The sequence below is a fragment of the Bradyrhizobium sp. HKCCYLRH3061 genome (genome assembly GCF_051168015.1).
GTDB lineage: Bacteria > Pseudomonadota > Alphaproteobacteria > Rhizobiales > Xanthobacteraceae > Bradyrhizobium.
In genome coordinates, this window is record NZ_JBNPUE010000003.1 from 1 (window position 1) to 54,428 (window position 54,428).

The 54,428-nt window shown below is 65.1% G+C and carries 57 protein-coding genes and 1 pseudogene; 37 read left to right on the top strand and 21 right to left on the bottom strand.

Going from position 1 to position 54,428, the window contains the following annotated elements; genetic code table 11:
* The coding region (locus tag ACQR2C_RS06805; protein WP_434880774.1) for a tetratricopeptide repeat protein at positions 1-417 on the top strand (417 nt) is incomplete at its 5' end.
* Between the two features lie 905 nt (positions 418-1,322).
* On the opposite strand, the gene ACQR2C_RS06810 is transcribed toward ACQR2C_RS06805, so the two are convergent.
* A complete protein-coding gene (locus tag ACQR2C_RS06810; RefSeq protein ID WP_434880775.1) occupies positions 1,323-2,630 on the bottom strand; it encodes a DUF2254 domain-containing protein in 1,308 nt (435 codons plus the stop codon).
* 140 nt (positions 2,631-2,770) lie between these two features.
* Entirely contained in the window at positions 2,771-3,655 is an 885-nt protein-coding gene (locus ACQR2C_RS06815) for a LysR family transcriptional regulator (protein WP_316239120.1), read from the bottom strand.
* A 197-nt stretch (positions 3,656-3,852) separates the two neighbouring features.
* Between ACQR2C_RS06815 and ACQR2C_RS06820 the strand changes: the two genes are divergently transcribed.
* The 3 genes from ACQR2C_RS06820 to ACQR2C_RS06830 are packed head-to-tail and all read left to right on the top strand — an operon-like array spanning position 3,853 to position 5,947.
* Positions 3,853-4,473 (top strand): glutathione S-transferase family protein, encoded by a 621-nt coding sequence (locus ACQR2C_RS06820; protein ID WP_316239119.1) that lies wholly within the window; start codon positions 3,853-3,855, stop codon positions 4,471-4,473.
* Between the two features lie 34 nt (positions 4,474-4,507).
* Complete coding sequence (locus ACQR2C_RS06825; protein ID WP_434880776.1) at positions 4,508-5,182, top strand: peroxiredoxin-like family protein; 675 nt, start codon at positions 4,508-4,510, stop codon at positions 5,180-5,182.
* Between the two features lie 48 nt (positions 5,183-5,230).
* Positions 5,231-5,947: an SDR family oxidoreductase gene (locus ACQR2C_RS06830; RefSeq protein ID WP_434880777.1), complete on the top strand. Its 717-nt coding sequence runs from the start codon at positions 5,231-5,233 to the stop codon at positions 5,945-5,947.
* Positions 5,948-6,038: 91 nt separating this feature from the next.
* Here the strand turns inward: ACQR2C_RS06830 and ACQR2C_RS06835 are convergent, their stop codons facing one another.
* Both ACQR2C_RS06835 and ACQR2C_RS06840 read right to left on the bottom strand, forming a co-directional pair.
* Entirely contained in the window at positions 6,039-7,304 is a 1,266-nt protein-coding gene (locus ACQR2C_RS06835) for a cation:proton antiporter (RefSeq protein WP_434880778.1), read from the bottom strand.
* A gap of 188 nt (positions 7,305-7,492) precedes the next feature.
* Positions 7,493-8,299, bottom strand: coding sequence for a Crp/Fnr family transcriptional regulator (locus ACQR2C_RS06840; protein ID WP_434880779.1), 807 nt, complete (start codon positions 8,297-8,299; stop codon positions 7,493-7,495).
* Positions 8,300-8,479: 180 nt separating this feature from the next.
* Here ACQR2C_RS06840 and ACQR2C_RS06845 point away from each other — a divergent pair, with 180 nt between their 5' ends.
* The 5 genes from ACQR2C_RS06845 (at position 8,480) to ACQR2C_RS06865 (ending at position 12,926) form a co-directional block, all read left to right on the top strand.
* On the top strand, positions 8,480-10,453 hold the full coding sequence (locus tag ACQR2C_RS06845; protein ID WP_434848053.1) for an ATP-binding protein: 1,974 nt from the start codon (positions 8,480-8,482) through the stop codon (positions 10,451-10,453).
* Positions 10,450-11,109: a response regulator transcription factor gene (locus ACQR2C_RS06850; RefSeq protein ID WP_316239114.1), complete on the top strand. Its 660-nt coding sequence runs from the start codon at positions 10,450-10,452 to the stop codon at positions 11,107-11,109. The genes ACQR2C_RS06845 and ACQR2C_RS06850 overlap by 4 nt, the downstream gene beginning before the upstream one ends.
* 182 nt (positions 11,110-11,291) lie before the next feature.
* On the top strand, positions 11,292-11,696 hold the full coding sequence (locus ACQR2C_RS06855; RefSeq protein WP_434848054.1) for a BA14K family protein: 405 nt from the start codon (positions 11,292-11,294) through the stop codon (positions 11,694-11,696).
* An 87-nt stretch (positions 11,697-11,783) separates the two neighbouring features.
* Positions 11,784-12,389 carry a PRC-barrel domain-containing protein gene (locus ACQR2C_RS06860; protein ID WP_434880780.1) on the top strand — a complete coding sequence of 202 codons (606 nt, stop codon included), beginning with the start codon at positions 11,784-11,786 and terminating at the stop codon, positions 12,387-12,389.
* A gap of 87 nt (positions 12,390-12,476) precedes the next feature.
* Positions 12,477-12,926, top strand: a complete 450-nt coding sequence (locus ACQR2C_RS06865; protein WP_434880781.1) for an SPW repeat domain-containing protein — start codon at positions 12,477-12,479, stop codon at positions 12,924-12,926.
* A 32-nt stretch (positions 12,927-12,958) separates the two neighbouring features.
* Here the strand turns inward: ACQR2C_RS06865 and ACQR2C_RS06870 are convergent, their stop codons facing one another.
* The 6 genes from ACQR2C_RS06870 to ACQR2C_RS06895 all read right to left on the bottom strand — a co-directional run bounded on the left by ACQR2C_RS06870 (position 12,959) and on the right by ACQR2C_RS06895 (position 16,914).
* Positions 12,959-14,062 carry an alpha,alpha-trehalose-phosphate synthase (UDP-forming) gene (locus ACQR2C_RS06870; protein ID WP_434880782.1) on the bottom strand — a complete coding sequence of 368 codons (1,104 nt, stop codon included), beginning with the start codon at positions 14,060-14,062 and terminating at the stop codon, positions 12,959-12,961.
* Positions 14,059-15,201 carry a hypothetical protein gene (locus tag ACQR2C_RS06875; protein WP_434880783.1) on the bottom strand — a complete coding sequence of 381 codons (1,143 nt, stop codon included), beginning with the start codon at positions 15,199-15,201 and terminating at the stop codon, positions 14,059-14,061. Before ACQR2C_RS06875 ends, ACQR2C_RS06870 begins: the two co-directional genes overlap by 4 nt.
* Positions 15,202-15,244: 43 nt before the next feature.
* Positions 15,245-15,535, bottom strand: a complete 291-nt coding sequence (locus ACQR2C_RS06880) for a DUF5985 family protein (RefSeq protein ID WP_434848057.1) — start codon at positions 15,533-15,535, stop codon at positions 15,245-15,247.
* Positions 15,536-15,793 (bottom strand): DUF5985 family protein, encoded by a 258-nt coding sequence (locus tag ACQR2C_RS06885; protein WP_316239108.1) that lies wholly within the window; start codon positions 15,791-15,793, stop codon positions 15,536-15,538.
* Between the two features lies 1 nt (position 15,794).
* On the bottom strand, positions 15,795-16,154 hold the full coding sequence (locus tag ACQR2C_RS06890) for a hypothetical protein (protein WP_434880784.1): 360 nt from the start codon (positions 16,152-16,154) through the stop codon (positions 15,795-15,797).
* A 274-nt stretch (positions 16,155-16,428) separates the two neighbouring features.
* Entirely contained in the window at positions 16,429-16,914 is a 486-nt protein-coding gene (locus ACQR2C_RS06895; protein WP_316239106.1) for a hypothetical protein, read from the bottom strand.
* A gap of 266 nt (positions 16,915-17,180) precedes the next feature.
* Here ACQR2C_RS06895 and ACQR2C_RS06900 point away from each other — a divergent pair, with 266 nt between their 5' ends.
* From ACQR2C_RS06900 to ACQR2C_RS06925, 6 genes and pseudogenes are all read left to right on the top strand, one after another.
* Positions 17,181-18,164: an AI-2E family transporter gene (locus ACQR2C_RS06900; RefSeq protein ID WP_434880785.1), complete on the top strand. Its 984-nt coding sequence runs from the start codon at positions 17,181-17,183 to the stop codon at positions 18,162-18,164.
* A 151-nt stretch (positions 18,165-18,315) separates the two neighbouring features.
* Positions 18,316-18,690 (top strand): hypothetical protein, encoded by a 375-nt coding sequence (locus ACQR2C_RS06905; RefSeq protein WP_316239104.1) that lies wholly within the window; start codon positions 18,316-18,318, stop codon positions 18,688-18,690.
* A gap of 144 nt (positions 18,691-18,834) precedes the next feature.
* Positions 18,835-19,008 (top strand): DUF1328 domain-containing protein, encoded by a 174-nt coding sequence (locus ACQR2C_RS06910; RefSeq protein WP_316239103.1) that lies wholly within the window; start codon positions 18,835-18,837, stop codon positions 19,006-19,008.
* A gap of 12 nt (positions 19,009-19,020) precedes the next feature.
* Positions 19,021-20,319: an FAD-binding domain gene (locus tag ACQR2C_RS06915; protein WP_434880786.1), complete on the top strand. Its 1,299-nt coding sequence runs from the start codon at positions 19,021-19,023 to the stop codon at positions 20,317-20,319.
* Positions 20,320-20,419: 100 nt separating this feature from the next.
* Positions 20,420-21,178 carry an SDR family oxidoreductase gene (locus ACQR2C_RS06920; protein WP_434880787.1) on the top strand — a complete coding sequence of 253 codons (759 nt, stop codon included), beginning with the start codon at positions 20,420-20,422 and terminating at the stop codon, positions 21,176-21,178.
* A pseudogene (locus ACQR2C_RS06925) lies at positions 21,175-21,507 on the top strand (sigma factor); the annotation flags it as partial. The gene ACQR2C_RS06920 and the pseudogene ACQR2C_RS06925, both read left to right, overlap by 4 nt.
* A gap of 341 nt (positions 21,508-21,848) precedes the next feature.
* Here ACQR2C_RS06925 and ACQR2C_RS06930 read toward each other — a convergent pair.
* The 4 genes from ACQR2C_RS06930 to ACQR2C_RS06945 are packed head-to-tail and all read right to left on the bottom strand — an operon-like array spanning position 21,849 to position 27,520.
* The gene (locus ACQR2C_RS06930) at positions 21,849-23,045 is read right to left on the bottom strand and encodes a 2Fe-2S iron-sulfur cluster-binding protein (protein WP_434880788.1); all 1,197 of its coding nucleotides are present in this window, start codon (positions 23,043-23,045) and stop codon (positions 21,849-21,851) included.
* Positions 23,042-23,872 (bottom strand): FAD binding domain-containing protein, encoded by an 831-nt coding sequence (locus ACQR2C_RS06935; protein ID WP_315805029.1) that lies wholly within the window; start codon positions 23,870-23,872, stop codon positions 23,042-23,044. The genes ACQR2C_RS06930 and ACQR2C_RS06935 overlap by 4 nt, the downstream gene beginning before the upstream one ends.
* The gene (locus ACQR2C_RS06940; protein WP_434872944.1) at positions 23,869-26,241 is read right to left on the bottom strand and encodes a xanthine dehydrogenase family protein molybdopterin-binding subunit; all 2,373 of its coding nucleotides are present in this window, start codon (positions 26,239-26,241) and stop codon (positions 23,869-23,871) included. The genes ACQR2C_RS06935 and ACQR2C_RS06940 overlap by 4 nt, the downstream gene beginning before the upstream one ends.
* 1 nt (position 26,242) lies before the next feature.
* On the bottom strand, positions 26,243-27,520 hold the full coding sequence (locus tag ACQR2C_RS06945) for an amidohydrolase/deacetylase family metallohydrolase (RefSeq protein ID WP_434880789.1): 1,278 nt from the start codon (positions 27,518-27,520) through the stop codon (positions 26,243-26,245).
* 174 nt (positions 27,521-27,694) lie between these two features.
* Between ACQR2C_RS06945 and ACQR2C_RS06950 the strand changes: the two genes are divergently transcribed.
* The 10 genes from ACQR2C_RS06950 (at position 27,695) to ACQR2C_RS06995 (ending at position 35,030) form a co-directional block, all read left to right on the top strand.
* A complete protein-coding gene (locus tag ACQR2C_RS06950) occupies positions 27,695-28,183 on the top strand; it encodes a MarR family winged helix-turn-helix transcriptional regulator (RefSeq protein WP_434880790.1) in 489 nt (162 codons plus the stop codon).
* 435 nt (positions 28,184-28,618) lie between these two features.
* The gene (locus ACQR2C_RS06955; protein WP_434847876.1) at positions 28,619-29,452 is read left to right on the top strand and encodes a nitroreductase family protein; all 834 of its coding nucleotides are present in this window, start codon (positions 28,619-28,621) and stop codon (positions 29,450-29,452) included.
* Between the two features lie 25 nt (positions 29,453-29,477).
* Positions 29,478-30,332: a transporter substrate-binding domain-containing protein gene (locus ACQR2C_RS06960; protein ID WP_434880791.1), complete on the top strand. Its 855-nt coding sequence runs from the start codon at positions 29,478-29,480 to the stop codon at positions 30,330-30,332.
* Between the two features lie 136 nt (positions 30,333-30,468).
* Positions 30,469-31,113 (top strand): amino acid ABC transporter permease, encoded by a 645-nt coding sequence (locus ACQR2C_RS06965; RefSeq protein WP_434880792.1) that lies wholly within the window; start codon positions 30,469-30,471, stop codon positions 31,111-31,113.
* Positions 31,110-31,766, top strand: coding sequence for an amino acid ABC transporter permease (locus ACQR2C_RS06970; protein WP_316182685.1), 657 nt, complete (start codon positions 31,110-31,112; stop codon positions 31,764-31,766). Before ACQR2C_RS06965 ends, ACQR2C_RS06970 begins: the two co-directional genes overlap by 4 nt.
* 12 nt (positions 31,767-31,778) lie before the next feature.
* Entirely contained in the window at positions 31,779-32,546 is a 768-nt protein-coding gene (locus ACQR2C_RS06975; RefSeq protein ID WP_434880793.1) for an amino acid ABC transporter ATP-binding protein, read from the top strand.
* A 29-nt stretch (positions 32,547-32,575) separates the two neighbouring features.
* A complete protein-coding gene (locus ACQR2C_RS06980) occupies positions 32,576-32,968 on the top strand; it encodes a RidA family protein (RefSeq protein WP_257165825.1) in 393 nt (130 codons plus the stop codon).
* Positions 32,969-32,979: 11 nt separating this feature from the next.
* Positions 32,980-33,582, top strand: coding sequence for a DUF1989 domain-containing protein (locus tag ACQR2C_RS06985; protein ID WP_434880794.1), 603 nt, complete (start codon positions 32,980-32,982; stop codon positions 33,580-33,582).
* The gene (locus ACQR2C_RS06990) at positions 33,579-34,388 is read left to right on the top strand and encodes an urea amidolyase associated protein UAAP1 (RefSeq protein WP_434880795.1); all 810 of its coding nucleotides are present in this window, start codon (positions 33,579-33,581) and stop codon (positions 34,386-34,388) included. The genes ACQR2C_RS06985 and ACQR2C_RS06990 overlap by 4 nt, the downstream gene beginning before the upstream one ends.
* Before the next feature lie 9 nt (positions 34,389-34,397).
* On the top strand, positions 34,398-35,030 hold the full coding sequence (locus ACQR2C_RS06995) for an urea amidolyase associated protein UAAP2 (RefSeq protein WP_315805017.1): 633 nt from the start codon (positions 34,398-34,400) through the stop codon (positions 35,028-35,030).
* A gap of 58 nt (positions 35,031-35,088) precedes the next feature.
* On the opposite strand, the gene ACQR2C_RS07000 is transcribed toward ACQR2C_RS06995, so the two are convergent.
* Together ACQR2C_RS07000 and ACQR2C_RS07005 are read right to left on the bottom strand one after the other, a co-directional pair.
* The gene (locus tag ACQR2C_RS07000; protein WP_434880796.1) at positions 35,089-36,477 is read right to left on the bottom strand and encodes an NAD(P)/FAD-dependent oxidoreductase; all 1,389 of its coding nucleotides are present in this window, start codon (positions 36,475-36,477) and stop codon (positions 35,089-35,091) included.
* On the bottom strand, positions 36,474-36,887 hold the full coding sequence (locus ACQR2C_RS07005; RefSeq protein WP_434880797.1) for a nuclear transport factor 2 family protein: 414 nt from the start codon (positions 36,885-36,887) through the stop codon (positions 36,474-36,476). The genes ACQR2C_RS07000 and ACQR2C_RS07005 overlap by 4 nt, the downstream gene beginning before the upstream one ends.
* Before the next feature lie 210 nt (positions 36,888-37,097).
* On the opposite strand from ACQR2C_RS07005, the gene ACQR2C_RS07010 reads away from it, so the two are divergent.
* Positions 37,098-37,892 carry a sulfite exporter TauE/SafE family protein gene (locus ACQR2C_RS07010; protein WP_434880798.1) on the top strand — a complete coding sequence of 265 codons (795 nt, stop codon included), beginning with the start codon at positions 37,098-37,100 and terminating at the stop codon, positions 37,890-37,892.
* Between the two features lie 4 nt (positions 37,893-37,896).
* Here ACQR2C_RS07010 and ACQR2C_RS07015 read toward each other — a convergent pair whose 3' ends face one another.
* The gene (locus ACQR2C_RS07015) at positions 37,897-39,438 is read right to left on the bottom strand and encodes a PLP-dependent aminotransferase family protein (protein WP_434880799.1); all 1,542 of its coding nucleotides are present in this window, start codon (positions 39,436-39,438) and stop codon (positions 37,897-37,899) included.
* Between the two features lie 183 nt (positions 39,439-39,621).
* Between ACQR2C_RS07015 and ACQR2C_RS07020 the strand changes: the two genes are divergently transcribed.
* From ACQR2C_RS07020 to ACQR2C_RS07050, 7 genes are all read left to right on the top strand, one after another.
* A complete protein-coding gene (locus tag ACQR2C_RS07020) occupies positions 39,622-41,268 on the top strand; it encodes an amidohydrolase (RefSeq protein WP_434880800.1) in 1,647 nt (548 codons plus the stop codon).
* Positions 41,265-42,206, top strand: coding sequence for a CobW family GTP-binding protein (locus ACQR2C_RS07025; RefSeq protein WP_434880801.1), 942 nt, complete (start codon positions 41,265-41,267; stop codon positions 42,204-42,206). Before ACQR2C_RS07020 ends, ACQR2C_RS07025 begins: the two co-directional genes overlap by 4 nt.
* 80 nt (positions 42,207-42,286) lie before the next feature.
* Complete coding sequence (locus ACQR2C_RS07030; protein WP_434880802.1) at positions 42,287-43,882, top strand: ABC transporter substrate-binding protein; 1,596 nt, start codon at positions 42,287-42,289, stop codon at positions 43,880-43,882.
* Between the two features lie 50 nt (positions 43,883-43,932).
* On the top strand, positions 43,933-44,913 hold the full coding sequence (locus ACQR2C_RS07035; protein WP_434880803.1) for an ABC transporter permease: 981 nt from the start codon (positions 43,933-43,935) through the stop codon (positions 44,911-44,913).
* A complete protein-coding gene (locus ACQR2C_RS07040) occupies positions 44,910-45,815 on the top strand; it encodes an ABC transporter permease (RefSeq protein ID WP_434880804.1) in 906 nt (301 codons plus the stop codon). The genes ACQR2C_RS07035 and ACQR2C_RS07040 overlap by 4 nt, the downstream gene beginning before the upstream one ends.
* Positions 45,815-46,810: an ABC transporter ATP-binding protein gene (locus ACQR2C_RS07045; protein ID WP_434880805.1), complete on the top strand. Its 996-nt coding sequence runs from the start codon at positions 45,815-45,817 to the stop codon at positions 46,808-46,810. Before ACQR2C_RS07040 ends, ACQR2C_RS07045 begins: the two co-directional genes overlap by 1 nt.
* Positions 46,807-47,817: an ABC transporter ATP-binding protein gene (locus tag ACQR2C_RS07050; RefSeq protein ID WP_315805006.1), complete on the top strand. Its 1,011-nt coding sequence runs from the start codon at positions 46,807-46,809 to the stop codon at positions 47,815-47,817. The genes ACQR2C_RS07045 and ACQR2C_RS07050 overlap by 4 nt, the downstream gene beginning before the upstream one ends.
* Positions 47,818-47,980: 163 nt before the next feature.
* On the opposite strand, the gene ACQR2C_RS07055 is transcribed toward ACQR2C_RS07050, so the two are convergent.
* Both ACQR2C_RS07055 and ACQR2C_RS07060 read right to left on the bottom strand, forming a co-directional pair.
* Complete coding sequence (locus ACQR2C_RS07055) at positions 47,981-49,561, bottom strand: endonuclease/exonuclease/phosphatase family protein (RefSeq protein WP_434839054.1); 1,581 nt, start codon at positions 49,559-49,561, stop codon at positions 47,981-47,983.
* A gap of 24 nt (positions 49,562-49,585) precedes the next feature.
* Positions 49,586-50,323: a hypothetical protein gene (locus ACQR2C_RS07060; RefSeq protein WP_434839055.1), complete on the bottom strand. Its 738-nt coding sequence runs from the start codon at positions 50,321-50,323 to the stop codon at positions 49,586-49,588.
* Positions 50,324-50,494: 171 nt separating this feature from the next.
* Between ACQR2C_RS07060 and ACQR2C_RS07065 the strand changes: the two genes are divergently transcribed.
* From ACQR2C_RS07065 to ACQR2C_RS07075, 3 genes are all read left to right on the top strand, one after another.
* Complete coding sequence (locus ACQR2C_RS07065) at positions 50,495-51,142, top strand: hypothetical protein (protein WP_315804987.1); 648 nt, start codon at positions 50,495-50,497, stop codon at positions 51,140-51,142.
* A gap of 216 nt (positions 51,143-51,358) precedes the next feature.
* Positions 51,359-51,697, top strand: a complete 339-nt coding sequence (locus tag ACQR2C_RS07070; protein WP_434839056.1) for a hypothetical protein — start codon at positions 51,359-51,361, stop codon at positions 51,695-51,697.
* A 69-nt stretch (positions 51,698-51,766) separates the two neighbouring features.
* Positions 51,767-52,222 (top strand): RbsD/FucU family protein, encoded by a 456-nt coding sequence (locus ACQR2C_RS07075; protein ID WP_434839057.1) that lies wholly within the window; start codon positions 51,767-51,769, stop codon positions 52,220-52,222.
* Between the two features lie 271 nt (positions 52,223-52,493).
* On the opposite strand, the gene ACQR2C_RS07080 is transcribed toward ACQR2C_RS07075, so the two are convergent.
* Complete coding sequence (locus ACQR2C_RS07080) at positions 52,494-52,871, bottom strand: hypothetical protein (protein ID WP_315804984.1); 378 nt, start codon at positions 52,869-52,871, stop codon at positions 52,494-52,496.
* 416 nt (positions 52,872-53,287) lie between these two features.
* Here ACQR2C_RS07080 and ACQR2C_RS07085 point away from each other — a divergent pair, with 416 nt between their 5' ends.
* Positions 53,288-53,440 carry a hypothetical protein gene (locus ACQR2C_RS07085; RefSeq protein WP_315804983.1) on the top strand — a complete coding sequence of 51 codons (153 nt, stop codon included), beginning with the start codon at positions 53,288-53,290 and terminating at the stop codon, positions 53,438-53,440.
* Positions 53,441-53,619: 179 nt separating this feature from the next.
* Here ACQR2C_RS07085 and ACQR2C_RS07090 read toward each other — a convergent pair whose 3' ends face one another.
* Positions 53,620-54,225, bottom strand: a complete 606-nt coding sequence (locus ACQR2C_RS07090; protein WP_434839088.1) for a GNAT family N-acetyltransferase — start codon at positions 54,223-54,225, stop codon at positions 53,620-53,622.
* Positions 54,226-54,428: the final 203 nt, after the last annotated feature.

Below are 54,428 nucleotides of genomic sequence, written 5' to 3' on the forward strand. Positions count from 1 at the left end.
ACGCTGCACAGCCTCGCGAACCTGCTTGGGCGGCAGGATAGATTCGATGAGGCCGAGGAGGCTTACCGGCGGAGCATAGAGGTCGGCGAAAAGATCGGCAACCAGTTCCATGTCGCGCAGACGCTGCACAGCCTCGCGGCCCTGCTTGGGCGGCAGGACAAATTCGATGAAGCAGAGCGAGCATACCAGCGGAGCATCGAGATAGGCCGAAGGTTAGGCAATGATAATCATTTGGCGCAGGTGCTAAGGAGCTATGCTCTGGCAGTTGAAACGCGTTCTCCCGAACGGGCGATCGAGCTTCTCGAAGAAAGTCTCGAACTGAATCGACGTCGAGGCAATACTCGCTTCATCAGGCTCGTAGAGCGTACGATTGAGGAAGTACGGAAGCGAACCAACAGACCGCAATTGGGAAGGTGATTTGACGAGGAAGCAAGCGTAGCCTGAGTTACGCGTGTTCGATGAAACATGACCTGCTTCCTCCGTTTGTCGCTTTGGGGCAGGCCCCTCGTCTGCCCTACGGGCAATCCCCGCATACCCGGCATGCGTCCACTGCCCGTCGTGCCAGTTTGTCGCGCACTCATCCCTTGCCTCGTCGGGCAAATCACCTCCACATTTCCGCGCATCCCGGCTTCGTTGAAGAGGGACGTTTCGCGATCGTCACGAGCGTCGAGCCGGAGATGCGATGGGCGCGTTGCTCTGCAGCCTGGTGTCGCAGCCGGGCCGACGAACGGAGCGATGCGACGGCGAAGTGGTGTGGTCCTGGTCTCCCGACGCTGAGACCAAGCCGGCGGGGATGATGATCCGCTGGTGACGGGGGCAAGACAGCCGGTCCCCGGGGAGAGCGCCTATAAGCCGCAAAACCGTCGCGCAGGGAAGGCCGGATATTGGGCTGAACCTGTGGTTCTGCCGCGTGCTTGTTTGCTGCACGCGGACCGCGGGTATCAGCCGATACCCGGTCTTCCCTGCGCCTCTTCTTCGAAGAAGAGGTTCATGCGAGGCGCACGACTCGGGCGGAAACCGCCGCGAGATCGCCCACCCATATCAGCTGTTTGACACGTGCAGAGACGAGCCACCTGATCGCCGCGGCAGGGCATGGACGACGACCTGATCGCCGATCTTGTCCTTGAGGATCGCGTTGCCGCCGGTGACGAGCGACGTCCTCGCGGCCCTCGTCGTCGTAGACGGCGGCATGGGTGACTGCGGCTGACGCGATCGCATGGCGGTGGTCGTTCGTTTGATCGCGCGGCCTCGACGCGGGGAGCGGCGTCGCTGATCCCTCGGTCCAATCGGCGGAGGACTGCATGTGCGTCTGCGCGCAACGATCAGACGCGGAAGCGTCCCAGCGGACCATTCTCCAGGATCGCAGTGAAGACGCGGTGATGACTGCGGATCGCGTCCAGGTCGCTCGGCGTGCGGATGCTTCGCTCGGCGTCCTCCAGCACGAGGTCGGCCTGTTTGCGGATACAGTCGCTCCGATCCGGGTCGCGCTCGCGGCTCACCACCTGCGTCAGCACCTCGATCATGCGGATCAGCACTGGCGGCGCATTGCTCGCGTTCTGCCGGATCATGTCGAACATGGCGCCGACCAGCTCGCCGTAACGAAGATGTGGAACGACCAGCGACGGCTTGCCATCCTTGATCCAGACGCCGGTCTGCAGCTTCACCGGCTGTATCTCGCACAGCGCTGCGCCGAGGCGGTCGAGGACGGTGATCGCGGTATGGGGATCGTTGATCCCCGGCGAGAGCGCGCGGACCGCAACTTCGACGAGCTGCCGGATCGCGAACCGGAGATCCGCCGATGTCACCTGCTGCGGGCTGAGCGCGGTCGCATTGCGGATTGCCTCTTCAATGCCATCACAGGGGTGCGTCGCGATCGCGATCGGTGCTCCGGGAAAGACGTAGTCGCCCGGCCGGACCAGGAGATGGACGGAGGTGCCGTGCTCGCAGGCCCAGGTCGCAAGTCCGTTCTCGTCGAGCTGGACCAGATAGCCTTGCCGCGGATCTGTGATCGGAACGGCATGTCGCCAAAAGCTCTGGGGTGGCGGTGCAGGTTGACTGCCTTCGCGCGTCAGCGATCCTATCATCGCCTGCACATCCTCGCTGACGAGGCTGATGACGGTGTCGACGTTGATCCGTCCGGACATGTGACCGACGAAGTAGACCAGATTGGCGACCGAGAGAAACGCGAGCACGATGCCGAGCGTCGTCGCAAGATGCGGCACGAATTCCCCTTCCGCGGGGGTGCGCACGCTGCGCAGCACGATGAGCGCGTAGCAGAAGGTCGCGAGGAAGACGCCGAGCGTGACCTGGTTGCCGCGGTCACGGGTGAAATTGCGCAGCAGCCTCGGCCCCATCTGGCCGGCCGCGAGCGACAGCGCCGCGATCATGATCGAGAACACCGTGCCGGCGACGCCGATCGTCGAGGACGCGATGGCGCCCAGGAGGGTGCGGGCCCCGGTGGCGCCGCCAGTGTAGAGCCATTCGTCGCGCAGCCAGCCGGGCACGATCGTGCCGCGATCGATCGCGATCGCCTGAAACGCGATGCCGATACCGAGCAGGATCAGCAAGGCCGGCACCAGCCAGAACGTCTCTGCGAGATCGTCGAGCAGCTTGCGGAATCGCGCGGTCATTGCTCCTCATTGGCGGGGCGGTCGGACCAGCCTGCGCTGGGCGATGACACGCGGCGGCCGGCTGGACGGACGGCAATGGTCCGTCGCCTGTCAATGGTTCCATTCCGCGAAGGTTCCGCTCAACCTCCAACGGATCCTCCTCATCGCGCACTGCCGGCCAGGGCGCCTTCCACAAAGCTTGCGAACGCCCGCGCCTTGGCGCTAGCCAGACGGCCTGGAAAGACGGCCCAGAGATCGAGCGGCGGCAGCATCCAGTCAGCCAAAATGCGGCGCACGGCGCCGCTGGCCAACTCCGGGCTGAACATCCAGTCGGACGCGATGGTCAGGCCCATGTCGGCGAGCACGGCCGCCCGCAGACCTTCGGCCGCACTGACCCTGATGCGCCCATGAACCGCAACGGACGCTTCGGCACCGTCACGGGCGAAGGACCAGACGTTGGGGAGTTGGCTGTAGATCACCGCCTCATGCTCTGTGAGATCCGCGGGACTGTGCGGCTCGCCAGCACGCGCGAGGTAGGCCGGCGTGGCCAGCACTGAACGCCCGCCGGTCGCCAGCTTGCGTGCGATGGCCGAGGAGTCGGCGAGCGCGCCCATTCGCAGCGAGACGTCGATTCCTTCGGATACCAAGTCGATGACGCGATCGTCGAGGATCACGTCGATCTCGAGGTCCGGTTGCTCGTCAAGAAAGCGTGGCAGTAGCGGCACGATATGCAGGCGGGCGAATGTCGTCGCCGCGGACACGCGCAGGCAGCCGGATAGTCCCGCGCCGGCCCCGCGCGCGGCAAGCTCGGCCTCGTCGGCTTCCTGGATGGCTGCCTTGGCCCGCTCATAGAAGCGCTGCCCGGCCTCGGTCGGGCTTAGTCCGTGCGTCGAGCGGATCAGCAGGCTCACCTGGAGCCGGTCCTCGAGCTGCGCAATCGTTTTCGACACGGCGGGCTGGCCGACATTGAGTTGCCGCGCGGCAGCCGAGAAGGAGCCGGTTTCGACAACGCGCACGAATGTCGACATGGCTTGATATCTGTCCACCGTCATTCCTCCTGGGAATAACCGTTATCGCCCACGGCCTGCTGCCCTGTCGAGCGGAACAGGGGCATCAGTTCTCCACGCTTTCGGGCCGACCGAAGGCAATCTGGTCGAGACCGGAGCGGATTGGCTGACGCCGACCGCGACTGGGCTCCTCGGTCTTGGGCATCGGCCCCAGCTGCACTTGAGGTGACGAGATCATGCTTGACGTCTATGCCTTCGCCACGCCGAACAGCATCAAGGTGCCGGTCGCGCTGGAAGAGTTGGGGCTCGATTACGCGCTGCACGGCGTGAACATCCGCAAAGGCGAACAGAAGGCGCCGAATTTCACTGCACTGAACGCCAATGCCAAGGTGCCGGTGCTGGTCGACGGGGATATCGTCCTGACCGAGTCCGCCGCCATATTGGTGTATCTCGCCGAGAAGACGGGTCGTCTGTTGCCGGCCTCGGGTGAGGGTAGGGCGCGCGTTTTCGAGCAATTGTTCTTCCACGCGTCGGGCTTGAGCCCGGCGTTCGGCCAATCGGGCTTCTTTCAGCGTCTGGCGAGCGAGCCGCAGCCGATCGCGATCGAGCGCTTCTCCAACGAAGCGAAGCGCACAGTTTCGATCCTCGACGGCGTTCTTGCCAAGCAGCCCTTCACCGCCGGCCACGAGTTCACGATTGCCGATATCGCTCATTTTGGCTGGCTGTGGCGGCGCGAGTTCGCCGGCGTTGATCTTGGGCAGGCGCCCAATGTCGCGCGCTGGTACGGCGAAGTCGAAAGCCGGCCAGCTGTGCAGCGCGCGGTCACGCGCGTGAACGCGCTCATTCCTGCCGCCTGACGCTTCCTTTCACCCTGATCCACGGAGATAGATCATGACGCTTCAGTCCAAGCTCGATGCCTTCAAGGCCGATTTCGAAGCGGGCAAACCACCCTATCAAGTGCCACGATCGGTGATCGAGACGATGCACCGGGCCACGGCCGAACTGATCGCGAGCGGTGCCGCGACGCGCGCGCTGAAGGCGGGCGACAGGGCGCCGGTCTTCTCATTGAAAGATCCAGATGGCCAGCTCGTATCGTCCTCGGACCTGCTCGCCAAGGGCCCGCTGGTCGTGAGCTTCTATCGTGGCGTCTGGTGCCCCTATTGCAACATGGAGCTGCAGGCGCTCCAGGCAGCGCTGCCGGAGTTCGAGAAGCTCGGCGCCAGTCTGGTCGCGATCTCGCCGCAGACGGCGGCGAACAGCCGAAAGTCAGTGCGTCAGAACGAGCTCGGCTTTCCGATCCTGTCGGACACGCACAACGATGTGGCCGCCGCTTTCGGGCTTCGCTTCGCGCTGCCCGATTATCTCGTCGACCTCTACAAGAGCCTCAAGAATGATCTGCCGGCCTTCAACGGCGACCCGAGCTGGACGCTGCCGACGCCGGCTCGTTACGTCATCGCACCTGACGGCCTGATCCTCTACGCCGAGGTGAACCCGGACTACACCCGTCGTCCCGAGCCTGAGGACATGCTGCCCGCGCTTCGGCGCGCAGCCGCGGTCGCCGTTTGACCTGCGTCTCCGCCGCTCTGCGGACGAAGCCAATTTGCGAGGATATCAATGTCTCGTACATTCCTCATCACCGGTGCCAGCAAGGGCATCGGCCGTGCGCTCGCGGATTGTCTGGCACGGGACGGGCATCGCGTCGTGGGTCTTGCGCGCGGAGCGGCAGAAGACTTTCCAGGCACGCTCGTGTCGGTCGATCTCGCTGACAAGAGCGCGACCGACGAAGCGCTCCGTGAGCTCGTGGTCCGCTTCCGTTTCGACGGCGTCGTCAACAATGTCGGCCTGGTTCGGCCGCAGCGGCTCGGTGCGATTGAGTTGCCCGTGTTGGACGAGGTGATGCAGGTCAACCTGCATCCAGCATTGCAGACGGTGCAGGCTCTCCTACCGGGCATGATAGAGCGTGGCTGGGGGAGGGTGGTCAACGTCTCCAGTCTCACCGTGCTCGGCTCGGTCGAACGCACTTCCTACGCTGCGGCAAAGGCCGCTCTGGTCAGCTTTAGCCGCAGCTGGGCGCTCGAGCTGGCGACCACGGGCATCACGGTCAACGCGGTCTCCCCCGGACCGACCGAGACGGAGCTGTTCCGCGCCACCAACCCGCCGGGCAGCGAAGGCGAGCGCCGCTATCTCTCGGGCGTTCCGATGCGTCGCTTCGGGCAGCCCGGCGAGATTGCCGCGGCGATCGCGTTCCTGTTGTCGGACGGAGCCGCCTTCATCACCGGCCAGACGATCCAAGTTGACGGGGGCGCTTCGATCGGCAAGGCTGCGTTCTAGCGCCTGGACAGAGATCGGTACGGCGCCGAAAGGGTCCAATCTGGTCCTGCGAGGCGCTGGGGGCGGGGAGTGAGCAGGGCAGGGTCGAACCTCAGCGCCCGGCCTTGGCCGGCAGAGACAGGGTCCGCCTGGCGACGAGACCGAGTGTCGATCCCTGCACGATCACGCTGAAGACGACGACCGCATAGGTCGCGGCGAGGATCGGCGCCTTGGCCGGGTCTTCCGGAAGCGACAGCGCCAGGGCCACCGAGATGCCGCCGCGCACGCCGGCCCAGGTCAGGAACGGGATGTTGTGGGCTGAGACGAGCTTGGTCCGGGCAAGGAAAAGCAGTGGAAGGCTGACTGCGGTCAGGCGGCCCACCAGCACGAGCGGAATGGCCGTCGCGGCGCCCAGCAACGCCAGTGCGCCGAAGCGGAGCAGGAGGACCTCGAGACCGATCAACAGGAAGAGCACGGAGTTCAGGATCTCGTCGATCAGCGTCCAAAGTCCGAACAAATAGCGCTGGGTCTGCTCGCTCATGGCATATCGCGGGCCACGATCCCCGATCAGCAATCCGGCTGCGACGACGGCAAGCGGCGCGCTGCAATGAAGCCGCAGGGCAGCCGCATACACCGAGGTGACGAGCGCCAGAGACACCAGCACCTCGATGGCGTAATCGTCGATCGCATGCATGGCCCGGTAGGCGATGTAGCCGCCCGCGAGCCCCAGGAGAATGCCGCCACCCGCCTCCAGCAGCAGCATCTCGCCGATATCGACGGCACCGACATCTCCGCTCCCCGTGGCGTAACGGAGCAGGATGGTGAACAGAACGATGCCGACGCCGTCGTTGAACAGCGCTTCTCCCTGCATCTCGATCTCGAGGTCTGGCGGGACGTTGATGTTCTTGAGCGTGCTCATGACAGCCACCGGATCGGTGGGACTGATCAGGGCGCCGAACACCAGGCACCAGGCGAGCGACATCGGCAGGCCGATGGCCGTGCATGCCGCGTAGAAGCCGAAACCAACCACCAAGGTCGATATGCCCGTGCCAAACAGCGCCAGCGTGAGAACCGGAATTGCACGGCGCTTGAGCCTTTGCAGATCGACGTGCAGTGAGCCGGCGAACAGGAGAAAGCCGAGCATCCCGTTCATCACGACCGAGGTGAAGTCGATCTGCAACAGCGCGTTCGTCAGCGGCGCGAACAGATGATGGGACGGTGCGGCCACATCGATCGCAACCAGAATGCCGGAGACCACGACGCTCATCAGAAGCAGGCCGATCGAATGCGGCAAGGGGCTGTATTTCTGATTCAGCCAGCCGAACAGTGCCGAGAGCGCCAGCAGAATTGCGCTCAGGTCCAGAAGGGAAAATACCAAATTATTCTCGCTCCTCTGGGGTGGCGCCGTGATGCGCGCGGCTGCTCTGACGATCGGCGGCAGACCGTGTCCTGGCCCGGACAGCCGCCCGCCGGCGAACAGGCCGGTGGTTCTCACGGAAAGCCTTCGCGAGAGGGTTGGTTCCACTCAGGGGATCAGACGTCACGCCGTCGGAGGACGCTCGTTCATCATGGCGCGCCGTGCAGACTGGGACTTCCGAACAGGGAATTTTCGTGGGCAGCTTGTATGACGCGGTGACAGTTGCAGCTCAGCTCGGCCATGCAGACTTCGTCGCTGATCGCAATATATTTCCGGCTCCGGCGGATCAGGCCTGCCGCCTCCATCTCCGCAAACGTGTCCGTGATGCTGGCGCGCCGCACGCCAAGGGCCTGGGCGATGCTGCGATGGGTGATGCCGATCTCCGGGCTGTCGGTTCGGTCTCTGGCGACCAGCAGCCAGCGCGCGACCCGCTGGTTCAAGCTGTGCCGTGAGTTGCACGCCACGAGCTGGGAACTCTGGATGAGCGTCGCCTGGACATAGCGCAGCAACATCTTCTCGATGTCGCGATCCGTGGTGATTAAATGGATGAGCGCTTCGGCGGGAATGCGTAGCGCGGTTCCCGGCATCTGGACCGTGCAGATATGCGGTGAAATCCGCATCCCGAGCACCAGGGGAATGCCGACAAAATCCTTCTTGCCGAGCGTCTGGATTTCGACCTGGAGGCAGTCGCCGGCCCGCGTGCTCACGGACGCAGCGCCAGATTCGATGAAGTAGGCGTACTGGATGGGAACCCCGCGATCCTGGAGACGCATTTTCGGTGTGAGGTCGACCGTCTCGCAACGTTCCAGCAGAAGCTGACGGGACCGTTGCGGGAGCCTGCTCAACAGGGCATTGCATGTCTCATGCACATTGTGGCAGGGCGCTCCGTCGGCCCACACGGTCCGCGGTGGTCCCACGTTCCACGTGCGCTCCTGCATCGTCTCGGGTTTCAGCATGTCGACCGTCCTAACCATCACCATTTGACTATTGATGGTGAGTGCACGACGCTGATCCCAGTCGGGCTGACGGTCAGACGCCGTCAGGAAAAACCTGACCCTTCGGACAACCCGGTTCTAGAGGATGTTGTGACCAGCACGAAAGCGAGTGCCACTCGGCGGTCCCTGGTGCTCCTGGTCATGGCCGCTGCCATTCCACTGATCCTGTTCGCGGGTTGGGTCGTCTTCCTCAATGCCCGGCAGGCGCGAACCGATTCGCGTGTGGCTGCGCTCGAAACGCTCAACCGTGTCGTCAGCCGCCTGTCCTCTGAGCTCGGCCTTCAGGTCGAAATCGCGGAGACACTCGCCACCTCTGCGAGCCTGGACGCTCCCGATCTCGACTCGTTCTACATCGAGGCGTTGCGGATCAAACAGGCAAGGCCGCTCTGGGAGACGATCGAGCTCGTCGATCCCAAGGGCAACCAGGTGCTCAATCTGCTTCGGCCCATCGGGGCAGATCTGGGGGCAACGGCGGATCGTGAAAACTTCGAACGCATCTTGACGACCCGCAAAGCCGCGATCGGCGGCATCGGGCCGATCGGACCCATCTCGGGAAAACGGTTGGTCGCGCTGCGGGCGCCGGTCGAACGGCATGGTGAACTGAAATTCGTCCTGACGGTCGCCCTCGTGCCGGACGCGGTGAGTCAGATCCTTAAAGGCGCCGGCGCCCCGCCGGGATGGGTGGGTGTCGTCGTCGACGCGAAAGGCAACATCGTCGCGCGGACGATTGGCGACCAATTTGAGCTCGGCCGTCCCGCGGCCGCCGCCGTTCGGCAGGCGATTTCGGAGGGCTCGGAGGGAAACTACACGGGAACGACGGTCGAAGGCACTCCCGTCGATTCGATCTTCAAGGAATTGCCGGGCACCAGCGGCTGGTCAGTTCATCTCGGAATTCCGACAGACCAGCTTGATGCTCCCGTGCGTCGTTCGGCGATCGTGCTCGCCAGCGGAGGTGCGGTCAGCTTCGCGCTGGGCATGGCGCTCGTCTGGTTCACGGCGCGCGACATTTCGCAGCGGCGTCTGGAGCAGGAAGCCCAGGCCGCGCTGGCTTTGAAGGCCAGTGAAGAGCGCCGACGCATCATGGTCGATGCTGCGGATCTCGGTGTCTTCAGCCTGAACGTGTCGACTGGCGAGGTGATCGCATCCGGGCGAGCGCTCCAGATGCTGCAGCTGCGTGACATGGCTGGCCCTGACGACCTCACCCTCGCATTGGATCAACTCGTCGATGCCATCGAGCCGGCTGACCGCAACGTGGTCAAGACTGCCCTGCTGCACTGTCAAGGCGATCAGGCGGTGACGGTGGATTTCAGGACCGCAACCCCTCAGGGGCGCTGGTTGCGCGTCAACGGCCGCAGCTCGCATCGGTCGGATACAGGCGCCGAGGTCGTCGTCGCTGTCCTGATCGACATCGACGACAGCAAGCGTGCGGAGCTCGACCGCCAGCGCCTGTTGCGGCGTCTTGGCAAGGCGGAAGAGGACGAGCGCAAGCGTCTATCGCGGGAATTGCATGATCAGATCGGCCAGACCGTGACCGGCCTGCTGCTCGGTCTCAAGAATGTCGAGCAGGCGCTTGCGCAAATGCCGGGACAGGCGGCGCAGCTCGATCGCCTGCATTCCTTGCAGTCGCTCGCAAGTGACATCGGGCGTGATATTCATCAGATTGCGGCAGACCTTCGTCCCACCGCCCTGGACGATCTCGGATTGTACAAGGCCGTGGAGGCGTTCTGTTCCGAATGGAGCCGACGATTCGGACTGAGCACTGACGTTCAGACGTTGGGGCGCACGGGCCGGCTTCCACCGGAAGTCGAGAGCGCCGTCTATCGTGCGATCCAGGAAGCGTTGACCAATGTGGCAAAGCATGCGCGCGCGCGGCGGGTCAGCGTCGTGCTCGACCGCCGGGGCGAAGAGCTGCGCGTCATCGTCGAAGACGATGGTGAGGGATTTGATCCCGACCGGCGCGAGGGCGAGGAGGTTGCGAGCCAGAGGTTGGGTCTTTCCTTCATCGAAGAGAGAATGTCTCTGCTTGGCGGGACGCTCGCGATTGAAACCGAGCCGAAGCACGGAACGACGCTCTTCATGACCGTTCCCGTGACCAACGTGAGTGTGAGCTCTTGACCACGATCCGGATTACGCTTGCGGATGATCACCCTCTGGTGCTGGCCGGGATGAAGGCGCTCCTCGCGCACGTCGCGGACATGGAGGTCGTCGGCGAGGCGACCGATGCTGAGACCGCGCTCGAAGTCATTGCACGCGAGACGCCGGATATTGCGGTTCTGGACATATCGCTGCCTGTGATCGGCGGCATCGAGCTGGCCCACAGGATTGCCGATCGGGCGCCCTCGGTACGGATGCTGGCGCTCACGGTCCACGAAGATCGCGCCTATATCGAACCGATGATGCAGGCTGGCGCGCGTGGATATCTGCTCAAGCGCTCTGCTGCCGAAGATCTCGTGCGTGCGATCAGGGCCATTGCCGAGGGCGGCGTCTATCTCGATCCCGCCATCGCGGAGAAGGTGCTGCCGACGGCGCGCCTCGACGAGTCGCATCCCGACAAGGCGTCCCAACACGAGCTGACGCCGCGCGAAGCCGAAGTGCTGCGCTTCATCGCGCAGGGCTTCAGCAACAAGGAGATTGCCGGGCGCCTCGACGTGAGCGTGAAGACGATCGAAACGCACAAGGCGCGGGCGATCGAGAAGCTTGGCCTCTCCACCAGGGCCGACATCGTCCGATACGGCGTTTCGCAAGGGTGGCTCGGGGATCTCGCCAGATAGGCGTGGGGTCGCGACAGATTGCCGCTGACGCTGAGAACGCGTTCTTTCGCTGGGCCGACGCTGTCGTCACCAGCGCGCATGACTCTCCTCACTCCATCACTGGTACGCAGCGGTACACTCCGCGAGAACCCGAACGGATGGACGGGATTGGTCCTTCGCAAGTCGAAACGAAGGAGAACTACATGCGGACCCAAAACGCAGTTCCGATCGCGACCGTCGCGCTCGTCGCCATCCTCTCGAGCGGCGAGATGGCAAGTGCCGCCACCGTCATCTCACCAAAGGCCCCGGTCGCAACCGCAAGCATCGACAACCGGTCCAATGTCATTGAAGCGCGTTGGCGCGGCGGCGGCTGGCATCACGGGTATCGGGGATATGGCTATCGGGGATACGGCTGGCATCACCGCGGTTACGGCTGGGGCCCTGCGATCGGCGGTCTCGCCGCAGGTGCGGTCATCGGCGGAGCAATCGCCAACAGCCGCGCACAGGCGGCCGAGACGGACGCCTACTGCTCGCAGCGCTTCAAATCCTACGACCCGGGCTCCGGCACCTATCTCGGCTACGACGGACAGCGCCATCCGTGTCCATGAGCGGCGGCTCGTCCATGAGGAGAAGTGGCTCCTCATGGACGCACCCAAGGTCCCGAAAGAAAGCACAGACCTAAAAGGATCGATCGAATGCGAAACATAACGGCAGCACTGGCGCTGACAGCTCTCGCGTCGACCGCGGCGTTCGGCGAGACCGCATCGCAGTCACCGGCGGCAAATCAGAGCAGTCGGCAGGACATCGTCGCCAACCTCCAGCAGTCCGGCTTCACGAATGTGAAGGTGATGCCCGCCTCAACCGTCATCCAGGCGAACGACAGGTCAGGCAACCCGATCACGGTGCTCGTGGGAGCGAACGCCACTGCTGAAGTGGCGACGGTCGGCGCGAATACAGCTTCCGCGGCTGGATCGGCCTCCGACACAGCTCCCGGCGGCGCCTTCACATCCGTTCCGGCCAAGGACGGCCTCGGATCGCGTGTGATCGGGCTGGACGTCTTCAACATGGCCAAGCAGAACATCGGCACCATCAAGGATATCGCTTTCAACGAGAACGGTGTCGACGGCTACATTCTCTCGGTCGGCGGCTTCCTCGGGATCGGCGACCAGTACGTGGCGGTGCGTCCATCGGCGATCAAGATCAAATATGATCAGAACGACAAGCGTTGGCATGCATCGATGGATACGACCGCGGAGCAGTTGAAGGCGGCTCCATCGTTCAAATATCCGAGCAGCATGTAGGCAAGGACGAACCGGAGCGGCGCGCGCGCCGCTCCGGTCGTGCTGCAGCTCTCAAGGATCTGTGGCTCCGCTCCGGAGGAAAGCTCAATGACGATCGAAGGCAATGCGTGGTCCCACCGGGCAGGCGCTCACGCGCCTGGTCTGAAGCGTATCGAAAGAGTCCCGGTCAAGCATACGGTGAGGAGAGCGTTCCTGGCCGGGATCTGGTGCGACCTCGCGAGCCTTGTCGTCGGGGCATTCCTGTTCTCGTCACCCTGGATTCTCGGCTTCGGCGGCCCGGCACCGAACACCGCGACGCAGACGGCCGGCGTGCTCGGGGCTGTCATCGGCGTCACCAGCTTCGCTGCGCTGGCGGCGTTCGAAGTCTGGGAAGAATACATTCTCCTCCTCGCGTCGGCAGCAGCCATTCTGTCCCCGCTCGTGATCGGTCTGGCCGGCCTGCCAGCCGTCACCGTCGGGCTGAGCGGCGTCATGGCATTCGCCCTTGCGACCTCGCGGCTCCTGCTGCTTCGCCGCGCTGCAGCGGCCCCGCGCTGAAGTCGCGGGGGGATGCCGAGCGCAGGACCTCATCACGCCGATCGCTGTGCCTGCAATTCGACTGATCCGATGCGTTGACGCTGCCGAATGTGGGATGCGTCGAGCAGCATTTGCGCCGCCCAGCGATAGACATTGCGCTCCCGGATGAGCTCCCGCATCAGCCGCATGCGGTTGCGCTGTTCGGACGAGGGCATCTGCAACGCATTCTGCAGCGCGTCCGCCATGCCGTGCGTGTCGTAGGGGTTGACGAGCAAGGCCTCCGACAATTCGCGGGAAGCTCCGGCGAAGGTCGACAGGATCAGCACGCCCTGTTCATCGTCACGTGCGGCGACGAATTCCTTCGCAACCAGATTCATGCCGTCATGCAGGCTCGATACGACGCATATATCGGCGGCCCTGAACAGCTCGAAGACTTCATCGGGCTCATGGTGGCGGATGACGAGACGGATCGGTGCGAAATCGCGTGTTTCATGTTTCGCATTGATCCAGTTGACGAGTGTCTCGGCCTCTTCCTGCAAAGCGCTGTACGCGCCGAGCTTGCTCCGTGTCGGTGCCGCGGCCTGGATGAACACGAACCGGCCGATCCATTCGGGGTGGCGGGTCAAGAGATCGTCCACCGCCTTGAGCCGGTCGAGAATGCCTTTCGTATAGTCGAAACGCTCAATCCCCACTGCGATCCGCACATCTGCTGACAGGCCGAACCGCCGTTGCACCGACGCGCGGCAGGACTCCGTCGGAGCCTGGTTCGCAAGCGCCGCTGGCGGCCATTCGATCGAAATCGGATATGGCCTCACCAGCACCTCCTGACCACGATAGGTGACGGACATGTGCTCGCGGTCGACGCGGCTTTCCATGAAGCGGTCGGCGGCCTCGAGGAAATTGTTGCAATGAAGCTGCGTATGAAAGCCCAGGATCGTGCTGCCCAGCAGGCCCTCGATGATGGCGTTGCGCCAAGGGCATATGCTGAATGTTTCTGCATTCGGCCACGGGATGTGCCAGAACGTAATGATCGTCGCCTTCGGCAGCCGGTCACGGATCATACGGGGCAGCAGCGCGAAGTGATAGTCCTGCACGAGGACGATCGGATCGTCGCGTGTGGCCTCCTGGACGACCGTCTCGGCGAAGCGCTCGTTCACCTTGCAATATTGCAGCCAATCCGTCTCCCGAATGTCGGGCGAACGAACGCGATGTGGCAGAGCGGCCAGAGGCCTTCGTTGGCGAGACCATAGTAGTAGCCTGTCTGCTCCTCCTCGGTCAGCCATACCCGGCGAAGGGTGTAGGCGGGATCACCGGGAGGAACCTGCAGGCGGTCATGCCGGTCGACTGTGTCGCGGTCGGCGGAACCGGAGCCATGCGCAATCCAGACCCCGCCGCACGCCCGCATGATCGGCTCGAGTGCGGCCACCAGGCCGCTGGCAGGATTTTGCAGAACGATGCCCTCGCTCGAACGGTTGTGGATGTATGGCTCGCGGTTGGAGACGACGACCACCTGCGCGTCCGGCAATCGCTCCACCAGCAGCCGATGCAGTGTATGCGGCGACCAGTCGATGTTGATGTCGCTGCCGAAGCGGCGCTCGGCTCGCAGCTCGGCAAGCGTGGCGTGCACGGCACGGCCGATCGGCGAGCCGCTGAACGGAGACGGCGCCTCGGCGCCGGCGGATGCGCCTTGGAGAATGCTTCGGATGGACCGCGCCCAGGATCGGGTCAGCGCGGATACGACGGCGAAGGCAAACAAGCCCAGTCCGAGTGCGATTCCGCCCAGCGCAAGCCCGGCGTAGACGCGCGCCTCGGCGGCCCGCTCGTCGACATAGGCAAGATCATGAATGACCAGCAGATCTCCCGCGGCCTGGGGAGCGTTGACCGGAAAGATTCCAACATTGACGCGGCGGCCTGAGCTGGTCGTGTCGAAGGTGCGGCGCTTGTCCCGGTCGATGGCGCGGCAGGTGATGGAGCGCGGAAAGTCCTTTGTCGCGTAGCGCAGCTCGCCGTCCGGTGTGCAGAACCCCAGCGCCAGAATGCGTTCGTCCTCGGTGATGCGTTCGAACAGAGCGCCAATGTCGGCCTGCTGGGGAGAGTTCGCGGCGGCGACGATCCGATCCCGGACCGATCGAAACACCAGCCGCGAGCGCAGGTCCACGTCCTGCCGCGACCAGCTCTCGATGAGGACCGAGGCGAGAATGACAAGGCCGGCCACGACGATCGCGACGGCCACGGCGGTCAAAGCGAGATATCTCGCCGCCGGGCGGCGCATGAACTGACCTGCGGACCAGATCATTCTTCGTCCCGGAAGCACTGTGCGGGGTGATATGTGGCGTCTCCTAATCTGAGTTGCGAGGATCTTGCGCGTTGCGGCCGGCGTTTTTCTGAATGATCGCCGTCAGGATGAGGCCGAAAGTGACCAGCCGAGGGACGTAGTACATCGGCTCGGTCGTATCGGAGACCGCAACTGCCGCAAGCAGGAACCGGGATCCGGCGTCGACCATGAATGCGGCCGAGAACAACAGGAAGAAGCGGTCACCGGTTCTGCGCCAGAACTTGAGGAAGAACAGGGCGGCGATGAGAGAGCAGGCGGCGACGCTGCCGCCGAGCACCGGGCCAAGATGTGCCATCTACTCTGACTCCCAAACGAGGCCGTAGATCAGAACCAGCATCGCGATCAGCGCGATCGCGTTGCGGACGGGCGAGAGGTCGGCTTCAGGCAGAATGATCTTGTCGACCCACAGAGCGATGTTGTTGAACGTCAGTCCAAGAAACGAGATCGCGCTCCAGAGCAGAAGCCGCGATCGGAAGCGGACATAGGCGCGCGCAAGCAGGCCGGTGCACAAGGCGCAGGTCAGCGCACACAGAGTGTAGATCACCGCGGCCATGCTAGCGGTCCTTGCGCAGCTTGAACGCGTCCGAGAACGCATTGATGCTCCGCCGCTTGCCGTGGATCAGGTTCGTGATCGGAATGAGCTGATGACGGTAGGCCTCGGCGAGTTCCGCGACGCGTTCGGCGCGCTCCGGAGATGCGTCGAATTGATAGTGCCCGTCAGCTTCGCTGAGAAAACCATCACGGTGAAGTTCGGCCAGCGCGGCGACGATCTCGCGTTCCGTGGCGTAGAGCCGTTTGGCCATCTCTGCGGCCACCCAACGGTCCCGCGGGTGAGAATGGAGGAAGAGCAGGGCTTCCATCTGGGCGACAGTGTGAATGTGATTCAGGATGAAGTCCTGAATGGTCTTGGCCAAGGGCTGTTTGGGCATGAAGCAACGAGATCTGATTTGCCCGCAGCTTGGTGGAATTCGGCGAGCGGATCAAGCAGCCTCACATATGCTCGAGGCGGCAGTGTGGTTCCGCTTTCTGCCAAAGTCCAATGCGCCGTGGCGCGCTCAAGTTGGTACGCTGCCGTACCAACTCCAGGCGGATGGATTTCGGGCACCCATCGCGCCGACGAGCATGGGAGGTGTCGGACGGTGCGAGCTGCTTGATGCGGGCCGGGCGGTATTGGTCCCGTACTTGTGCTCACCAACGATGGTGTGTGCGAATCACGCCGTGATGGTGATGCCGCCACCGCCTCGGCTGCCAGCCATAGCTGTTCCGCCATTGATGGCGCATCGTGTAGCCCCACGGGGCAGGCGCGTAACTGTAGGCCGTATAGAAACCGGGGCCTGCGCCCCACCCATACCCGCCCCAGTAGGGCGTATACGCGTAGCGAGGATCATAGCCAGCCGGGCCGTACGCGTATCCGTAGCCATCATAGGCCGGATAAGCATCGTAGTAGTAGGGCGAGGCCAGAGCCGAGCCGATCAGCGCTCCTGCGAGCAGGCCGGCGCCGATTCCCCAACCGCCGCGCCAGCGGACTTCCGTCAGCTCGCCTTGACTGCCGAACGGATGGGCCGCGGGCCTGGCGGTTGCGGACAGCGGAGTCAGCGGGGCGGCACAGGTGCCGGCGACCGGCGTGATCGCCATCATTGCAGAGAGGGACAGTGCCAAGCCGAAATTGCGCATCTTTCGCTCCTGTCGTCGTGCATTGGGTCGACACCGGCGTCCTCATCCGCTCAGAGAAGGTCGTTGATGCCGATCGCTCTTCAACAATCCAGCACGGCTTTCGAGGCCATGGCGGAGCGGTTGTTGGTACGCGTCCGTACTTGCCCGCCGATCCGGAAGAAAAAGGCGGCGTGCGTCGCCGCTGTGTCTTCCGGTGTGCGTTGTCAATGCAAACGCGCATCGAGCTGGTTCGAGAGAGGATAAACATGCCGCAGAGAGTCGTGTGCATGCTTGCGGTCGGCGCGATCGCCGCGGTGCTTCTGTGGCTCGCTCCGGATGTTCTGCTGATCGTCTTTGCCGGCATCCTGTTCGGCGTCTTCCTGAGGAGCGGCGGCTCGTGGATCGCGAAAGGGCTTGGCGTCGGACCGGCTGTCGGACTTGGCATCTTCGGCGTTGCGCTCGTTGCGTTTTTGGCGGGCTTTCTTGCCTTCGCCGGCTCCAGGCTCGCCGACCAGTTCCAGAATCTTCTCGATGGACTTCCGCGCGCGATCGAAGCCGCGAAGCACATGATCGACTCGCACGATTGGATGCAGCGGGGCGTCGGTCTGCTGGACGTCGACAGGTTCCTGCCGTCGGGTCGAGAGGCAACCTCCGTGTTCTCGACGACGCTGGGGTTCCTCGGCAGCACGGTGGTGGTCGTCTTCATCGGCCTCTACAGTGCCGCCAACCCTGAACTCTATGTGAGGGGCATCGTGGCGCTGGTGGCTCCCAGCATGCGGCCGCGAGCGGCCGATATGCTGGCGGAGGCCGGACAGACCTTGCGCGGCTGGCTGCTCGCGCAATTCGTGTCGATGGCGGTGGTCGGCATTCTCACCGGCATCGGATTATGGGCGCTCGGCGGATCGCTGCCGCTGGTGCTTGCGGTGTTGGCGGCGCTCTTGACCTTCATTCCGAACATCGGTCCGGTTCTGGCCGCGACACCCGCCGTCCTGATTGGCCTGACGGACGGACCCATGCGGGCGCTTTGGATCGCCGCTCTCTACGTCGCTATCCAGTTCATCGAGAGCTATGTGATCACGCCGCGCGTTCAGGAGAGGACGGTCGCTCTTCCTCCTGCATTCACAATCTCGATGCAATTGCTGTTCGGGGTGATGTTCGGCACCTTGGGGCTGGCGTTGGCGACGCCCGTCGCGGCTGTGCTGCTCGCGCTGGGAAAGCGCTTCTATGTCGCCGACTTTCTTGATCGCGAGCCGCGAGTGCGCGGTGGCTGAGCGACGCCCAATGTCCGGTCGTGACGGGCTTTGCTCATGGTGGCACCGTCGAGTGGTACGGCGGCGCACCGAGCCCCTCGAACGGAAGAGAACCATCCGGCTTTGGCTCGGTTCAACATGAGCTCAGTGCAACCTCATAGAGGAGACCTCCATGTCCATCAAACTCATCGGATCATCGTTGCTGGTGCTCGCGGCGCTTCAGGCTCCGGCTTTCGCGGAAGGAACCAGCGCCAGCTCGCAACCCGGCACCCAAGGCGCACAGGCGTCGAACCAGGCCCAGCCGCTGCCGCAGCAGATCAAGCAGAAGCTGCAGAAGCAGGGCTTCACCGACATCAACGTGGTGCCCGGCTCGTTCCTGGTCAGCGCGAAGGACAGCAACAATGATCCGGTCACGATGGTGATCGGGCCGCACTCCCTGACCATGTTCACCGAGATCGACAACCAGGCCCAGACCACAGGCAGCGCGGCCGGCGCCAGTCACGATGGCTCGGGCAGCAGCTCGAAGGCCAACAACAGCAGCAAGTAGCGCTGCAGATCGCATGCGCCCGTCACCACGGCGCAAGAACGCGTTGCGGCGGCGCCGTTGGTGGGCGCCGCAGCGCTTGAGAGCTGCGCACGGGGAGCGGTCGTCTATTTTCTCGCGTACAAGCGCGTTTGCTCCGGAGGCTCCATGCTGAAATGGGCGCTCATCTTCTTCGTCATCTCGGTCGTCGCAGGCTTTCTCGGATTCAGCGGCATTGCCGCCGGCTCCGCCCGGATCGCCAAATGGCTGTTCTTCGCCGCTCTCGCGATCTTCGTGGTCTTCATCGTGTTGGCGTTCGTGGCCGGAGAAGTGATCTTCTGAGTTCGAGAAGCTATGCTGCAAGCGTGGTTGCCCGTGATTCCAAGCGGCTGTGCAACCAAGTTCAAAGGCTTCACCTGGGTGTTGCCGATGAGAACCGTATTGATCTCGGGGGCAGGGATCGCGGGACCGACGCTCGCTTATTGGCTGAAGGCCGCGGGCTTCGAGCCGACGCTGGTCGAGCGCGCACCTGCTCAGCGCAGCGGCGGCTACGTGATTGATTTCTGGGGGCTTGGCTACGACATCGCTGAACAGATGGGGTTGCTTCCGGACATTCATCGCAGCGGGTACCACGTTCAAGAGATGCGCGTCGTTGACGCTTGCGGCAGGACCTTGGCAGGCATCGGCACCCGGGTTTTCGCTGAGTTGACCGGCGGAAGCTATGTGACGGTGCAACGGAGCGAGCTGTCGCGGTTGCTGTTCGGAAGCATCAAGAACGGCACCGAGGTATTGTTCGGCGATGAAATCATCGCATTTCGTGAAGAGCCGGAATGCATCAGGGTCGAACTCGAGCGCGCCGGTGAACGCCACTTCGATCTATTGATCGGCGCCGATGGCCTGCATTCAAGGGTTCGCAGTCTGGTGTTTGGACCGCAGACTGCATTCGAGAGGCACCTCGGCTATGTCGTCGCGGCGTTCGAGGTGCGAGGCTATCGGCCGCGCGATCAGGACGTGTATTTGATGTATAGCCAGCCAGGGCGCATGGTCGGACGCTTTACGTTACGCGACGATCGGACCATGTTTCTGTTTGTGTTCGCGTCGACCGATCCCCATCTGCCGGCTTCGCCCGACCAGCAGAAGACGGTGGTGCGCGATGTCTATCGGGGCGGTGGATGGGAATGCCATGAGATCCTCGCCGAACTGGACCGCACGGACGATCTCTATTTCGACCGGGTCAGTCAGATCAGAATGCCAAGCTGGTCGCGCGGTCGCGTCGCCCTCGTGGGCGATGCCGCGTTCTGCGTATCGCTGCTGGCGGGGCAGGGGTCGGCCCTGGCAATGATCGCCGCCTACGTGCTGGCGGGCGAACTTGCTGCCAGCTCGGGACGATATCAGGAGGCGTTCGCGCGATATGACGAGGTCTTGCGGACCTATATCGAGGCAAAGCAGGGCGCCGCCGAGCGCTTTGCCGGCGCGTTCGCGCCAAAGACGCGCGCCGGCCTGCTGTTCCGCAATCTGGTGATCAAGACCTTCGCCTTTCCGGGGGTGGCGAGGCTGGCCTTCGGCAGGGACATCGCCGATGCCCTGCCGCTTCCGAACTACGACTGGCGTTTACGCGATCGATCGTCAGCCCCCCAAACCGACCGGTTTTGAGTCCAAGCGCACCCCGGCATCGCCGTCGTCGATCGGACTTCTATGACTCTTTTCCCGTGGCTGGATCGTCTTCTCTTCGTCTGGAGAGTGGAGCATGATCATGAGCCTGAAAGACAAGGGCGTCATCGTCACCGGCGGAAGCCGCGGTCTCGGCCTCGGACTGGTGGAAGCCCTGGTCGAACGCGGCGCCAGGGTTACCGTGGTGGCGCGCGGAACCAAGGCGCTGGACGGGGGCGCCGCGCGTCTGGGCGTCGCCACGATCGTGGCCGATGTCACCGACGAGGCCGCCGCGCGGCGCATCGTCGGCGATATCAGTCCCGACATTCTGGTGCTGAATGCCGGCACGACGCCGCCGATGGGCCGGCTGGATCAGCTGAGCTGGACGGACTTTTCCGCTGCCTGGGAGACGGACGTCAAGGCAGGCTTGTATTGGATCCAGGCGGCGCTCAGGCTGCCGCTTCGGCCGGGGAGCCGCGTCCTGGTCGGTTCGAGCGGTGCCGCGGTGACGGGATCGCAGATGTCGGGCGGCTACGGGGGTGCCAAGCGCATGCTCTGGTTCATGGCAAAATATGCCAATGGCGTGTCGCAGGAGGCCAAGCTCGGCATCCGTTTCCAGGCGATCGTGCCGCGCATGATGATCCTGGGCACCGGGGTGGGGGATACGGCCGCGGGCGCTTATGCAGGATCCATGGGGATCACGCCGGAGGCCTTCGTCGCCCGTTTTGGCGCGCCGATGCCGCCGCGGGCGTTCGGCGACCACGTCGTCTCGGTGCTGGAGGATCCGCGCCTTGCCGACGGCATCGTGTTCGGCCTGAATGGCGATGCCGGCGTGACGGTGATGGAAGGAGCGACCGCTTGAGCGATGGCACGCAGTCGTTGCGCCGCGGGCGCAGGACCGAGCTGATGGCTCTGGCAGAGGGACTCCGGCCCGAGCTGCATCGCTATTGCGCGCGCCTGATGGGCTCGGTGGTCGACGGTGAGGACGTCGTGCAGGACACCCTGGCGAAGGCGCTTGTGGCCATGGACGATATCAAGGAGGTCACGATGCTGCGCGGCTGGCTGTTCCGGATCGCGCATAATCGTGCGCTGGACCTGCTGCGAAGCCGCGCGATCCGGGCTGCCGAACCGATCGAGGCGGCCGACGACATCGCCGATGACACCGCAACCGACTCTTTGGAGCGCATGCTGGCGTCCGCGCCGCCGACGCGGTGGCCGTGCTGACGAGCGGTCCGGCTTCCCAAGGATGACCTCTCGCACAAGAGCTCCTTATGCCCATGCTGGGATCTGACTGCACGAAGGGGGCGCCGCCGCGAGGTCATCTGCTTGATCGAGCAGGTGGCGGACGTCAGCAGATCGGGAGGGCGCAATGTCGGTACCGTTGGTCGCGTCTCCGCGATATTTGCCTGCTACCCTCCGGCTAAATTCGGGTGACTTGATACTGGCTGACTTGGCACTGCTAAAATTGCAGACCTTGCGAACTCTTGGTACCGCAAGCGGTGCGTGCGCACCGCATGCTGAGATTGGTAGTCTCATTGTCTTCGCGTGCCGCGAGCGAGTGCGCTAAGATGTGAAAGTGCGACGTCGAGGAGCAATCTAACGGCGTTGAGGCGTTGCGGCTCAGCATTCTCAGCCGCGCTCAACGTGCCGTTGAGATACCGCTCGCAGTTTTGTCCGAACGTCGTCGTGAGGCGCGATGCCAGATCCCGCACGAGTCCGTCACGCGCGATCTGCGCCAGCGGACCGGTGAGGCTGTAGCCGATCGTGAGCGCGAGCCGGGTTCTTCGTCCCTCGTCGATCGGTGCCATGCGCCAGCTGATCTGTCCTGAAGTCGAACTGCGGCTCAGCCGGTCACGTCCTGTGCCGATGAGCCGCCCGGACAGGCTCACGTCGTTGCGCTCGATCCGTGCCGCGCCGCGGAAGACGGCAGCAAGCGGGCCAAGGGCAATCCTGAGCTCGCCCTCGATGAGATCGGCGGCTGGCATGCCCGTGATGGAGGCGCCGGGAAAGCATGCAGCCAAGGTTCTGACATCTGCGAACAGCGCAAGGACCTCGGCAGGTGCGGCGTTCACCGTAAGCGATGCATCGAAGCTTCTCGTGGGCGGAGCGTCGAGAATGTCGAGCATGCCAGCCACAGCGCTCTGCTTTGCCGCCATCTCGTGCTTGGCTTGCGGCGACGAGACGGTGGTCGGGATCGCGACCGGGTGCGATCCCACAGGACCGAGCGAACTTCGACCTGCGCCGATCACCGCTGCAATGCCTCGCTGACGCCGTGCCTCGATCACGGCGCCGACCGCCCGTACGATCCCGGCGTAACCGGTGCAGCGGCACAGATTGCCGCTCAGACCGACACGGATGGCGTGTTCGTCCGCGTGATCGAGGCGCAGCACGAGGTCGTGCGCCGACATGATCATGCCGGGCGTGCAGTAGCCGCATTGCAGGGCATGCTCGCGCGTGAAAGCCACGCGCAGCTCGGCGGCGATCTCATCCTCGTCCAGGCCTTCGATCGTCGTCACGGCAGCGCCAGCGCAGGCCACGGCGAGCGTGATGCAGGAACGGGCCGGAGCGCCGTCGAGCAACAGCGTGCAGGCGCCACAGACACCGTGCTCGCAGCCGAGATGCGTCCCGGTCAGGTCAAGCTGATCACGGAGGACGTCGGCGAGATGGGTGCGAGGTTCGACTGTTGGCTCGATCGCGCTGCCGTTGACGGTGAGCTGGATCTTGTTCACGCGGCCGCCTCCGCGATCGCCCGCGCGAGCACGCTGACATGGATGTGCCGGGCGGCCGGATCGGCCACGCCGGCCTGGATGAGCCGGCGGTCGGCGAGGGCGCGATCGAACTGCGGGGTGAGATGGCTGGTCGCGCCGCCGAACAGGGATGAATCGTCGATGATGATCGGTGTCGTGTCGATGGCGCCGATGACGATGCGGCTGCGGGCGGTGTCGGGCTCGATCAGCACGGCGGCCATTGCATGGGCGAATTCTCCAGGCTTGCGACAGGCCTTGGCGTAGCCGAAGCGTGCCGTGGGTGACAGCGAGGGCAGGCGGATCGCGGTGACCAGCTCGCCGGGACGCAGCGCCGTCTGCAGCACGCCCTGGATGAACTCCGTCACGGCGAGGTCACGCCGTCCCGCCGCGCCTGTCAGTTGCACGCTGGCGCCGAGGGCCGTGAGCGTCGTCACCCAGTCGGCGGCCGGGTCGGCATGACCTAGCGAGCCGCCGATGGTGCCGCGATTGCGCACGGCGCGATAAGCGATGCCACGGGCGATCCGCGGCAAGATGCCATGGGTCACGTCGGGGAGGCGGCCGTCCTCGATGTCGGCATGGGTGACGCAGGCGCCGATCACGAGCGCATCGCCATCGCGCTCGACCGAACGAAGCTCGGCGAGGCCGGCGATGTCGATGATGAGCGGCGGCTGCACGAGACGCAGATTGAGCATCGGACCGAGCGACTGTCCGCCGGCCATGATCCGTGTGCCGTCCTCGGCCTTCGCGAGCAGGCCGACCGCGTCGCTGACGCTCTGGGGACGCGCGTAGTTGAAGGAGGCGGCCTTCACGGCGAGCTCGCCTGTTTCGCTGCCAGCACCGCCGCGACGATCCGGCGCGGCGACAGCGGCGACTGCATCATTTCAGCACCAAGCGGCCGCAGCGCGTCGTTGATGGCGTTGGCGATTGCCGCCGGCGGCGCGATCGCGCCGCCTTCGCCGATGCCCTTGACGCCGAACATCGTGTAGGGCGACGGCGTCTCCATGTGGAACAGGCGCGGCTCCGGGACTTCGGTCGGACCCGGCAGCAGGTAATCGGCCAAGGTTGTCGCCAGCGGCTGCGCGGCATCGTCGAACGGCATCTCCTCGTACAGCGCGGTGCCGATGCCCTGGGCGAGGCCGCCGAGAATCTGGCCGTCGACGATCATCGGATTGACGAGGACGCCGCCGTCCTCGACGACGACGTAGTCGAGCAGCTCGACCTCGCCGAGATCCGGATCGACGGCGACCGTCACGGCATGCGCCGCGTAGGAGAAGGTGCCGCTGTCACGCACCGGCTTGTAGCCGCCGGTCGCCTCAAGGCCCGCCGGATCGACGTCGTTGGGCAGGTCCTGCGGCCGGCGGTACCAGGTGTGAGCGATCTCGGCGAGGCTGACGCTGCCGTTCGGCCCGCAGGCCTGGCCCTCGCGCCACGTGACCGCCTCGGGCGCGAGCTGCAGCAGCTTGGCGCCGATGCGCGTGGCGCGCGCGACGAGTTGCGCGCAGGCCGTGCCCACGGCGCCGCCGGCCATCACCATCGACCGCGAGCCCCAGGTGCCGGTGGAGTAGGGCGTCATCGCGGTGTCGCCGAGCACGACGCGGATCTTGTCGGGATCGACGCCGAGGATCTCGTGCGCGACCTGGGCGAGCGTCGTCTCCAGTCCCTGGCCGTGGGAGTGGACGCCGACACGCAGCTCGAGTCCGCCGTCGGGCGTCAGCCGCGCGGTGGCCTGCTCATGGCCGGGCACCATCGGGATGCCCCACCCGGCATAGACCGAGGTGCCATGCGCGGCCTGCTCGCAATAGATCGACACGCCGGTGCCGATCAGCCGGCCGTCCGGCTGGCCGCGCTGCTGTCGTGCGCGCACGGCGGGGACATCGATCGCCGTCAGCGCCCGCTGCAGCGCGCCGGGATAGTCGCCGCTGTCGAAATGCTTGTTGGTGATGTTGTCGAACGGCATGTCCTGCGGCTGCACCAGATTGCGCAGCCGGACCTCGCCGGGTTCGAGCCCGGCCTCGGTCGCGACGGCGTCGAGCAGCAGCTCGAGGGCGAAGCAGACGCCGGTGCGGGCGACGCCGCGATACGGCAGGATCGGGCATTTGTTGGTCGCGACCGAGTAGGTCCGGCAGCGATAGGCCGGCATCCGATACGGCCCTGGCAGGATGCTCGCGATCTGCGCCGCTTCGAGGCAGGCCGAAAACGGATAGGACGAATAGGCGCCGGAATCGACCGTGGCCACGCAGTCGATGCCGCGCAGCCGGCCGTCGCGATCGGCGTAGACGGTGATGCGATAGGCGTGCTCGCGGCAATTCGCGCTGGCGCTCAGATGCTCGCGCCGGTCCTCGAGCCAGCGCACCGTCCAGCCCCTGTGCATAGCGAGCCAGCTGAGGCAGACCTCCTCGGGCAGCAGGATGCCCTTGTGGCCAAAGCCGCCGCCGATGTCAGGCGCGATGATGCGGATGCGGCCCTGTTCGATGCCGAGGCAGTCGGACAGACCGTTGCGCACGATGTGCGGCATCTGCGAGCCGGTGTGCAGCGTAAGCTGATCGAGCCGGTGATCGAACGTCGCGACGACACCGCGGCCCTCCAGCGGCGCCATGCACTGGCGTGCGGTCGTGATCTCGCGCGTCACCTTGATCGGCGCGTCAAGCGCGGCTGATATGTCGACCTCGAAGTTGGTTTCCAGGAAGACGTTGTCGCCCCAGTGCTCGTGCACCAGCGCGCTGCCAGCCTCGCGCGCCAGGCGCATGTCGTGCACCGCCGGCAGCGGTTCCAGGTCGAGCTCGACCGCCGCGGCGATGTCCTCCGCTTCGGCGCGGCTGCGGGCGACGCACATCGCCACAAGCTCGCCGACATGGCGCACCTTGCCGGTCGCCAGCACCGGCTGCTCGGAGATCTTGAAGCCGGGCAGGCCGGAGACCGCGCGGATCGGGTTGATGCCAGTGAGGTCATCGGCCGTGAACACGACGTCGCGGTATTCAGCGGGAACGTGGATCGCCTTGATCCTGGCGTGCGCGATCGGGCTGCGCACGAAGGCGACGTCCTTCAGTCCCGGCAGCCTGATGTCGGCGACGTACTGACCGCGGCCGCGCAGAAAACGGTCGTCCTCCTTGCGCGGCAAGCGCGCGCCGACACCGCGCGGCGCGCGGGCATCCGAGGCGGTCGAGGCCGCGTCCGTCACGTCAGGCCGCGACCGCTGCGGGCAGGATCGGCGCCGTGGCGTCGTGCCGGACGCCGGCGCGCAGGCAGCACACCGGCTGCAGCAGCTTCTCGGCGATCACCTCGGTCTTCTCGTTGTCGCGCAGCACGAAACGGCCCTGCTGCTCGCGGAGCACGCTCACATCAGCCTCCATGCCTGGACGCAGCGCGCCGATCTGATCGGACAGGCCGAGCATGGCGGCGGGGTTCGACGTCACCATCGGCACGACCTGCTCCAAGGTCAGGCCAAGCGCGACCATCGAGCTCATCGCCTGCACGAGGCTAAACTTGGCTTGGCCCGCGAACGGATGGTTCTCGTCGTCGGCATGCTCGTCCGGGGTGCCCGCTGGCGCCGGCACATGGGTGTTGTAGCCGTGGATGTCGGCGCCGAGCGTATGCGGCACGATGCCGGCGTCGATCGCCTTGCGTGCCAGGCGGTAGGAGAAATGGCTGCCATGGCCGACGTCGACCTTGAGCCCGCGATCGAGCGCGGCCTGGATCACCGGATGCACCTCGCCCCTGGTGTTGACGAAGCCGCCGGGATGCCGCGTGAACGGATGCGCCAGCACGTCGCCCGGACGCAGCAGCGGGATCACGCGCTCCAGGATGGTGTCGACATCCTCGCCATTGGTGCCGCTTGCGGGCAGTCCCCACAGTTGGCCGAAATGGACGTAAACGGGAAGCTCGGCGCGGCGGCCGATCTCGGCCGCCATCTCGATGACACGGATGCCCCAGCGGGCGAAGCCGCCGATCTCGGCATGCGCCTTGATGCCGCGAACGAGGTCACGGTTGGCGACCGCCGATTTCACCGTCGCATCGATGTCGACGCAATCCGGCCGGTAGAGATCGGGATAGTAGTGGCCCTCGAGGCCGCCGACCAGATAGGCCGACAGGAAGGCATAGACGCGCGATTGCGCCTGATCTGCGACGAAGTGACGGAAGCCGGGCAGGGTCATGCAGGACGGGCCGCCCTGGTCGATCAGGCTGGTGACGCCCGACTGCACGCCGACCATGTCCGCGTTCATGCCGAAGCGGCCGGTGACGTACTGATAGACATGGGCGTGGGTGTCGATCAGTCCCGGAAGCACGAGCTGGCCGCTGACATCGATGACGTCCTTGGCGCTGGTCGGCAGAATGTCGGATTGGACGGCCGCGATGCGGCCGTTGCGGATGGCGACGTCTCTCAAGCCATCGATGCCGGAAGCGGGGTCAATGACGCGGCCACCGCGCAGCAGGAGGTCGAACGAGGCGCTCACGGACATGCAAGGTCTCCTTTCCGGGGCGCGTGGTCGTCCCGGTCAAAGCCTTCTTCGACGAGCCGGCGCGGACGATCCGCCGGCCAATTACGAAGCATGCTTCGCATTACATCAAGATCCGTGCCATAGACAGCTTGAAATTGATGCAGTGTGATGAGTGCTTATGCGGGGAGTCGTTCGATGGCCGGAAGGAACAAGCCGAAAGTCGATGGATCATCTTGGCCGCTCGAGGGACGTCCAGGCTATCTGATTAGGCGGCTGCACCAGATCCACGTCGCGCTATTCCAGGAGAAATGCGCCGCCTATGAGATCACGCCGTTACAGTACAGCCTGTTGACGGCGCTGGCGAAACGCGGGACGGCGGACCAGACGGCGCTGGCACATGACATCGCCCTCGACCGGACCACCACGACCGGCGCGCTGAAGCGGCTGCAGGCGCGCGGCTTGATCGATCGCAGCGTCGGGCCGCACGACCGGCGGTCGCGCACCTGCCGCCTGACCAGTTCCGGCCTCGCATTGCTGCGCAAGATCGAGCGGCCGGCGCGGGCGGCGCATCTCGCGACGGTCGCGGATCTGACCAAGGTCGATCAGAAGCGGTTCATTGCCATGATGCAGACGATCGTCAAGGCACAGGAGCAAAGGCTCGATGCGACGAGGTCGCCCGACTGACGGCAACCGATGGCGATGAGCTCCGATTAGATAATGGGCATGGTGCTGCCCGAAAAGCAGCGCGTCATCGGAGCGCGGTATCCGGCCATGGCGTTCGTTGCGCCAACTACGAAGCATGCTCCGCATTTTCGCGCTGCGGCGTTTTGTCCGCAAACGGCGCATCTGCCAGCCCAATTTCCGCTGACGCCATCGTGGACGCCGATGCGCAGACGTTGCGCTGCGCGTGCAGGGCGGCGTCTGGCATGTCCCTTGCTGACATGACCGACGACAGCTGCGCGGAAGCCGCGGCGAAATGAATCCGGGGCGGCGACATCGATGTCGCGGCGTGGAGTAAGCGATGCGATGTCTGCCGCGGCGCAACCCGCCGATCATTGCTCGGGCCAAGAGCGTTCGTGCGCCGTGGTGCGTTGCGCATGACGCGACGGGAGCACCCTGATGCCGGAGCATGCTGATGTCATTGCGACACGCTTCGGAGATGGCGGGCCCGACGGCGGCGACGCCGAGTCCAGTGCATTTCTGCACGGCGTGCTGTCCCGCAAGACGGTGCGCCGCTATAGCGACCGCATGCCGGAGGAGGGGCTGCTCGACCTCCTGGTCGCCTGCGCGCTGAGCGCTTCGGCGAAGTCGGATTTCCAGCAGGCCTCGGTGATGCGCGTTCGCGATGCGGAGAAGCGTGCCGCGATCGGCAGCCTGTTTCCGAGCATGCCCTGGATCGGTGAGTCACCGGTGTTCTTCGTTTTCCTCGGCGATGCCCGGCGGCTGCAGCGCATCGGCGAGCTGCGCGGCAAGCCCGTCAAGAACGGAACCTTGGAAGGCTTCTTCAATGCCTCGGTCGATGCAGCGCTGGCGCTGCAGACCATGATCCTGTGCGCGGAATCGGCCGGTCTCGGAACCTGTCCGATCAGCGTCATCCGCAACGAGATCGACACGGTCGGCAAGGTGCTGGAACTACCGGACATGGTGTTTCCGGTCGCCGGGTTGTGTCTCGGTTATCCCGCTGTGGAGGGCCATGTCAGCCTGCGGCTGCCGCGCAGCATCACCACGCATGTCGACCGCTACGGCGACGATGCTCTGCCCGCCGCGCTCGACGATTACGACCGCCGGCGTCATGCGCGGCATGCCATTCCGAAAGAGCAGCAGCGCGGCAATGCCGAGTTTGGCGAGGCCGAGTTCTACGGCTGGTCCGAGGACAAGGCGCGTCAGGCCGCCAAGGCGGAGGGCGCGGCCTTCCCACCCTATCTGCGCGCGCACGGCTTCAGCTTCGACTGATCAGTTTCATATGAGGAGATGTGAGATGACCAAGCCTTCGTTTCCCCGCCTGTCGGCGCCGTCGCGGCGCGTCGCGCTGGCCCTGCTGGCGGCCGCGCTGACGCTGCCGGCCGCGTTCACCGCCAAGGCCGGCAGCATGGACGAGATCAAGAAGCGGGGCCTCATCGTTGCCACCGAGGACGACTTCCGGCCCTTCGAGTTCGTCAAGGACGGCAAGCCGACCGGCTTCGACAACGAATTGATCGAGGATCTGCGCAAATATGCGCCGTTCGAGATCAAGCAGCAGATCCTGCCCTGGACCGGCATCCTGGCCGGCGTCTCCACCGGCAAATACGACGTCGCCATCACCGCGGCGATCATCACCAAGGAGCGCAAGAAGTCGCTCGACTTCACCAGTCCGATTGCCGACGCGACGCATTATTACGTCAAGCGCAAGGACGACAAGAGCATCAACGCGATCAAGGATCTCAGCGGCAAGACCGTCGGCGTTCAGGCCGGCAGCGCGCTGCTGGGGCGGCTGCCCGAGCTCCAGGCGATGCTGGAGAAGGAGGGCGGCAAGCTCGGCAAGGTGGTCGAATACACCTCCTATCCGGAAGCCTATCAGGATCTCGCGCTCGGCCGCGTCGACTACGTCGTCAACACGATCATCAACATCAAGGCGCTGGTCGCCGAGAAGCCCAACGTGTTCGCGGTCGGCCAGCCCGTCTCCGGCAAGTCGTATCCGGCCTGGGCGGTCGCGAAAGGCAATACTGAGCTGGTGGAATTCCTGAACGGCTTCATCGCCAAGGAGAAGGAAAACGGGCGCTTCGCCGAGTTGCAGAAGAAGTGGTTCGGCGAAGCCTTCCCTGATCTGCCGGTCACGTTCGAGCCGGAATTCTGACGGCGCGGCGAGGGCAATTCATGTGCGGGTGGCGATCGCTGCGCGCCCATCCGTTTGACGGTCGCGTGGTCCTCCAGCGGGCGCGGTCGGCCGGTGCAGGGCGCCGGCCGCCGCGCGGCGCTGCGGATGGATGGTCATGAGCACGGCCGACATCCTGGCCATCCTGCAGGGCGCCGTGGTCACGGTGACGCTGTCCTTCGTCGGCATCCTGATCGGGCTTCCCATCGGATTGGGTCTCGCGCTGTTGCGCTGGGCCGACGTGCCGGTGATCGCACGGATCGTGGCCGTCTACGTCTCGGTCCTGCGCGCGACGCCGCTCGTCACCCTGCTGCTGCTGTTGTTCTTCGCGCTGCCCAATATCGGGATCGCAATCGGGCCGGTGTCGGCGGCGATCCTGGCGCTGGTGATGAATACCTCGGCGTTCAACTGCGAGGTCTGGCGCGCCGCCCTGATGAATTTTCCCAAGGAGCAGTACGAGGCGGCGCAGTCCGTGGGCATGCATGCGAGCCTGCGCTTCCGCCGCATCGTGCTGCCGCAGATCGTGCGGGTCAGTCTTCCTGGCCTGGTCAACGAGATGTCGCTGCTGATCAAGGTAACGCCCGTGCTCGCAGTCGTCGGCGTGGTCGACATCACCCGCGCGGCGGTGCGGATCGGCGCCGAGACCTATGAGCCGCTGCCGCCGTTCCTGGTGGCCATCGCGATGTATGCGCCGATCGTGTTCGCGCTGGTCACGCTGCAGCGGTACATCGAGAAGCGTCAGCACGCGAGCGAGGCGGCATGATCCGGGATTTCGCCATCGTCTGGAGCGAGCGGGATCTGCTGCTGAGCGGGCTCGGCAATACCACGATCCTGTCGGTGCTGTCGGCCATCGCAGGCCTCGTGATCGCGTTCGTGCTGACGCCGGCGCTGATGTCGCAGCGGCGCTGGCTGGCGCTCACCGTGCGCGTGTTCGTCGACGGCATGCGCTGCGTGCCGTTCCTGCTGTTCGCTTATATCGTCTACTATGGCTTGCCCTCGTTCGGCATCCGGCTCGACAACTGGAGCTCCGGGCTGGTGGCGCTGACGGTCTATCACGCCGCTTACCTTGCTGAGATCCTGCGCGGCGCCTGGGCAGCGCAGCCGCGCGAGCCGCTCGAGGCCGGTGTCGCCTTCGGCTTCTCCGGGGCGCGATTGTTCCGCCGTATCATCCTGCCGCCGCTGCTGCTCGCGGCAGGGCCCGTCATCGGCAACCAGATGATCCAGATCGTCAAGGACAGCGCCTTTCTCACCATCATTGCGTTGCCCGAGCTGACGCATGCCGCAAGCTCGATCCAGTCGCGCCACTACGTGCCGTTCGCCGCCTTCATCACCGCCGTGGTCCTCTATTGGGGCCTCTGCCTGGTGATCGAAGCCGCCGTCAGCGGCATCGACCGGCTGGCGGCGGCGCGGCGCTGAAAGGAGCCTGGAATGACCGACGACATGGCCGTGCTCGACGTCGCCGGCATCTCCAAGCGCTTTGGCGAATTGGAGGTGCTCTCCGACATCAGCTTCACGGTGACGCGTGGCGAGACGGTCTGCGTGCTCGGCCCGTCCGGTTCCGGCAAGTCGACCCTGCTTCGTTGCATCAACTGGCTGGAGCGGCCCGACGCCGGACAGATCTATCTCAATGGCGACCGCATCGGCATCAACAATGGCGGTGTCGTGATGTCCGATCGCGAGCTGTCGCGAGTTCGCACGCGGATCGGCATGGTGTTTCAGCATTTCGCGCTGTGGCCGCATTTGACCGTCCTTCAGAATCTCATGGAGGCGCCGGTGCAGGTGCAGAAGCGCCCCGTGGCCGAGGTGCGCGAGGAGGCGATGGCGCTGCTCGCCAAGGTCGGGCTCTCCGACAAATGCGATGTGTTCCCGGCGCGGCTGTCCGGCGGCCAGAAGCAGCGCGTCGGAATTGCGCGGGCGCTGGCGATGAAGCCGGATGTTCTCTTGTTCGACGAGCCGACCAGTGCGCTCGATCCGGAGCTGGTCGGCGAGGTGCTGGTGGTGATGCGCGAGCTCGCGCGCGAAGGGCGCACGATGGTGATCGTGACCCACGAGATGGGTTTTGCCCGCGACGCCGCCACCCGCATCCTGTTTCTCGATCGCGGCCGCGTCGTCGAGACCGGGCCGCCGGAGCGCTTCTTCGTCAGCCCGGACACCGAGCGCGCGCGCCAGTTCATCCAGCGCTATGCCGCCGGATGAACCAGAAACGACACGAGGAGAGACACGCCATGGATCCGATCTATCATCTGCTCCCGGATGCGCCGAAGCCGGTCACGCCCTACAGCCATGCGGTACAGGCTGGGCCGTTCCTGTTCGTCACTGGCCAGCTCGCGACTGATCCCGATGACGACGCGCTGCCGCTGCCCGATGGCATCGAGGCGCAGACCCGCAAGGTGATGGACAATCTCGCGCGCGTGCTGAAGGGCTGCGGCATGAGCTTCGCGAACGTCGTGTTTGCCCGCATCTACCTGACCGACTTCAAGCGCGACTACGCGCCGATGAACGCAATCTTTTCGAGCCATTTCGACGATGCGCACCGGCCGGGCCGGACCACGATCGGTGTCTGCGACCTGGCGCGCGGCGGCATCGTCGAGATCGACATGGTCGCCTACAAGCCCTGAGGGAGAGGTCAATGGATCCGATCGAGATTCCGGCACGGCGCGGCAAGGCGGCCTTCGTCAGGGCAGGCCAGGTGGTCACCGTGATCAACACCCATGGCGAGCAGGTGGTCGACACCTGGGCCTTCAACCGCGCCGACCTGTCCGAGTTCATGTCGAACGAGCACACGCGGGCACATTCGCTGCATCTGGTGCCGCGGCCGGGCGACGTGCTCCGGACCAACAGGCGCCGGCCGATCCTGACCTTGGTCGAGGACACGTCGGGCGGCATCCACGACACGCTGATCGCAGCCTGCGATCGCTATCGTTATGCGTTCCTCGGACACGAGGGCCATCACGACAATTGCACCGACAATCTGTTTGCCGGCATGGCCGAGCTCGGCCTGACGCCGCCGGAGGTGCCGAGCCCGCTCAACCTGTTCATGAACATTCCGTGGGATGCCGAGGGCACGCTCGGCTTTGCCGCGCCGCCGCGCCCCGTTCCTGGCGGCCATGTGCGCTTGCGCGCGGAGATGGACCTGGTGATCGCGTTCTCGGCCTGTCCGCAGGACATCCTGCCGATCAACGGCAAGGCGGGGCAGCCGGTCGAGGCGCATTTCACGGTGACATCAGCATGAGCGCAGAGAGCATGGCGGAGCGTGCCGCCGCCAACCGCCGCCGCTATGAGGAGCTGCGTGCGGCTGGGCAAGAGCTGAAGCAACTGCCGCCGCCGACGGCGCTCGATGGCGCGCCGATCGCGGACGACGCAATCGTCCGGAGCGAGCAGGTGCCGTCCGGCTGGCACACGACGGTGCGGCTGTCGCGCGGCGAGGGGGTGCGCATCATCGATGATCAGGGGCGCTCGAGCGTGTCGCTGCTGGCGTGGCGGACCGAGGATCCGACCGAGCGCCTCAACTGCGCCGACACCGTGAAGGTGCAGTGGAGCGCAGCACTGTCGAAGGGCCGGATGATCCTGTCGGACATGGGACGGGTGCTGCTGTCGGTGATCGAGGATACCTCAGGTGCGCACGATCTTCTGGTCGGCGGCTCGACCGCGGACTCGACGCTCGCGGCCTATGGCGAGGTGACGCGCAACACGCAGGCGAACTTCATCTCCGCCGCTGCCAAGATCGGACTGGGCGTGCGCGACATCCCGCCCTGCGTGACCTTCTTTGCGCCCGTGACGACGGACGTGACCGGGCGGTTCGTCTGGCACGCCGCGCGCAAGCGACCCGGTGATTTCGTCGATCTGCGCGCCGAGATGAACCTGATCGTCGCGGTCTCCAACTGCGCCCATCCGCTCGATCCGGCACGGCCGGTGGCGAGCGCGCCGATCACCCTGATCCAGCATCGGCTGCCGCCGCCCGCGGCCGATGACGTCTGCCGCACGGCGTCAGCGGAAGCGTCGCGCGCCTACGCCTTCACCGATCAGCTGTTCGCCTGAGGAGCGCTCATGTCGCCGACCGATCCGGACCGCATCGTCTATGTCTTCGACATTCCCGCCGAGCAGCCCTGGTCACGGGTGCTGAACAAGGGCCAGACGCTGCGTATCATCGACAGCGAGGGCGAGCAGGCGGTGGACGCGCTGATGTATGTCGCCGACGACACCGCGGAGCGCTACAGCGCACAGGACACGTTGCGCGTCCAGGGCTCGGCCTATCTCGAGCTCGGGACGCGGCTGATCTCCAACCGCGGCCGGGTGATGGCGCGGATCACTGCCGACACCTGCGGCCGCCATGACACCTCGGCGGGCTGCTGTTCGTGCGAGAGCAATGCCGTGCGCTTCGGCGAGGCGACCCGCTACCTGCACGCCTGTCGGGAGAACTTCATCCTGGAGCTGTCGCGCTACGGCCTGACCAAGCGCGACATCGTCTCCAACCTGAACTTCTTCATGAACGTGCCGATCGACCCAAACGGCAATTTCACCGTGCTGGACGGCCCCTCGGCGGCCGGCAACTACGTCGACGTCACTGCGGAGATGGACGTGTTGTTCGTGATCTCGAATTGTCCGCAGGTCAACAATCCCTGCAACGGTTTCGATCCGACACCAATCCGCGTGGAGATCAGGCAGGCCTCTGTGCCATGAAAGCTGTCAATTCTGCTCGCAAGCTCGCTTGATCGATGTTGCATCAAGCTTGAGAGGCTCAACTTGCTTCGTCGCGCAGGTGATACCAGCGATAGAGCAGGCGCTGGCCGATGCGTCGGAACGGCGCGAAGGGATGCGTCGGCAGCGGCGAGGTGAAGATCGGCAGGTCCTGTCCCTTGAAAGATTGGCCCGTCAGCATCTGCGCCATGCGGCGGCCAGCCTGCGCCGAATAGGATACGCCGTTGCCGCCATAGCCGAGCGCATAGACCAGCTTCGCCTTGGGATCGGGACGCACGATGCGCGGCATCATGTCGTGGCTGACATCGACCCAGCCCCACCAGGAGTAATCGATCTCGATGCCCGTGAGTGCGGGAAACTTGCGGTGCAGGCCGTCGATCAGGAGCTGGAGGTGCCGGTCATGCGTGGCATCGGCGCCGGTGATGGCGCTTCGGCTGCCGATCTGAACCCGGTCGTCCGGCAGCAGCCGGTAGTAGAAGCGCAAGGTGCGCGTGTCCGTGATCACCTGCCGCGTCTTGAAGCCGGTCGCAGCAAGCTCGGCCGCGGAGAGTGGCCGCGTCACCAATGAATTCGACAGGATCGGCATGCAGCGGCCCGACAATTCCGGCGTCAGCCCGAGCGACGTATAGGCCCCCGTGGCGATGCCGACGCCGTTCACGCTGACGGCGCCGCCGGGCGTATGCAGAACGAATCTGCCGTTGGACTGCTCGATGCGTGTCACGGGGCTTGCGGTATGAACCCGCACGCCGAGCGCGCGCGCCATCTGCAAATAGCCGAAGGCGAGCTTGGCCGGATGCACGCCGGTTCCGAGCGGCTCGTGCACCGCGCCGACGGCCTCGGCCTCGTTGACGAAGTCGCTTGCCAATTCCTCGCGCGAGATGACGCGCGAGGCGTAGCCGAACACGTCATTCAGCACCTTCGACTCCGCCGCGATCTTGTCGAGATTGCGCTGGCGGTGAGCGACGTAGAGGTGCCCACCGCGCTGCGGCTCGACATCGACAGGGCTCGATCGCACCAGCTCCTCGAAGGCCTCGAACCCTTCGGACACCTCGGCATGCATCCGCTTGGCGACGTCGAGCCCCCAGCGCTCGATCCATTGCGAGCGCGTCAGGCGGCCCGAGGCATTCTGTGCCTGGCCGCCATTGCGCGTGCTGCAGCCCCAGGCCACGCGGTTGGCCTCGAGCACGATCGCCTTGATGCCGTGCTCGCGCGCCAGGAAGATCGCGCAGGCAAGACCGGTATAGCCCGAGCCGATGATGGCGACATCGGCCGTCGTGTCGGTCGTGATCGGACCGTCGCTCTCCGGAGGGGTGCCAGCCGTTGCGATCCAGTAGGTCGGAGCGTAGTCGCGGTTGCGACCCGGGCCGTCGGCGACCAGCGGGTCGTAATGGGGATCATACGCAGCCGTGGGCAAAGCATGCATGTTCATCGCGCGGCACTCGCGCTCGTGGCCGGCTGCGGCGGGCGGTCCTTGCGGAAGGCGCTCTTCGTACAGATTTTGTCGCCGCGGAAGCCGAACAGGTCGCAGCCCTGCACCTCGATGCGCCGGCCGTCCGGTGCAGTTCCACGGAAGATCCATTCGGACAGGGCCCGATCGCCGAACACCGTATGGCGCGTGCACTCCCAGCTGACGTCTGGCATGCCGCCCCAGGTCGCTTCGAACGCGGCGCGCACATCGGCTGCGCCGCTGATGCGACGGCCGCAGCTGTCGGGCCCTGCGGCCGCGTCGAACACGATGTCGTCGGTCATGCAGGCCATCACGCCTGCGCCATCGTGCCGGTTGAAGGCGGCGAACAGCGTGTCGAGCAGTTTTCGCCGGGCGGTTTCGATATCGGCCATGTCGTGTCCTCGCGCATCACGCCGCGACGTCTGCGGGGTGTCGATGGCATGTGCCACGCGATCGGGCGCAGGCCCTAGAACCAGGGCGGGGGACCTCTGCGGCCAGAACTGGTCCGGTGATCGGGCGCGGGCTGGCCCTATCGTCGCTTGGACGGACTTGCTGACTGGCCCGATGACCCCGCCCTCGCGTTGTTACGCCCCCCGCTGACGATGGCCCTGCAAGAACTGGCCGTCGCCGTCCACGACATCGCCGCCACATCGCTGCCCAGCCCGGCCCTGGTGCTGGCCGCCGCACTGTCGATCTTTGCCGCGGCGCTGGTGCGCGGCTTCACCGGCTTCGGCTTCGCGCTGACGGCCGTGCCGTTGCTCGGTCTGTTCATGCCGCCGACGCAATCGGTGCCGGTTGCGGTCTGTCTGCAACTCCTCATCGGGCTCAGCGATTTACCGCGTGCATCGCGTGCCTGCGACTGGCCCTCACTGCGCTGGCTGATCCTGGGCGGCCTGATCGGCTCGCCGATCGGCGCGCTGGTGCTGAGCGTGGTATCCGCCTCAGTGGCACGCATTCTCATCGCGCTGATCACCGTCGGCGCGGTCGTGCTGCTCAATGCGGGGTTTCGGATGGCGGCGGCGCCGGCGGGGTGGATCACGTCGCTGGTCGGTCTTGCGGCCGGTCTGTTCAACGGCCTTGCTGGCATGCCCGGGCCGCCCGTGATCGTCTACTACAACGCGGGCGCATTCGGTCGGTTTGCCGCGCGCGCTTCGATGATGGTGTTCTTCCTCGTCTCCTCGATCGTTGCGACCGCCAGCCTCGCATGGTTCGATCTCGTGGACCTGCATATCGCGGTCCTGACCGCGCTCGGCATTCCCGTGATGCTGGTCGGCACCTGGCTCGGCGATCTCGGTTTCCATCGCGGCAGCGACACGCTGCACCGCCGGGTGTCGATGGCAAGCCTCGCGGTGGTCGCGCTCGGCAGCGCGCTCAAGGGGCTGAGCGACCTGCTGTAGCCGCTCAGGGACTTTGTGATGACATGTGCCGGGCGAAGATCTGGCCGAGCTTGGCGATCCCCGGTGCGATCCGGTCGGTGCGGATCGAGGAGAAGCCGAGACGGAAGCAGTTGCGCGTCGCATCCGGGTTGAGCGAGAACACGTCGCCGGGCTCGATGACCACGCCTTCGGCGCGCGCCACCTCCGACAGCCGCACCGCGTTCGTTCCCGCAGGGCAGGTGATCCAGTAGCTGGTGCTGCCCGGGCCGCGCGACCAGGTGCAGCCCGGTAGCGCCTGCGGCAACAGCGCGTCGAGCAGGGTGGCGCGTTCGAGCAGCACGCGGCCGACCTGCTGCAGATGGGAGCGGTAGTGCCCGAGACCGATGAACAAGGCCGCGACGCGCTGGTTGTTCAGCGGCGGATGGCGCAGCATCAGCCGGCGCAACGCGCGCAACTCGCGGATGACGGGCGCAGGCGCCACGACGTAGCCGAGCCGCAGGCCGGGGGCCAAGGCCTTCGACAGGCTGCCGACGTAGAGCACGCTCTGGTCGCGGTCCAGGCTCATCAGCGGCGGCAGGCTGCTGCCCTCCGGCATCAGATCGCTTTCATAATCATCCTCGATCAGGACGATGTCGCGCTCGCGAGCGACCTGGAGAATCTCCTCGCGCCGCGCCCGCGACATCGCGGTCGTGGTCGGGCATTGGTGGCTCGCCGTGACATAGGCCAGCGCGCAGCGCGCGAACGCCTCGTCAGGGACCAGGCCCTGATCGTCCAGCCGAAGCGGCACAACCTGCGACGTCATCATGCCGAAGATGTTGCGTGCGTCGGGATAGCCGGGATCTTCGATGCCGATCGGGGTGTCGGGCTGCAGGAACAGCTTCGCAATCAAATAGAGGGCGTGCTGTGCTCCGATCGTGAGCATGATCTCGTCGGCACGGGCGCGAATGCCGCGGCGCGGCAGCACCTGCCGCTGCAATTGTTCGATCAGCGCCGGATCGTCGCCGTCGATCATGTCGCGCGCCCAGTTGTTGATCTCGGGGACGCTGAGCGCCGCGCGCGCGCTCTCGCGCCAGTCGTTGGTCGGAAACAGGCTCGGGTCGAACTGCCCGAAGATGAAGGGATAGGGATAGGTCTGCCAGTCGAGCGGCTTGACGATATTGCGAAGCGCCGACGGCTGCAGCGCGAACCGCTCGGTCCAGCGCCGGCTGTAGACCTCCGTCGCAGGCTGCCGGGCTTCGCCGATGTGCTTGGGCAGGCCGGCCACGAAGTAGCCGCTGCGCTCGCGCGACACCAGGAAGTTCTGGTCGACCAGCTGCTCATAGGCGATGACGATGGTGTTGCGCGATACCTTCAGGAGGGCTGCGAGATCGCGGCTCGACGGCATGCGGACGCCGAGCGGCAGACGGCCGTCCTCGATCGCGGTCACGATCATCTGCCGGATCTGAAGCTGCAGGAAGGTGCCGCCGCGGTCCAGGCCGTCGAACAGCGAGATCCAGAACAGCACGTCATGGATCGGAACAGCCGGTCCGGTCGCTTGGGATCGCAGCAGGGGCGCGAATTTTGCCATCGAGGTATTTGGTCCTGAAAGCCGTGAGGCGCTCAAACTAAAGCAAAAACCGCGCCATAGCGGAATGATTGCGGGCGTGGCTCGCATGGGCTGGCTCCATTTGTGCATGGCATCTGGCGCTGGCCTGGACCCATCCGACACCGCAGGTTTCGACAACGGCTTGGGAAGTTGAGGGAGTTCGCGGTGAGCTCAGATACCGTCGTCTACGCGGCCCGCAGGATCGTGACGATGAATCCGTCACGCCCGTTTGCGACGCACGTTGCGGTGCGGGAGGGGCGGATCGTTGCCGTTGGCAGTGAAGCGGAGATCGCGCAATTCGCTCCTGATGGTCGGATCGACACGCGCTTCCGCGACAAGGTGCTGTTACCTGGGTTCGTCGAGGGCCACAGCCACATCATGGAAGGCATGATGTGGTCGCTGCCCTATGTCGGGGCCTTCGAACGGCGCTCGCCGGAGGGCAGGGCGGTCGCCGGCGTTCCCAACATCGATGCGATCGTGGCACGCCTCCGCGAGGCCGAAGCCGGCATGGCTGATCCGAACGCAACGCTGTTCGCATGGGGTTTCGATCCGCTGCATATCGGTGGTGAGAAGCTGACGCGCGAAGCACTGGACCGGGTCTCGACGACGCGGCCGATCATGGTGATCCACGCCAGCTTCCATATCAGTGTGGTCAACACGCTGGTGCTGGAGCGCACGCAGCTTCTGCATGCCACCGACATCTCCGGTGTCGTCGCCGGAGCCGGCGGTCTGGCCAGCGGCGAACTGCAGGGTATCGCAGCCCGGTTGCGGGCGTTCCGCTTGGTGGGCAATCCGCTGTCGGAGCTGCTGACCATGTCCGACGTGCAGCGCTACGCGTCATCGGCCTGCGTGCAGGGCGTCACCACGATCACCGATCTGCACAACGATCTCACCGACAACACGTTGGACCTTTATCGCTCCGCGACGCAGCAGGCGGAGTTCGGTGTGCGCCTGGTACCGGCGCTGGCCTCGGCCACGCATCCTCCGGACAAGGCCATCGAAAAGATCGCGGCGCTGCGCGAGTCCGGCAACGACAAGCTGCATTACGGCATTGTCAAGCTGGTCGTCGACGGGTCGATCCAGGGCTTCACGGCCCGCCTACGGTGGCCTGGATATCACAACGGCGCGCCGAACGGCCTCTGGTACATCGCGCCGGAGGAGCTGCCGCGCCTGGTCGAGCTCTACCACAAGGCCGGCATCCAGCTTCACATCCACACCAATGGCGACGAGGCGACCGAGCTTGCGCTGGACGCCGTGGAAAAGGCGCAGACCGCTCACCCGCGGCTGGATCATCGCCACACGCTGCAGCACTGCCAGATGGCCGACGCCGCGCAGTTCCGCCGCATGAAGGCGCTCGGTCTTTGCGTCAACCTGTTTGCCAATCACGTCTTCTACTGGGGCGATTCCCACTACGAGCTGACGATGGGACCAGAGCGGGCGAACCGCCTCGATGCGACAGGCACGGCACAGCGGATCGGCGTTCCCTACTCGATCCACTCAGATGCGCCGGTCACACCGCTGTCGCCGCTGTTCACCGCGTGGTGCGCCGTGAACCGCGTCTCCTCGTCGGGCCGCAAGCTCGGCGCCGAGACCGAGGCGCTGAGCGTGGCGCAGGCGCTGAACGCCATCACGATCGGCGCAGCCTACACGCTCAAGCTCGATCATCTCATCGGCAGTATCGAGACCGGCAAGTACGCGGACTTCGCGGTCCTGGAGCAGGATCCATTGACGGTCGCGCCGGAGACATTGAAGGACGTTGCGGTCTGGGGCACTGTCGTCGGCGGCATCGTCAAGGAAGCGCCGCGCGCATGACGGCATCCGCGCCCATTCCGTTCACCGTGATCGGCGGCTTTCTCGGCGCCGGAAAGACGACGCTGCTCAACCGTCTGCTGTCGGCTAGCACCGAGCGCTGCGCCGTGCTGGTGAACGATTTCGGCGAGATCAATGTTGATGCCGCGCTGATCCGCAGCCACGACGGCACGACGATGTCGCTCTCCAATGGCTGCGTCTGCTGCAGCATCGGGACGGGCTTTCTCGATACGCTGGCGCGGCTGCTCGACGATATCGGGCGCTTCGATCGCGTGGTGATCGAGGCCAGCGGCGTCGGCGATCCCTGGCGCATCGCGGAGATCGCGCTGGTCGAGCCGTCGCTGCAGCTCGACGGCGTCGTCGTGCTGGCCGATGCAACCCGCATCACGGTGCAGTGCGAGGACCGGCACATCGGCGAGACCATCCGCAATCAGTTCGCCAAATGCGACGTGGTGCTGCTGAGCAGATGCGATCTGGCCAGCGAGAGCCAGCGCAAGGCGGCGTGCGCCGCCATCGGCGCCATCCGGCCGAATGTGCCGATCGAACAATTGTCGACCCTGACGCCTGTGCATCAGGCGGTCTTCGGGCGGGGGCGGGCGGCGCGTTTCCGCGCCGATCTGGTCGCGGAGACGGTCGACCACGAGAACGACTTCCGTCGCTGGACCTATCAGCGCGCCGGGCGTTTCGACCGCGACAGGCTGGCCGCCGCGGTGGGCGCCCTGCCGCGCGAATTGCTGCGGCTGAAGGGAATCTGCGGGGTCGACGGCGACGGCCGCGCACAGGTGTTCCAACTGGTGTCACGCAACTGGTCGCTGACGCCGGCCGAGGATGGCGCCACGGCGGCCGAGACGATCACGCTCGCCGGCGTGGGGACCGCGGATCTGCCATCGGATCACGAGCTCGACGCGATCCTCGACCGTGCTTTGTCTACCGCAGCGTGACGCGATGACATCAGAGCTCATTGGACCACCAGCCAGTTTCTCATCATCCACCCGGTCGTGAATCAGGAAGCGGGATAGCCATGTTGATCAGACGACATTTTGTGCTCGGAGCTCTCGGTCTCGTCGCGGCCACGGCCGCATCCCCCGCGGCGCAGGCGCAGTCATCCGGCAGCAACACCTTGGTGGTCGCGACCACGCAGGTGCCGCGGCATTTCAACGGCGCCGTGCAGTCGGGCATGGCGACGGCCATGCCGACCGCCCAGATCTTCGCGAGCCCGCTGCGCTATGACGACAAGTGGAATCCGCAACCTTATCTGGCGCAGTCCTGGGAGGTCGCGGCTGACGGGCTTTCAGTCACGCTTCACTTGGTGAAGGACGCCGTCTTCCACGACGGCCACCCCGTGACGTCCGAGGACGTCGCGTTTTCGATCATGGCCATCAAGGCCAACCATCCGTTCCAGACGATGCTGGCGGCGGTCGACAAGGTCGAGACGCCTGATCCCGCGACCGCCATCCTCCGTCTGAAAAACCCGAGCCCGTCGCTGCTCCTGGCGATGTCGCCGGCGCTGATGCCGATCCTTCCCAAGCACATCTATGGCGACGGCCAGGACCTCAAGACGCATCCGGCCAATCTGAAGCCGATCGGGTCCGGCCCGTTCAAGCTGACCGAGTACAAGCAGGGCGAATACTACACGCTGGAGAAATTCGACAAGTTCTTCATCCCTGGCCGGCCCAAGCTCGACAAGATCGTGGTCAGGCTGGTGTCGGATCAGAATGCGGCCGTCGTCTCGCTGGAACGCGGCGATTTCAACGCGTTTCCCTTCATCGCAGGCGCGCGCGACATCGATCGTCTGCAAAAGTCGCCGAACCTTGTCGTGACCGACAAGGGCATGGCGGGCGTCGGCCCGCTCAACTGGCTTGCCTTCAATACCAAAAAGAAGCCGCTCGATGATGTCCGCGTGCGCCAGGCCATCGCCTATGCGGCCAATCGCGACTTCATCGTCTCCAAGCTGATGGGCGGCAAGGCCACGCCGTCGCTGGGGCCAATCGCACCGGATTCGCCGCTCGCCGAAGCCGCCGTCGAACCCTACAAGGTCGACTACGCCAAATCGGCCGCGCTGCTGGATGCTGCCGGCTACGCCAAGGGGGCGGACGGCTCGCGCTTCTCGCTGACCATCGACTACATTCCGGGCGGCGACGAGCAACAGCGCAACGTCGCCGAGTACCTGCGCTCGCAGCTCAAGCGGGTCGGCATCAATCTCGAGGTGCGCGCCGCGCCGGATTTCCCGACCTGGGCGCAGCGCGTCTCGAACTTCGATTTCGACCTCACCATGGACACCGTCTACAACTGGGGTGACCCGGTGATCGGCGTCAACCGCACCTATCTGACGTCGAACATCCGCAAGGGCGTCATCTGGTCGAACACGCAGCAATACTCCAATCCCAAGGTGGACGAGCTGTTGCAGGCGGCGGCGGTCGAAACCTCGCCCGAGAAGCGCAAGGCGCTGTACTCGGAGTTCCAGAAGATCGTCGTCTCGGATGTGCCGATCTACTTCATCAACGTCAGCCCGTACTACAATGCCTTCGCCAAGGGGCTCGGCAATCTCCCGAACTCGATCTGGGGCATGATGTCGCCGCTCGACGAGCTCTACTGGGAAACGCCGCCGAAGACCTGAGGCGGAGCTATCCCCGGTTTCGTGAGAGCCACGAGGAGACTTGCTGCACCATGGCATTCGCCACCCATCTGGCCCGGCAGATCATCAATGCTGTCGCGCTGCTGATCGCCGTGCTGGTGCTCAACTTCTGCCTGATCCATCTTGCTCCCGGCGATCCCGTCCAGGTGATCGCCGGCGAGATGGGCGGCGCATCGGCGGAGGTCGTCGCGGCACTGCGGGCCAAATACGGCCTCGACCAGAGCCTGTTGCAGCAGCTGTCCATCTATCTCGCGAACGTCGCCGTCGGCGATTTCGGCTACTCCTACTACTTCAACCAGCCCGTGCTCGGACTGATCCTGCAGCGGCTTCCGGCAACGCTCTATCTGACCCTTTGCGCCTTGTCTGGAGCGCTCGCGATCGGCACATTGCTCGGGGTGGTCAGCGCGCGGCGGCCGAACGGCCCCATCAGCCACGCCGTCACCGTGGTCTCGCTGGCGGGCTATGCCGCGCCGATCTTCTGGACCGGGCTGATGTTGCTGCTGCTGTTCGGCTCGGTATGGCCGATCCTCCCCGTGGTCGGAATGACCGACGTGGTGAATCCCAAGCAGGGCTTCGCCTACGCGCTCGATGTCGGCCGCCATCTGGTGTTGCCTTCGCTGACGCTCGCGCTCGTGTTCATCGCGCAATACAGCCGGCTGGCGCGGGTGAACATGATCGAGGCGCTGTCGGCCGACTATGTCAGAACCGCCCGTGCCAAGGGGCTCCCGGAATGGCTGGTCGTCGGCAAACACGCGTTGCGCAATACGCTGATCCCGATCGTCACCGTCGCCGGCCATCAGTTCGGCAATCTGTTCGCCGGCGCCGTGCTGGTCGAGACCGTGTTCAGCTGGCCCGGCATGGGCCGGCTCGTGTTCGATTCCATCCTGCGTCGCGACTATCCGACCCTAATGGCGGTGCTGTTCTTCTCTGCGCTGATGGTGATGACCGCCAACATTCTAACTGACGTGGTCTACCGCCTCGTTGACCCGCGAATCCGGACAGGACGGCGATGACGGTGATCGAGAGCACCTCGCAGGTGTCGACGTCGCCGGCCGATCTGCCCGCGCGAACCGCCGCGTCGCCGGGCCGCCTGGCGCTGCGGCAGTTCATTAAGAGCCCGTCGGGCGTCGCCGGCGCCTGCATGCTGATCCTGATCATTCTGGTGGCCGTGGTCGGGCCATCGCTCTATCCAGTCGATCCGCTCGATCTCGTCGGCGCCCCGTTCATGCCGCCGGATGCCGATGCCTGGTTCGGCACCGACTATCTCGGACGCGACGTCCTGGCCGGCCTCATCCATGGTGGGCGCGCGACGCTCGCCGTCGGCGCCGTCGCGGCGCTCATCACGATCGCGATCGGGCTCGTCATCGGCGCGGTCGGCGGCTTTTTCGGCGGTGCGATCGATGCCACCATGGTCAAGATCACCGAGTTCTTCCAGATCCTGCCGCCATTGCTGTTCGCGATGGTGCTGGTGACACTGTTCGGGCCGAAGCTGACCACGATCACGCTTGCGATCGGCGGCGTGAGCTGGACCTCTGTGGCGCGGCTGACGCGGGCGGAATTCATGCGGCTGCGCGATCTCGATTTTGTCAAGGCGTCGCGCGCGGCGGGCGCCTCCAACGCGAACTTGATCCTGCGCGTGCTGCTGCCCAATGCGCTGCCCGCGGTGATCGTGTCGGCGACGCTGGCGATCGGCGTCGCGATCCTGTTCGAGGGCGGGCTGAGCTTCCTGGGTCTGGGCGACCCGAACGTCATGAGCTGGGGACTGATGCTGGGCCAGAACCGCAACTACATTCTCGATGCCTGGTGGGCGGTGATGTTCCCGGGAGCGGCGATCTTCCTTGCGGTGCTCGCGATCAGCCTGGTCGGCGACGGTCTCAACGACGCGATCAATCCGCGTCTGCGGCGGAGGTCGTGATGAGTGCGCTGCTCGAAGTGGATGATCTCAACGTCAGCATGCGCAACGGGGCCGGCCGCCTCGTCCCGGTGATCGAGAACCTGTCGTTCACGGTCGCACCGGGGCGGACCCTGGCGCTGGTCGGTGAATCCGGCTGCGGCAAGAGCATGACGGCGCTGGCCCTGATGCGGCTGCTGCCGGAGGATTTCGTCATCACCTCCGGCCGCATCGTGCTGGAGGGCAGGGACGTCCTGGCGTTGCCGCCGAAGGAGATGCGGAGCCTGCGCGGCAGCGCCATGTCGATGATCTTCCAGGAGCCGATGACGGCGCTCAATCCACTGTTTACCGTGGGTGATCAGATCGGAGAGGTGCTGCGCTGGCACCAGGGGCTCGATTGCGCGGCGGCGCGCTCGCGCGCCATCGAGCTGCTCCGCGCCGTGCAGATTCCCGCGGCCGGGCAGCGGATCGATGCCTATCCTCACCAGCTCTCGGGAGGCATGCGCCAGCGCGTGATGATCGCGATGGCGCTGGCCGGGCGGCCGAAGCTGCTGATCGCCGACGAGCCGACCACCGCGCTCGACGTGACCGTGCAGGCGCAGATCTTCGACCTGCTGGCCGAGCTGCAACGCAGCACCGGCACGGCGATCCTGCTGATTACCCACGATCTCGGCGCGGTCGCAGAGCTCGCGGACGAGATGCTGGTGCTCTATGCCGGACGCTGCATCGAGGCGGGGGCCGCGGACGCGATCGCGACAACGCCGCGTCATCCCTATACGCGGGGTCTGCTGAACTGTGTTCCGCACCTCGCCCTTGGCGAGCCGCCGCGGCCCTGGGTCGATCTCGGCGAGATCCCCGGCATGGTGCCGCCACTCGGCGCGCGCGGTGCCGATTGCGCCTTTCTCGCAAGATGCGCGCTGGCCCGCGACATCTGCCGTGCGAAGCTGCAGCCTGCGCTCGAGCCGATTGCCCCGGGGCACGCCGTGTCGTGTTGGCGCAGGACGGAGATCGCGGCATGAGCATGGCGGAAGCCATCCGCGGGACAGGCGCCCAAGAGGTGCTGCTCGACGTCAACGACCTCGTCGTGCATTTTCCGGCCGGCCGCCGCCATGGCAAGCCGTCCTTCGTGCACGCGGTCGACGGCGTCAGCTTTCGCGTTCGCCGCGGCACCACCTTCGGCATCGTCGGCGAGAGCGGCTCGGGCAAGTCGACCACCGCGCAGGCCGTGATGCGGCTGGTGCCGGCGACATCCGGCCAGATCGTGTTCGGCAACCGCGACATTGCGGGCCTCACCGGCCAGCCGCTGCGCGAGGTGCGGCGGCATCTGCAGATCGTGTTCCAGGACCCGTTCTCGGCGCTCAATCCGCGCCGCCGCGCGGGCGATCAGATCCGCGAGCCCCTCGATCTGCTCGGAATCGGGACGCGCAGCGAGCGCGACGAGCGGGTGCGCAGGCTGCTGGCCGAGGTTGGATTGCCGCCGCAAGCCGCCGACCTGTTTCCGCATCAGTTTTCCGGCGGCCAGCGCCAGCGTTTGTGCATCGCTCGGGCGATGGCGCCGGAGCCCGACCTGATCGTCTGCGACGAGGCGGTGTCCGCGCTCGACGTGGCGATCCAGGCGCAGATCCTCAATCTGTTGAAGCGGCTGCAGCGCGAGCGTGATCTCACTTACATTTTCATCTCGCACGATCTCGGCGTGATCCAGAAATTCTGCGATGAGGTCGCGGTGATGTATCTCGGCAAGATCGTCGAGCAGGCGCCGGCGGCCGACATCTTCGCCGCGCCCCGTCATCCCTATACGTGGTCGCTGATTGCGGCCGCCGCGCCGCCCGGCCCGATGCGTGAGGACCTGAAGCGCCGCTATCTCGTCAAGGGCGATCCGCCGAGCCCGGTCGACCCGCCGCCCGGCTGCCGTTTCGCGCAGCGCTGCCCGATGGCGATCGACGAATGCTCGCAGCGGCTCCCCGTTCTGGATGCGATCGGATCACATCATTACGTTGCGTGCCACCGTGCTGCCGAGCTGCCCTGAGACAAGCGGGCCGTGCAATCGCGCGATATCAGCTCGGCGCACGCGAGCCTGCTCGGCTCCAGCTGGAGTGTAATTCGGAAAATCAAAAATATGTTTTCCGCGGAGATCATGCTCCAACAAAGGGATGAGATCATGATGCGCTTCCGCCGAAACGCATCTTGGGTCAGTGCCTTGGGCTGGCGAACAAAGTCGTCTCCAATCCGATGTGGTCCGAGAGATAGTCCTGCGGGCCGGGGGTGACGACCCAGCGAATGCGTGACTTGAAAGCGCGCCGGCGCACACGCGAGACGTCGAGATTGAAGCCGTGAAATGCAGTCGCACGTTCCATGAACAGGTAGTCGATCCTGGATCCGGTGGGATTCGCGTCGTCCGGCTGCATGTCGTCGCAGTAGTAATCGACATCGTCCGACATCGTTGGCGTGGCAAGGGCCGGATCGTAGGCTTGCCGATATGCCTCGCTGGCGCGATAGACCTTACAGTTGGTATTGAAGTCGTTGTAGATCGGCTCGTCGCCCTCGCCGTGACGGTCGGTCAAACCATCGCTTTTCATCGTATCGAACGGGACGGTCCACAGGTCATAAAAGCCGGCCTGCTCCATCGCCGCGACCAGATTGTGGTATTCGTCGGTGTCCGCGCCGATGTTGAAATCTCCGGCGACAATGGCCACGTTGGATGGAAGGTGCGTCGCCTTGATGAAGGCAATCAACTCGTCAATCTGCCTGCGCCTGACGTCGATCTTCTCCGCGTCGGTCGGGCCGGGCGACAGAAGGCCGCCGTCGCCGGCATAAACATGCGTCGAATATAGCTCGATCGCACCAAAGCCAACCGGGATACGCGTGAGCTGCACCCCCTTGTTCGCCCATTTGTCGGAATCGAACATGTAGCTCATCTCGCATCCGCCGGGCATGACTCGCGACACGCCGTCCGCGGCATAGACATGCCCGCCGCCATTCTCGATCGTCCGCGTCGGGCTGAGTACGAGAATCCCACTCTGCAGCTGCTTGTAGGCGAGGGAGCCGGTCGGTCCCTCGACATGCTGCGCGGTGCCATGTGCCAGGATCTTATCCCTCGTATCCTGGTCCCAAGCCTCGACCAGCGATACGAGGTCGTAGGCGAACACCCTCCGGCCGATTTCGTCGGCGCGCTCGGGGATAACCGGCTTCTCCATGGCGCTCACTTCGAACACGCCAAGTACCGGCTCGACCATCTGCATCAGCAGCTCGAATACGACCTCCTCCGGGATCGAGAAGAGGCTTATCAGCCAGTCGAGGTCGGAACTGAGATGTTCGATGATGTATCCGCCGAGCGAGAGGCAGTCGCCCGCCAGCTTGCAGGCATCGTTCAGCGGGTTGACGGAAACGCCGCAGACTTCCACGATCGGTGGGAAGATGCGGTCGCAGACATCTCCGATGTCGGCCCCGACCATCTCCAGTGCCTTGCCGATGAACTCGGCCGACGAGACCCCGAGACAAGCCGCGAAGTGGCCCACTCCCCCGGCAGCGGCGACGATCTCCTTCAGTCCGATCTTCGCGCGCAGGCACCAGATGTTGTAGTGCAAGAATGAAATTCGTGTCGTGGAGGGGCCCGACAGGCGCCAAGCTGCGTCGGCGAACGAAGCCGTCGGCAGGGTCGTTCCCGGTGCCGCTCCGGGGTAGCGCAGCCTGGACAAGAGGCTGTGCAGCGACTGCGGCGGGTGAAGTGCGTCGGCCTGCTGCGCGAGCTGATTGAACGACGTGGTGGGCATGCGCGCGTCCTCCTGACTGGTGAATCAGCTTGCCTGGAAGCGGTAGGCGAGCGTCGGCCAGGACAGCCAGCGTTCCGGCGCCCGTCTGACCTCCTGTTCGATCTTCTGGTTCACCCAGGCAGCGAGATCCTCCGGCTGCTTGCCGGCGGTGGGCAGTGTCGCCACCACCTCCACACGGTTGTCCCTGGGCGCTATCAGCGCCAGCGTGTAGCCGTTGCGGATCGCAAGCCTCAGAATGGCGGCCGGGGTCTTGGCGGGGCGCCCGAAGAATGGGCTGCGGATGAACTCGGTGCCCGGATGAATGTTGTCCATCATCGCGAACACGTTGCGGCCTTCGCGCATGTACGCGGCGAGCGCCGCCGCACCGCCTTCGGCCCGGAAGTTCAGTGTGGTGCCTGCGTCCTTCAGCTCGGAGAGCCAGGGAGCATCATTCGAGACCAGAACGATCACACGCTTTTTTTCTGCAGTGCCGAGCAGGCTCGCGAGCTCCGGGAAGTACCATCCGACAATCAGCAGCTTCTCCGATGCCGGCAGGTTCAGATCGATCTGCCGTGTCTTCCATGCACTTAGATTGCTCATGGCATCGAGCCAGGCCCGCTGATGAGCCGAGCCGAAATCGGCGCGGGCGCGAGGATGGGGGGCGGCGAGCAGCTTGCCTGCCCAGGCAAAGGCATGGTCCGCGCAGGCCGGAACCGACCTCTCGACTGCGTCGACCTTCAATCCGTGAATGCCGCTCAGGACGGTGTGCAGATCATTGGGCATTTCAAGACCCCGCCAGTTCGCATGTTCTAAGCGCGGCCTGTCACGCGCCAGAACATCCTACTTGATAGCTAACGGTCGCAGGCGCCAGCCGATGGAGCGTTGACGTGAATCAACCCGCGGCGGCCGAGTTGACGATATTTTAAGTTACATCTTCAACGGGAGGCGGCGAACATGACGAGCGACATCAAACTCACCGACACGTCGGTCATCCTGGAAGGATCAACGACTGTGCTGCAGAGCGGCAACGTCAGGATTCCCGTCGACGCGCAGGGCTATCCCGGCATGCTCAGAATCGAGTTTGACGGCGCGGAGGCCCACGCGGGGCGTCTCTTGCTGGCTCCGGCCTGGCTGGGGCGAGCGATGATGGTATGCAACGTCGAGACGGTGCAGCTCCAGAGCCCGAAGGTGCCCCCGGCGGCGCGCGCGGCGCTCTCGCACTCCCAGGCAGACGAACTTGTTCTCAACGATGGCAAGCATTACGCGGGGGGCGTTTCGATTCACGGTGCTGCGAAACTCGAAGACGTGACCGTCAAAGGCGCCGCGCGGTTCGAGAAAACCGTTGCCGCTCCTGACGGAATTGTGGCCGGTGGCGTTACGATCGCAGTCCCCGCAACGCCTGCACTGCAACCGGGTCCAGTTGCGAGTTCCCACACCAGCATGGAGATCAACTCGTCGACCATTCGTGTGACCACGACCCATGTCGGGATGATCGGGCATCAACCCGCGCCGGACGTCCTCGACCTGGTCGCGGAGATCCGCAGCCTTCGCGACCGGGTGGCGGCGCTGGAGAAGAAGGCCGGGGTTCCCGTGCCGGCCTAGCCTCGAGAGCCTCCTCGCCTTGGTCGCGCCGTGGCAAAGCCAAATGTCATGTGTTGGCGTGATCCAACACCGTACCATGTCGGATGATCGCGAGCTTCATCAAGGTCGATTCCTCACCGCTGCAAACCATCTCTTGGAATGTCCAGTCAATGGCCGTACGTTGGTGGGCGGGACGGAATTAGCCCAAAGCAAACACCGTGGAGAACAGTTGGTCTGATGGATGAGGACGACCAGAGCGATCAAATCTCCCTCATCGAGCGGCGGATCGAACAGCTTGCCGAAATGGCCGAGCGGTGTCGAAAGATCATCCTGGCCTCGAAGATCGTGATATCCGGCGGCGCCGCATTGCTGCTCGGGGCGGTACTAGGCCTGCTCGGGTCCAATGCGGTCGTCGTCCTCGGGGCGATTGCCGCGGTGCTCGGCGGCATCGTTTCGCTCGGATCGAACGTGAGCACCTTGCGACAGACCATGGCGGCGATGGCTGCCGCTGAAGCGCTGCGCGCGGACCTGATTGGCAGCATCGATCTTCGGCTGGTCGGCGAGGGGCGAGCGTAGCCCGAAATGCGATGGCTGCGGTCGCAACTACCGACATGGTCCGTCCATGAAGACTGACAGGGAGACCACATGCTCAAGGGGATCGATCCGCTGCTCAATGCCGACGTGCTCTACGCGCTCAGAGCGATGGGGCATGGCGACCGTCTCGTGATCTGCGACACCAACTTTCCGGCGGATGCGATCGCGCGGCAGACCGTCTTCGGCGAGTTGCTGCGCATCGACAATGTGAGTGCGGCCAGGGCCGTCCAGGCGGTGCTGTCGGTTCTTCCGCTCGACACCTTCATCGAAGATGCCGCCATCCGGATGGAGGTCGTCGGCAAGCCGGAGGAGGTGGCGCCGGTGCAGCAGGAGGTCCAGGCGGTGACGAACAGCGCCGAAGGCAGGCCGTGGCCGCTGGTCGGCGTCGAGCGCTACGCATTCTATGAAATGGCCAAGAGCGCCTACTGCGTGATCGCGACCGGCGAGCGCCGGTTCTACGGCTGCTTCATCTTCAGCAAGGGCGTCATTCCGCTGGATGGCGCATAGCGATCACGATGCCGGCTGGCGCGCCGCATCTGGGCAGGGGTGTGCATGCCGGTAGGTCGCGATCGGTCATCCGCCTCGCGTTCGACGCGTCGCGCCCGCCGCGGCTCAATGGGCGTCGGGGGAATCGACCCGGCGAGAGGTCGGTCTTGCATGTCGCTGCGCTCATGGCGGCTACGGGACTGGTCACGACGGCAGAAAAGGGAGGCCAGCGCCGGGCGAGCGCCACGAGACCTCGCCCGGTGCCGCGCCGAGGTTTCAATCAGAAGCGGCCTCAGCGGCAATTCCAGGTCGTGCCCTGCGCGCAGACCGCGTTCGGGCTGTCGCCGCCATAGACCTGATAGGGGTATTCGCCCTTGCGGTAGTAGCCATAGGCGTGGGGGTTCACGCCATAGTAGGCGGGAGCCTCGTAATAGGCCGGGCCGCCATAGACCGGACCATCGTAGTAATCATAGGCGTCGCGGCTTGCGGCGATCGCAAGACCGGTGCCGATGGCTCCGGCCGCCAGCGCCGCGCCGACGGCAGCGCCACCACCGCCGTGCCAGCGCCCATTCCGAGCGTCGGCGCTGGTCGGGGTCAAGGCGCCGATCGCGAGTGCAGTCAATGAAGCGATTGCGGCCGTGCGGCCGAGCAGAGATTTCTTGGTCGACATGTCAGGCCTCCAGTGAAGTGCGCCGTGATCGGCGGATGTCTTGAGGTGTCCGGCTCTGCCGAGAACTGTTGACGACTGTCAGAAGCGGGGCATGCCGGTAGACGGATGATCAGTTGCCGTGCTGGATCCGACTTCGCTTCAGGTGCCAGCGGCGCTCCCAAAGTGAATGTCAGGGTCCACCGCATTAGAACCGCTGCTGCCCTTTGGAGTTCCGGGTCGCCGACCGAACTTGTGCGCGTCGTCGAATCGCCGTGGAGGTGGGTCTGTCGGCGGATTGACTTCCTGGAACCTCGACGTTACGTCTCCGGCGTCAGCAGGAGCCACTGATCGACCGTCTCGCAAGGGCCGCCGAAGCGGCTCGAAAGGTGGACGGGTGGATATCAGCGAGCCTGCATCGCAGCCTGGATGGGACGCGCGTGGTGAACTACGCGCAAAGCGTGGATCAAGACGCCGCAGCGCGCGTCATCGAGCACCTCATGGCGCGCGGCCTGATCCAGGGCAACAACGCTTTCGGCCAGGCCGACCCTGGCCTCTACGAAGTCGTCTCGACGCTCGAGCGAAAGAGCTGACGACCCGACCACGAGCGCTCGTCCATGAACAGATGCACCGGCCCGCTTGCCTGCGCCGTGAGGATGAAGCGACGGGTCGCCGCAACACCGGCGGCCCCCACGCAAAGCATGCGTTGACGGACGAAATACCGTGCGCAAGACAACTGATCGATCGCTCAGCGCCAACGTGCTCCATCCGCTCACCGACCGTCCTGCATGAGCTTTTCGAAGCGGAAGAAGTCGCCGTCGTCAGGCATGCCTTGCAGCGGCGGCTGGTGCGGCAGCGGGTTGTAGGCGTTGTAGTACTCGACGATCTTGAAGCCGCATTTGTTGACATAGAAATGAATGTTGCGCTTCTCGAAATAGGGCGTGAACGTCTGCCACACCTTGGTGTCCGGATAGCGCGCCTCGATCGCGTGCCAGGCCCTTTGCCCGATGCCGCGGCCATGCTGCCGGATCGAGATGTAGAACAGATCGAGCGAATTGTGATGCGAGATTGGATCGATGGTCAGGACGGCGCCGCCGACGGGTGTGCCGTCCAACAGGATTTGATATGTCACGGCGCCCGCCGCGTTGACTGACTGTTCGATGTCGTCGTCGGAGGGGATCGATTGGTCCGGGACCGAGCCGACCTCGTCCATCACGGCGGCCGAGAAGGCCTCCTGCAACTCTCTCTTGAAGCCCTGCAGATTCCGGTTGTCCGCGATCTCGAGTGTCACGCGGCTCTCGCCGATGTCATGAGTCAAAGGCTCTCCTCGCTCCAATAAGCTGCCTATGCGACCTGCGCCACGTGATGTGAACGTCATCAAGCTTACCGCCGTCTGACATGGGCCGAACGGAATCGTCTGGTCGCGCCAGGCGCAAGCGCAGTTTGCCCGCCGGCAGGCGTGCGGATCCGGCCGATGTGCACGACGGGCAATCCTCGCATGCCCTCCATGCGCCAACTGGCCGTCGTGCCAGTTTGTCGCGGACTTCTCCCTTGTCACGTCGGGCAAATCACCTCCACATT

What these genes read in the sequence shown, in the direction of transcription:
- ACQR2C_RS06810 (WP_434880775.1), bottom strand. Translation starts at nt 2,630, where the DNA reads ATGACCGCGCGATTCCGCAAGCTGCTCGACGATCTCGCAGAGACGTTC.
- ACQR2C_RS06820 (WP_316239119.1), top strand. Translation starts at nt 3,853, where the DNA reads ATGCTTGACGTCTATGCCTTCGCCACGCCGAACAGCATCAAGGTGCCG.
- ACQR2C_RS06825 (WP_434880776.1), top strand. Translation starts at nt 4,508, where the DNA reads ATGACGCTTCAGTCCAAGCTCGATGCCTTCAAGGCCGATTTCGAAGCG.
- ACQR2C_RS06830 (WP_434880777.1), top strand. Translation starts at nt 5,231, where the DNA reads ATGTCTCGTACATTCCTCATCACCGGTGCCAGCAAGGGCATCGGCCGT.
- ACQR2C_RS06840 (WP_434880779.1), bottom strand. Translation starts at nt 8,299, where the DNA reads ATGCTGAAACCCGAGACGATGCAGGAGCGCACGTGGAACGTGGGACCA.
- ACQR2C_RS06845 (WP_434848053.1), top strand. Translation starts at nt 8,480, where the DNA reads ATGGCCGCTGCCATTCCACTGATCCTGTTCGCGGGTTGGGTCGTCTTC.
- ACQR2C_RS06855 (WP_434848054.1), top strand. Translation starts at nt 11,292, where the DNA reads ATGCGGACCCAAAACGCAGTTCCGATCGCGACCGTCGCGCTCGTCGCC.
- ACQR2C_RS06860 (WP_434880780.1), top strand. Translation starts at nt 11,784, where the DNA reads ATGCGAAACATAACGGCAGCACTGGCGCTGACAGCTCTCGCGTCGACC.
- ACQR2C_RS06865 (WP_434880781.1), top strand. Translation starts at nt 12,477, where the DNA reads ATGACGATCGAAGGCAATGCGTGGTCCCACCGGGCAGGCGCTCACGCG.
- ACQR2C_RS06875 (WP_434880783.1), bottom strand. Translation starts at nt 15,201, where the DNA reads ATGATCTGGTCCGCAGGTCAGTTCATGCGCCGCCCGGCGGCGAGATAT.
- ACQR2C_RS06880 (WP_434848057.1), bottom strand. Translation starts at nt 15,535, where the DNA reads ATGGCACATCTTGGCCCGGTGCTCGGCGGCAGCGTCGCCGCCTGCTCT.
- ACQR2C_RS06885 (WP_316239108.1), bottom strand. Translation starts at nt 15,793, where the DNA reads ATGGCCGCGGTGATCTACACTCTGTGTGCGCTGACCTGCGCCTTGTGC.
- ACQR2C_RS06895 (WP_316239106.1), bottom strand. Translation starts at nt 16,914, where the DNA reads ATGCGCAATTTCGGCTTGGCACTGTCCCTCTCTGCAATGATGGCGATC.
- ACQR2C_RS06900 (WP_434880785.1), top strand. Translation starts at nt 17,181, where the DNA reads ATGCTTGCGGTCGGCGCGATCGCCGCGGTGCTTCTGTGGCTCGCTCCG.
- ACQR2C_RS06905 (WP_316239104.1), top strand. Translation starts at nt 18,316, where the DNA reads ATGTCCATCAAACTCATCGGATCATCGTTGCTGGTGCTCGCGGCGCTT.
- ACQR2C_RS06910 (WP_316239103.1), top strand. Translation starts at nt 18,835, where the DNA reads ATGCTGAAATGGGCGCTCATCTTCTTCGTCATCTCGGTCGTCGCAGGC.
- ACQR2C_RS06915 (WP_434880786.1), top strand. Translation starts at nt 19,021, where the DNA reads ATGCTGCAAGCGTGGTTGCCCGTGATTCCAAGCGGCTGTGCAACCAAG.
- ACQR2C_RS06920 (WP_434880787.1), top strand. Translation starts at nt 20,420, where the DNA reads ATGAGCCTGAAAGACAAGGGCGTCATCGTCACCGGCGGAAGCCGCGGT.
- ACQR2C_RS06945 (WP_434880789.1), bottom strand. Translation starts at nt 27,520, where the DNA reads ATGTCCGTGAGCGCCTCGTTCGACCTCCTGCTGCGCGGTGGCCGCGTC.
- ACQR2C_RS06950 (WP_434880790.1), top strand. Translation starts at nt 27,695, where the DNA reads ATGGCCGGAAGGAACAAGCCGAAAGTCGATGGATCATCTTGGCCGCTC.
- ACQR2C_RS06955 (WP_434847876.1), top strand. Translation starts at nt 28,619, where the DNA reads ATGCCGGAGCATGCTGATGTCATTGCGACACGCTTCGGAGATGGCGGG.
- ACQR2C_RS06960 (WP_434880791.1), top strand. Translation starts at nt 29,478, where the DNA reads ATGACCAAGCCTTCGTTTCCCCGCCTGTCGGCGCCGTCGCGGCGCGTC.
- ACQR2C_RS06965 (WP_434880792.1), top strand. Translation starts at nt 30,469, where the DNA reads ATGAGCACGGCCGACATCCTGGCCATCCTGCAGGGCGCCGTGGTCACG.
- ACQR2C_RS06970 (WP_316182685.1), top strand. Translation starts at nt 31,110, where the DNA reads ATGATCCGGGATTTCGCCATCGTCTGGAGCGAGCGGGATCTGCTGCTG.
- ACQR2C_RS06975 (WP_434880793.1), top strand. Translation starts at nt 31,779, where the DNA reads ATGACCGACGACATGGCCGTGCTCGACGTCGCCGGCATCTCCAAGCGC.
- ACQR2C_RS06980 (WP_257165825.1), top strand. Translation starts at nt 32,576, where the DNA reads ATGGATCCGATCTATCATCTGCTCCCGGATGCGCCGAAGCCGGTCACG.
- ACQR2C_RS06985 (WP_434880794.1), top strand. Translation starts at nt 32,980, where the DNA reads ATGGATCCGATCGAGATTCCGGCACGGCGCGGCAAGGCGGCCTTCGTC.
- ACQR2C_RS06990 (WP_434880795.1), top strand. Translation starts at nt 33,579, where the DNA reads ATGAGCGCAGAGAGCATGGCGGAGCGTGCCGCCGCCAACCGCCGCCGC.
- ACQR2C_RS06995 (WP_315805017.1), top strand. Translation starts at nt 34,398, where the DNA reads ATGTCGCCGACCGATCCGGACCGCATCGTCTATGTCTTCGACATTCCC.
- ACQR2C_RS07000 (WP_434880796.1), bottom strand. Translation starts at nt 36,477, where the DNA reads ATGAACATGCATGCTTTGCCCACGGCTGCGTATGATCCCCATTACGAC.
- ACQR2C_RS07005 (WP_434880797.1), bottom strand. Translation starts at nt 36,887, where the DNA reads ATGGCCGATATCGAAACCGCCCGGCGAAAACTGCTCGACACGCTGTTC.
- ACQR2C_RS07010 (WP_434880798.1), top strand. Translation starts at nt 37,098, where the DNA reads ATGGCCCTGCAAGAACTGGCCGTCGCCGTCCACGACATCGCCGCCACA.
- ACQR2C_RS07015 (WP_434880799.1), bottom strand. Translation starts at nt 39,438, where the DNA reads ATGGCAAAATTCGCGCCCCTGCTGCGATCCCAAGCGACCGGACCGGCT.
- ACQR2C_RS07025 (WP_434880801.1), top strand. Translation starts at nt 41,265, where the DNA reads ATGACGGCATCCGCGCCCATTCCGTTCACCGTGATCGGCGGCTTTCTC.
- ACQR2C_RS07030 (WP_434880802.1), top strand. Translation starts at nt 42,287, where the DNA reads ATGTTGATCAGACGACATTTTGTGCTCGGAGCTCTCGGTCTCGTCGCG.
- ACQR2C_RS07035 (WP_434880803.1), top strand. Translation starts at nt 43,933, where the DNA reads ATGGCATTCGCCACCCATCTGGCCCGGCAGATCATCAATGCTGTCGCG.
- ACQR2C_RS07040 (WP_434880804.1), top strand. Translation starts at nt 44,910, where the DNA reads ATGACGGTGATCGAGAGCACCTCGCAGGTGTCGACGTCGCCGGCCGAT.
- ACQR2C_RS07045 (WP_434880805.1), top strand. Translation starts at nt 45,815, where the DNA reads ATGAGTGCGCTGCTCGAAGTGGATGATCTCAACGTCAGCATGCGCAAC.
- ACQR2C_RS07050 (WP_315805006.1), top strand. Translation starts at nt 46,807, where the DNA reads ATGAGCATGGCGGAAGCCATCCGCGGGACAGGCGCCCAAGAGGTGCTG.
- ACQR2C_RS07055 (WP_434839054.1), bottom strand. Translation starts at nt 49,561, where the DNA reads ATGCCCACCACGTCGTTCAATCAGCTCGCGCAGCAGGCCGACGCACTT.
- ACQR2C_RS07060 (WP_434839055.1), bottom strand. Translation starts at nt 50,323, where the DNA reads ATGCCCAATGATCTGCACACCGTCCTGAGCGGCATTCACGGATTGAAG.
- ACQR2C_RS07065 (WP_315804987.1), top strand. Translation starts at nt 50,495, where the DNA reads ATGACGAGCGACATCAAACTCACCGACACGTCGGTCATCCTGGAAGGA.
- ACQR2C_RS07070 (WP_434839056.1), top strand. Translation starts at nt 51,359, where the DNA reads ATGGATGAGGACGACCAGAGCGATCAAATCTCCCTCATCGAGCGGCGG.
- ACQR2C_RS07075 (WP_434839057.1), top strand. Translation starts at nt 51,767, where the DNA reads ATGCTCAAGGGGATCGATCCGCTGCTCAATGCCGACGTGCTCTACGCG.
- ACQR2C_RS07080 (WP_315804984.1), bottom strand. Translation starts at nt 52,871, where the DNA reads ATGTCGACCAAGAAATCTCTGCTCGGCCGCACGGCCGCAATCGCTTCA.
- ACQR2C_RS07090 (WP_434839088.1), bottom strand. Translation starts at nt 54,225, where the DNA reads ATGACGTTCACATCACGTGGCGCAGGTCGCATAGGCAGCTTATTGGAG.